51 protein-coding genes (2 of these 51 cut by a window edge) are annotated in these 57493 nt (G+C 73.0%); 32 read left to right on the top strand and 19 right to left on the bottom strand.

The window, feature by feature from the left end; translation table 11 throughout:
* From ngg to DQE82_RS03625, 6 genes are all read right to left on the bottom strand, one after another.
* Positions 1 to 71: the start of an N-acetylglutaminylglutamine synthetase gene (gene ngg, locus DQE82_RS03650; protein WP_113972006.1), read on the bottom strand. Its footprint begins 1768 nt before the window's first position; 71 of the gene's 1839 nt are visible here — the first part of the coding sequence; the start codon lies at positions 69 to 71; its stop codon lies off the left edge, out of view.
* 2 nt (positions 72 to 73) lie between these two features.
* Positions 74 to 1864: an N-acetylglutaminylglutamine amidotransferase gene (locus DQE82_RS03645; RefSeq protein ID WP_043326529.1), complete on the bottom strand. Its 1791-nt coding sequence runs from the start codon at positions 1862 to 1864 to the stop codon at positions 74 to 76.
* A 284-nt stretch (positions 1865 to 2148) separates the two neighbouring features.
* On the bottom strand, positions 2149 to 2811 hold the full coding sequence (msrA, locus tag DQE82_RS03640; RefSeq protein WP_064447692.1) for a peptide-methionine (S)-S-oxide reductase MsrA: 663 nt from the start codon (positions 2809 to 2811) through the stop codon (positions 2149 to 2151).
* 76 nt (positions 2812 to 2887) lie between these two features.
* Complete coding sequence (locus tag DQE82_RS03635) at positions 2888 to 3301, bottom strand: HIT family protein (RefSeq protein WP_064447693.1); 414 nt, start codon at positions 3299 to 3301, stop codon at positions 2888 to 2890.
* A 124-nt stretch (positions 3302 to 3425) separates the two neighbouring features.
* Positions 3426 to 4118, bottom strand: a complete 693-nt coding sequence (locus DQE82_RS03630) for a nucleotidyl transferase AbiEii/AbiGii toxin family protein (RefSeq protein WP_158559962.1) — start codon at positions 4116 to 4118, stop codon at positions 3426 to 3428.
* A gap of 2 nt (positions 4119 to 4120) precedes the next feature.
* Positions 4121 to 4447, bottom strand: a complete 327-nt coding sequence (locus DQE82_RS03625) for a hypothetical protein (RefSeq protein ID WP_064447694.1) — start codon at positions 4445 to 4447, stop codon at positions 4121 to 4123.
* A 100-nt stretch (positions 4448 to 4547) separates the two neighbouring features.
* On the opposite strand from DQE82_RS03625, the gene DQE82_RS03620 reads away from it, so the two are divergent.
* The 4 genes from DQE82_RS03620 (at position 4548) to ilvA (ending at position 9314) form a co-directional block, all read left to right on the top strand.
* Positions 4548 to 5690 (top strand): cystathionine gamma-synthase, encoded by a 1143-nt coding sequence (locus tag DQE82_RS03620; RefSeq protein WP_113972005.1) that lies wholly within the window; start codon positions 4548 to 4550, stop codon positions 5688 to 5690.
* Positions 5691 to 5706: 16 nt separating this feature from the next.
* Entirely contained in the window at positions 5707 to 7119 is a 1413-nt protein-coding gene (locus tag DQE82_RS03615) for an amidase (protein ID WP_113972004.1), read from the top strand.
* A 147-nt stretch (positions 7120 to 7266) separates the two neighbouring features.
* Positions 7267 to 8097, top strand: a complete 831-nt coding sequence (locus DQE82_RS03610; protein WP_233514582.1) for a DUF4328 domain-containing protein — start codon at positions 7267 to 7269, stop codon at positions 8095 to 8097.
* Complete coding sequence (gene ilvA / locus DQE82_RS03605) at positions 8094 to 9314, top strand: threonine ammonia-lyase (protein WP_043326509.1); 1221 nt, start codon at positions 8094 to 8096, stop codon at positions 9312 to 9314. The genes DQE82_RS03610 and ilvA overlap by 4 nt, the downstream gene beginning before the upstream one ends.
* Positions 9315 to 9465: 151 nt before the next feature.
* Here ilvA and greA read toward each other — a convergent pair whose 3' ends face one another.
* Together greA and DQE82_RS03595 are read right to left on the bottom strand one after the other, a co-directional pair.
* Complete coding sequence (gene greA / locus DQE82_RS03600; RefSeq protein WP_043326508.1) at positions 9466 to 9966, bottom strand: transcription elongation factor GreA; 501 nt, start codon at positions 9964 to 9966, stop codon at positions 9466 to 9468.
* A 144-nt stretch (positions 9967 to 10110) separates the two neighbouring features.
* Positions 10111 to 10545 (bottom strand): DUF4307 domain-containing protein, encoded by a 435-nt coding sequence (locus tag DQE82_RS03595; RefSeq protein WP_043326506.1) that lies wholly within the window; start codon positions 10543 to 10545, stop codon positions 10111 to 10113.
* A gap of 238 nt (positions 10546 to 10783) precedes the next feature.
* On the opposite strand from DQE82_RS03595, the gene mca reads away from it, so the two are divergent.
* The 6 genes from mca (at position 10784) to purE (ending at position 18510) form a co-directional block, all read left to right on the top strand.
* A complete protein-coding gene (gene mca / locus DQE82_RS03590; RefSeq protein WP_113972002.1) occupies positions 10784 to 11665 on the top strand; it encodes a mycothiol conjugate amidase Mca in 882 nt (293 codons plus the stop codon).
* Positions 11666 to 11713: 48 nt separating this feature from the next.
* Positions 11714 to 11998 (top strand): hypothetical protein, encoded by a 285-nt coding sequence (locus DQE82_RS03585; protein ID WP_113972001.1) that lies wholly within the window; start codon positions 11714 to 11716, stop codon positions 11996 to 11998.
* Between the two features lie 222 nt (positions 11999 to 12220).
* Positions 12221 to 14710, top strand: a complete 2490-nt coding sequence (locus tag DQE82_RS03580; protein ID WP_064447763.1) for a bifunctional diguanylate cyclase/phosphodiesterase — start codon at positions 12221 to 12223, stop codon at positions 14708 to 14710.
* Between the two features lie 50 nt (positions 14711 to 14760).
* Positions 14761 to 16797 carry a thioredoxin domain-containing protein gene (locus DQE82_RS03575; protein ID WP_113972358.1) on the top strand — a complete coding sequence of 679 codons (2037 nt, stop codon included), beginning with the start codon at positions 14761 to 14763 and terminating at the stop codon, positions 16795 to 16797.
* Between the two features lie 64 nt (positions 16798 to 16861).
* Positions 16862 to 18019 (top strand): 5-(carboxyamino)imidazole ribonucleotide synthase, encoded by a 1158-nt coding sequence (locus DQE82_RS03570; RefSeq protein ID WP_113972000.1) that lies wholly within the window; start codon positions 16862 to 16864, stop codon positions 18017 to 18019.
* Positions 18019 to 18510, top strand: a complete 492-nt coding sequence (gene purE / locus DQE82_RS03565) for a 5-(carboxyamino)imidazole ribonucleotide mutase (RefSeq protein ID WP_113971999.1) — start codon at positions 18019 to 18021, stop codon at positions 18508 to 18510. Before DQE82_RS03570 ends, purE begins: the two co-directional genes overlap by 1 nt.
* 428 nt (positions 18511 to 18938) lie before the next feature.
* Here purE and DQE82_RS03560 read toward each other — a convergent pair whose 3' ends face one another.
* Positions 18939 to 23846, bottom strand: a complete 4908-nt coding sequence (locus DQE82_RS03560; protein WP_113971998.1) for an SCO7613 C-terminal domain-containing membrane protein — start codon at positions 23844 to 23846, stop codon at positions 18939 to 18941.
* Positions 23847 to 24008: 162 nt separating this feature from the next.
* Entirely contained in the window at positions 24009 to 25436 is a 1428-nt protein-coding gene (locus DQE82_RS03555; protein ID WP_043326489.1) for a UDP-glucose/GDP-mannose dehydrogenase family protein, read from the bottom strand.
* Between the two features lie 248 nt (positions 25437 to 25684).
* On the opposite strand from DQE82_RS03555, the gene DQE82_RS03550 reads away from it, so the two are divergent.
* A complete protein-coding gene (locus DQE82_RS03550; protein WP_043326488.1) occupies positions 25685 to 26848 on the top strand; it encodes an acyl-CoA dehydrogenase family protein in 1164 nt (387 codons plus the stop codon).
* 52 nt (positions 26849 to 26900) lie between these two features.
* Here the strand turns inward: DQE82_RS03550 and DQE82_RS03545 are convergent, their stop codons facing one another.
* On the bottom strand, positions 26901 to 27554 hold the full coding sequence (locus DQE82_RS03545) for a hypothetical protein (protein ID WP_064447700.1): 654 nt from the start codon (positions 27552 to 27554) through the stop codon (positions 26901 to 26903).
* 23 nt (positions 27555 to 27577) lie between these two features.
* Between DQE82_RS03545 and DQE82_RS03540 the strand changes: the two genes are divergently transcribed.
* Together DQE82_RS03540 and DQE82_RS03535 are read left to right on the top strand one after the other, a co-directional pair.
* Entirely contained in the window at positions 27578 to 28093 is a 516-nt protein-coding gene (locus DQE82_RS03540) for an acyl-CoA thioesterase (protein ID WP_030501344.1), read from the top strand.
* 318 nt (positions 28094 to 28411) lie between these two features.
* A complete protein-coding gene (locus tag DQE82_RS03535) occupies positions 28412 to 30403 on the top strand; it encodes an acetoacetate--CoA ligase (protein WP_113971997.1) in 1992 nt (663 codons plus the stop codon).
* A gap of 118 nt (positions 30404 to 30521) precedes the next feature.
* Here DQE82_RS03535 and DQE82_RS03530 read toward each other — a convergent pair whose 3' ends face one another.
* Positions 30522 to 31211 (bottom strand): TIGR03089 family protein, encoded by a 690-nt coding sequence (locus DQE82_RS03530; RefSeq protein WP_043326485.1) that lies wholly within the window; start codon positions 31209 to 31211, stop codon positions 30522 to 30524.
* Positions 31212 to 31361: 150 nt separating this feature from the next.
* On the opposite strand from DQE82_RS03530, the gene DQE82_RS03525 reads away from it, so the two are divergent.
* Complete coding sequence (locus tag DQE82_RS03525; protein WP_030501347.1) at positions 31362 to 32507, top strand: glycosyltransferase family 1 protein; 1146 nt, start codon at positions 31362 to 31364, stop codon at positions 32505 to 32507.
* A gap of 65 nt (positions 32508 to 32572) precedes the next feature.
* The gene (locus tag DQE82_RS03520) at positions 32573 to 33664 is read left to right on the top strand and encodes a mannose-1-phosphate guanylyltransferase (RefSeq protein WP_043330633.1); all 1092 of its coding nucleotides are present in this window, start codon (positions 32573 to 32575) and stop codon (positions 33662 to 33664) included.
* 28 nt (positions 33665 to 33692) lie between these two features.
* On the opposite strand, the gene DQE82_RS03515 is transcribed toward DQE82_RS03520, so the two are convergent.
* The gene (locus DQE82_RS03515) at positions 33693 to 34268 is read right to left on the bottom strand and encodes an NUDIX hydrolase (protein WP_113971996.1); all 576 of its coding nucleotides are present in this window, start codon (positions 34266 to 34268) and stop codon (positions 33693 to 33695) included.
* Positions 34269 to 34566: 298 nt separating this feature from the next.
* On the opposite strand from DQE82_RS03515, the gene DQE82_RS03510 reads away from it, so the two are divergent.
* Entirely contained in the window at positions 34567 to 35556 is a 990-nt protein-coding gene (locus DQE82_RS03510; RefSeq protein ID WP_043326482.1) for a helix-turn-helix transcriptional regulator, read from the top strand.
* Positions 35557 to 35572: 16 nt separating this feature from the next.
* Here the strand turns inward: DQE82_RS03510 and DQE82_RS03505 are convergent, their stop codons facing one another.
* Together DQE82_RS03505 and cofD are read right to left on the bottom strand one after the other, a co-directional pair.
* Positions 35573 to 36658, bottom strand: coding sequence for a coenzyme F420-0:L-glutamate ligase (locus tag DQE82_RS03505; RefSeq protein ID WP_064447704.1), 1086 nt, complete (start codon positions 36656 to 36658; stop codon positions 35573 to 35575).
* Positions 36655 to 37602, bottom strand: coding sequence for a 2-phospho-L-lactate transferase (gene cofD / locus DQE82_RS03500; RefSeq protein ID WP_043326477.1), 948 nt, complete (start codon positions 37600 to 37602; stop codon positions 36655 to 36657). Before cofD ends, DQE82_RS03505 begins: the two co-directional genes overlap by 4 nt.
* Before the next feature lie 98 nt (positions 37603 to 37700).
* Between cofD and DQE82_RS03495 the strand changes: the two genes are divergently transcribed.
* The 6 genes from DQE82_RS03495 (at position 37701) to DQE82_RS03470 (ending at position 44329) form a co-directional block, all read left to right on the top strand.
* The gene (locus DQE82_RS03495; protein ID WP_043326476.1) at positions 37701 to 38651 is read left to right on the top strand and encodes a hypothetical protein; all 951 of its coding nucleotides are present in this window, start codon (positions 37701 to 37703) and stop codon (positions 38649 to 38651) included.
* 159 nt (positions 38652 to 38810) lie between these two features.
* Positions 38811 to 41336: a bifunctional FO biosynthesis protein CofGH gene (locus tag DQE82_RS03490; protein WP_113971995.1), complete on the top strand. Its 2526-nt coding sequence runs from the start codon at positions 38811 to 38813 to the stop codon at positions 41334 to 41336.
* 153 nt (positions 41337 to 41489) lie between these two features.
* Positions 41490 to 41786, top strand: a complete 297-nt coding sequence (locus tag DQE82_RS03485) for a hypothetical protein (RefSeq protein ID WP_030501355.1) — start codon at positions 41490 to 41492, stop codon at positions 41784 to 41786.
* A 73-nt stretch (positions 41787 to 41859) separates the two neighbouring features.
* Complete coding sequence (locus tag DQE82_RS03480; protein WP_113971994.1) at positions 41860 to 43257, top strand: DUF4331 domain-containing protein; 1398 nt, start codon at positions 41860 to 41862, stop codon at positions 43255 to 43257.
* Between the two features lie 12 nt (positions 43258 to 43269).
* Entirely contained in the window at positions 43270 to 43608 is a 339-nt protein-coding gene (locus DQE82_RS03475; RefSeq protein ID WP_043326469.1) for a hypothetical protein, read from the top strand.
* A gap of 460 nt (positions 43609 to 44068) precedes the next feature.
* On the top strand, positions 44069 to 44329 hold the full coding sequence (locus DQE82_RS03470; protein WP_013284161.1) for a WhiB family transcriptional regulator: 261 nt from the start codon (positions 44069 to 44071) through the stop codon (positions 44327 to 44329).
* 82 nt (positions 44330 to 44411) lie between these two features.
* Here DQE82_RS03470 and DQE82_RS03465 read toward each other — a convergent pair whose 3' ends face one another.
* A complete protein-coding gene (locus DQE82_RS03465; protein ID WP_018787548.1) occupies positions 44412 to 44861 on the bottom strand; it encodes a metallopeptidase family protein in 450 nt (149 codons plus the stop codon).
* A gap of 153 nt (positions 44862 to 45014) precedes the next feature.
* Between DQE82_RS03465 and DQE82_RS03460 the strand changes: the two genes are divergently transcribed.
* Positions 45015 to 45389, top strand: coding sequence for a DUF3499 domain-containing protein (locus DQE82_RS03460; RefSeq protein WP_043326466.1), 375 nt, complete (start codon positions 45015 to 45017; stop codon positions 45387 to 45389).
* Positions 45390 to 45489: 100 nt separating this feature from the next.
* Here DQE82_RS03460 and DQE82_RS03455 read toward each other — a convergent pair whose 3' ends face one another.
* The 3 genes from DQE82_RS03455 to DQE82_RS03445 all read right to left on the bottom strand — a co-directional run bounded on the left by DQE82_RS03455 (position 45490) and on the right by DQE82_RS03445 (position 48882).
* Positions 45490 to 46869: an FAD-binding oxidoreductase gene (locus tag DQE82_RS03455; protein WP_113972357.1), complete on the bottom strand. Its 1380-nt coding sequence runs from the start codon at positions 46867 to 46869 to the stop codon at positions 45490 to 45492.
* Between the two features lie 5 nt (positions 46870 to 46874).
* Positions 46875 to 48221, bottom strand: a complete 1347-nt coding sequence (locus tag DQE82_RS03450) for an aspartate aminotransferase family protein (protein ID WP_043326464.1) — start codon at positions 48219 to 48221, stop codon at positions 46875 to 46877.
* A 148-nt stretch (positions 48222 to 48369) separates the two neighbouring features.
* A complete protein-coding gene (locus tag DQE82_RS03445) occupies positions 48370 to 48882 on the bottom strand; it encodes an Lrp/AsnC family transcriptional regulator (RefSeq protein ID WP_030501361.1) in 513 nt (170 codons plus the stop codon).
* Between the two features lie 206 nt (positions 48883 to 49088).
* Between DQE82_RS03445 and DQE82_RS03440 the strand changes: the two genes are divergently transcribed.
* The 9 genes from DQE82_RS03440 to DQE82_RS03400 form a co-directional block, all read left to right on the top strand.
* Positions 49089 to 50273 carry a spermidine/putrescine ABC transporter substrate-binding protein gene (locus DQE82_RS03440; protein WP_064447711.1) on the top strand — a complete coding sequence of 395 codons (1185 nt, stop codon included), beginning with the start codon at positions 49089 to 49091 and terminating at the stop codon, positions 50271 to 50273.
* Positions 50270 to 51427, top strand: coding sequence for an ABC transporter ATP-binding protein (locus DQE82_RS03435; RefSeq protein ID WP_113971993.1), 1158 nt, complete (start codon positions 50270 to 50272; stop codon positions 51425 to 51427). Before DQE82_RS03440 ends, DQE82_RS03435 begins: the two co-directional genes overlap by 4 nt.
* Positions 51428 to 51503: 76 nt before the next feature.
* Entirely contained in the window at positions 51504 to 52412 is a 909-nt protein-coding gene (locus tag DQE82_RS03430; RefSeq protein ID WP_113971992.1) for an ABC transporter permease, read from the top strand.
* Positions 52413 to 52470: 58 nt separating this feature from the next.
* Positions 52471 to 53295: an ABC transporter permease gene (locus DQE82_RS03425; protein WP_113971991.1), complete on the top strand. Its 825-nt coding sequence runs from the start codon at positions 52471 to 52473 to the stop codon at positions 53293 to 53295.
* Positions 53292 to 54713: an FAD-binding oxidoreductase gene (locus DQE82_RS03420; protein ID WP_113971990.1), complete on the top strand. Its 1422-nt coding sequence runs from the start codon at positions 53292 to 53294 to the stop codon at positions 54711 to 54713. The genes DQE82_RS03425 and DQE82_RS03420 overlap by 4 nt, the downstream gene beginning before the upstream one ends.
* Positions 54713 to 55915: a saccharopine dehydrogenase family protein gene (locus DQE82_RS03415; protein WP_113971989.1), complete on the top strand. Its 1203-nt coding sequence runs from the start codon at positions 54713 to 54715 to the stop codon at positions 55913 to 55915. Before DQE82_RS03420 ends, DQE82_RS03415 begins: the two co-directional genes overlap by 1 nt.
* The gene (gene speB, locus DQE82_RS03410; RefSeq protein WP_113971988.1) at positions 55912 to 56925 is read left to right on the top strand and encodes an agmatinase; all 1014 of its coding nucleotides are present in this window, start codon (positions 55912 to 55914) and stop codon (positions 56923 to 56925) included. The genes DQE82_RS03415 and speB overlap by 4 nt, the downstream gene beginning before the upstream one ends.
* A 40-nt stretch (positions 56926 to 56965) precedes the next feature.
* A complete protein-coding gene (locus DQE82_RS03405) occupies positions 56966 to 57358 on the top strand; it encodes a type II toxin-antitoxin system RelE/ParE family toxin (protein WP_043326449.1) in 393 nt (130 codons plus the stop codon).
* Positions 57355 to 57493: the 5' end (the start) of a helix-turn-helix domain-containing protein gene (locus DQE82_RS03400; RefSeq protein WP_013284175.1), read on the top strand. Its footprint extends 173 nt past the window's final position; the window shows 139 of its 312 coding nt (coding positions 1-139); its start codon is at positions 57355 to 57357; the stop codon falls past the right edge of the window. The genes DQE82_RS03405 and DQE82_RS03400 overlap by 4 nt, the downstream gene beginning before the upstream one ends.

The following is a 57493-nucleotide window of genomic DNA, read 5'->3' as shown; positions in this document are numbered from 1 at the left end:
CGTTCCCGGCGGCGCCCCAGCACCCGTTCCCGGTCGGTACGTGCCGTTCCGGTGGCGAGGGTGTCGGTCACGGTCAGTCGATTCCGTGGCTCTGGAGCCACATTTCCAGGAGTCCCAGTTGCCACAGCTTGTTTCCGTTCAACGGGGTCAGTTCGGCGTTCGGGTCGGCGAGCAGCGCGTCGACGTAGTCGGCGCGGAACAGGTCGCGACGGCGCGCCTCGGGCGCGGTGAGCGCGTCGCGTACCCGGTCGAGGAGCTTGCCCTCCAGGTGGGTGAGTCCGGGCACCGGGAAGTAGCCCTTGGGCCGGTCGATGACCTCGTGCGGCAGGACCCGCCGGCCGATCTCCTTGAGCACGCCCTTGCCGCCCTGGGCCAGCTTCAGCTCCGGCGGGCAGCTCGCGGCCAGCTCGACGAACTCGTGGTCGAGGAACGGCACCCGGGCCTCCAGCCCGTGCGCCATGGTCATGTTGTCGACCCGCTTCACCGGGTCGTCGGTCAGCATGACCTGGGTGTCGATCCGCAGGCCGGCGTCGACGGCGGTCTGCGCGCCCGGGCGGCCCAGGTGCGCGGCCACGAACTCCCGCGCCGGGTCGCCGTCGGCCAGCCACGCCGGGTTGAGCACCCGGGCCAGTCCGGCCGCGTCGCGGTCGAAGAACGCCTTCGCGTACGTCTCGAGCGCCTGCTCCCGGTCCACCCCGGCCAGCGGCGGGTACCAGTGGTAGCCGCCCAGGATCTCGTCCGCGCCCTGACCCGACTGCACCACCTTGACGTGCTTCGCGACCTCCTGGCTGAGCAGCCAGAACGCGACGCAGTCGTGGCTGACCATCGGTTCGCTCATAGCCCCGACGGCGGCCTCCAGCGGCGGCAGCAGATCACCGGTGGGCACCCGGATCTGGTGGTGGTCGGTGCCGAACGTCTTCGCGACCAGGTCGGAGTAGACGAACTCGTCGCCCTCCCGGCCGCCGACCGCGTCGAAGCCGATGGAGAACGTGGCCAGGCCGGACTGCGCCTGCCCCTCGCCGGCGAGCAGCGCGACGACCAGGCTGGAGTCGAGACCGCCGGAGAGCAGCACGCCCACCGGCACGTCGGCCACCATGCGGCGGCGGACGGCGGTGGTCAGCGAGTCGAGCAGCGCGTCCTGCCAGTCCCGCTCGGACCAGCCGGCCCGCTCGGCGGCGCGGCCGAACGACGGGTCCCAGTAGACCCGCTCGTGGGTGGAGCCGTCCGCCTCGTACACCCGGACCGTGGCCGGCGGCAGCTTGGTGACGCCGGCCAGGATGGTGCGCGGCGGCGGCACGATGCTGTGGAAGCTCAGGTAGTGGGCGAGCGCCACCCGGTCGATGGTGGTGTCGATGCCGCCACCGGCGAGCAGCGCCGGCAGGGTCGAGGCGAACCGGACCACGCCGGGGCTCTCGGCCAGGTAGAGCGGCTTGATGCCGAGGCGGTCCCGGGCCAGCACCAGGCGGCCGGTGTCGCGCTCGCTGATCGCCACCGCGAACATGCCGATCAGGTGGTCGACGAAGTCGAGCCCCCACTCGGCGTACGCCTTGACCACTACCTCGCTGTCGCCGGACGAGAAGAACCGGTGGCCCTTGGCCTGCAGTTCGGCGCGTAGTTCCCGGTAGTTGTAGATGCAGCCGTTGAAGACACCGGTGAGCCCGGCGGCGGCGTCCACGATGGGTTGGCCGCTCGCCGCGGACAGGTCGATGATCTTCAGGCGCCGGTGTCCCAGCGCGGTCGGCCCTTGCGACCAGACGCCGCTGTCGTCGGGCCCTCGGTCACTCATCGTGGCCGCCATCCGCTCCACGGCCGAGACATCGGCGCGTGAACCGTCACGGCGGAACTCTCCCGCAAGTCCGCACATACGAGCCAATGCTGCCAGAGGTTGTTTCGGTTCGCCTGTTGAGACGATGACGAACGTGTGACAGCTTGCTACGATGCGCCGTCACGCAGCGTGGTTGCCGCGCACAGCGTCGCTTCCTGCCCCCCAGGGCGCGGATGCCGGAAAATCGGGCCCGTGCCGGCTGTGAGGAACGCCGCATGCCCGTCCAGCCGCAGCCGGAATCCGCGATCTTGGAGTTGTGGTGCCTGTGATGCCGGTTTCGCGAGGGTTGCCAGGCACCACAACTCCAAGATCGGTGGAGGGGTCTAGCCGGCGGTGCGGGCCACGCCGACCGGGCAGCTCAGCCCGTTCGGTCCGTGGTTGCAGTAGCCGTTCGGGTTCTTCGTCGGCGCCAGGTACTGCTGGTGGTAGTCCTCGGCGAAGTAGTAGTCGCCGAGCGGCGCGATCTCGGTGGTGATCTCACCCTTGCCGGCCCGGGCCACGATCGGCGCGAACGCGTCCCGCGACGCCTTCGCAGCGGCGGCCTGCTCGTCGGTGGTGGTGTAGATCGCCGAGCGGTACTGGGTGCCCACGTCGTTGCCCTGGCGCATGCCCTGGGTCGGGTCGTGGTTCTCCCAGAAGACCTTGAGCAGGTCCTCGTAGGCGATCTTCGACGGGTCGTAGACCACCTGGACCACCTCGGCGTGCCCGGTCATACCCGAGCACACCTCCTCGTACGTCGGGTTGGTGGTGTAGCCACCCGCGTAGCCGGCGGACGTGGTGATCACGCCGGGGAGGGTCCAGAACAGCCGCTCGGCGCCCCAGAAGCAGCCCATGCCGAAGACAGCGACCTGCGCGCCCTCGGGGAACGGGCCCTTCAGCGTCGACGGCAGCACCTCGTGCCGGTCGGCGATCGGCATCGCGATCGGGCGGCCCGGCAGGGCCTGGTCAGGAGAGATCATCTCGGCCTTCATGCGGCGGAGGAACACGGTGGGACTCCTCTCTTGGCTTTCCCAGCGTGTGCAACAGCGTGGCCCTCCGGTTCCTTACCCGCCCACCGCGACGTCAGGCCAGCGCCGCCGAGATCCGCCCGGCGAACGCCTCGGCCTCGGCGTCACCTGCGTACCGGGTACGCGGCCAGAAGAAGCCGCGCAGACCGTCGCCCTTCGTCCTGGGAACCACGTGGGTGTGCAGGTGCGGTACGGACTGGGACACCCGGTTGTTCATCGCCACGAACGTCCCACCGGCGTCCAGACCGGTCTCCACCGCCACGGCGATGCGCTGGACCAGCCGGAAGTAGCCGGGCAGCGCGTCGGGCGGCAGGTCGGACAGGGTGACCAGGTGGGTGCGGGGCACCACGAGCACGTGCCCCTTGAACACCGGGCGGGTGTCCAGGAACGCGACCCCGTCCGGCTCGTCGGTGACCCGGAACGCGGGCACCTCGCCCGCCACAATCCCGCAGAACACGCACCCGCTCATCCGCCCACCCTAGGCCCGACCCGCCCACCCCACCTCCGGGCGAGCGTTGATCATGAGGTTGGCGGCGACAAATCGGACGGCGACCACCGTCAACCTCATGATCGACGAGAAGACCGGCCGTAGGTCAGGCGCGATCGAGGTAGGCGTCCCAGTCGTCGTCGGGGATGCCGGTCGGGCCGGTCTCGCCGTTGGCGAGGCGCGCCCGGATGTCCGCCTCCCACCGACGGGCCCAGCGCCTGAGTCCGCCGATTTCGTCCTCGCCGAGACCGTAGGAGGCGAATGTCTCCACGTCGAGCTCGTCGACCCCGCCGAGTCGGTCGGCCAGCTCGTGAAGCGAAAACGCGACGGTGTGCCGGGCGCCCAAGGATTCGAGTCCCGTGAACTCCACGATCCGGCTGGCAGCGCATACGTCGATGTAGTCGCGATGCGCGGCGCGGTCGTGAAGCGCCCTGACCTTGAGGCCGATGGCATCCTCCAGCGCGAGCACCGGGCCGATCTGCAACCTCGCCGGCGGCCCGATCGCCTCTTTCAAGAGGTCGACCTCGCAGGCGAAACCCTGCCCCTCGACCAGCAACCGGGCCATCCGCGGCGTCGCCTCAACGACCCGGCAGCCGAATTCTCCGGCTCGGTACGCCTCGGCCAGCCGCGCCGCCACGAGGGGCAGCGGCAACGCGGTTGCGGTGGCGAAGTCGATGTCGCGGGACGGTCGGCTCACGAGATCGTGCGCGGCGAGTGCGTAGCCACCCGCGAGTACCAGACCGAGGTCGTCACCCGCACGGAATCCGACGTGCAGCAAGCGCGTGTGCAACTCGTCCACGGCTAGGCTGCCAGGCCCGGCATTCTGCTCTCCCAGAGTCGGATCACCCGGTGCGCGGTCAGCTTGCGGATGCGGGACCAGTCCTGCCGGAGGAGCGCCGGGTTGACGTACCGGACGATGTCCTCGCGCTGCCCGCAGTCCATCAGCGTGCGGTAGAGCGTGAGCCGCTGTCCGCTGTCGTCGACGTCGAACTCGCTGAGCCCGGACCACGCGAGGCGGGTCGGCAGCGTGACCCGGCCGCGCTCGGGCCCCTTGAGGTCGTCCAGTGACGTGGGGATCCGGTCGGCGACGCCGTGCAGGCGGGAGGGGAGCGCCTCGGTCGTACTCACCGGACCAGTATGGCCGACCACCCCGACAGAGTCCTGGTTGTGACAGGCGCGCCCGGCCTACCGGGAGCAAAGGGGAAGCGGGCGGACTAACGTCTGCGGCATGAGGCACGGCTTCGACACACTCGCCATCCACGCCGGTCAGGCCCCGGAGGCCCGCACCGGCGCGGTGATTCCGCCGATCTACCAGACCAGCACGTACGCCCAGGACGCCGTCGGCGCGCCGCGCGAGGGCTACGAGTACAGCCGCTCCGGCAACCCCACCCGGGACGCGCTCCAGGAGTGCCTGGGCGCGCTGGAGGGCGGCCAGGTGGCACTCGCCTTCGCCAGTGGCCTGGCCGCCGAGGACACGCTGCTGCGGACCGTCTGCAAGCCGGGCGACCACGTGGTGATCCCGGACGACGCGTACGGCGGCACCTACCGGCTGTTCGCCAAGGTGGCCGAGCGCTGGGGGCTGGACTACACCCCGGCGAAGGTCTCCGACCCGAACGCCGTGCGCGCGGCGATCCGCCCGGGCGCCACCCGGATCGTGTGGGTGGAGACGCCGACCAACCCGCTGCTCGGCATCGCCGACATCGCGGCGCTGGCCGCCGTGGCGCACGACGCCGGCGCGCTGCTGGTGGTCGACAACACGTTCGCCTCGCCGTACCTGCAGCAGCCGATCGCGTTCGGCGCGGACGTGGTGGTGCACTCCACCACCAAGTACGTCGGCGGACACTCCGACGTGGTCGGCGGCGCGCTCGTCGCGGCGGACCGGGCGCTCGGCGAGGAGCTGCGTTACCACCAGAACGCGATGGGCGCGATCAACGGCCCGTTCGACGCCTGGCTCACCCTGCGCGGCATCAAGACCCTCGGGGTACGGATGGACCGGCACTGCGACAACGCCGAGCGGATCGCGGCCTACCTGGACGGCCACGCGCAGGTCGCGCAGGTCATCTACCCGGGCCTGCCCTCGCACCCCGGCCACGAGGTGGCCGCCAAGCAGATGCGGCGGTTCGGCGGCATGATCTCGTTCCGCGCGGCGGGCGGCGAGGAGCATGCCGTGGACATCTGCAACCGATCCCGGCTGTTCGTGCTCGCCGAGTCGCTCGGCGGCGTCGAGTCCCTGATCGAGCACCCGGGCCGGATGACACACGCAAGCGCTGCGGGCTCGCCGCTTGAAGTTCCCGGCGATCTCGTGCGACTGTCTGTCGGCATCGAGACGGTCGACGACCTGCTCGCCGATCTGGAGCAGGCCCTGGGCTGACCGCTGGCTGGGGAGGGTGGCAGTGCCGGAGATCTTGCCGACGACGTGGGTCGGTGCGACCGCGAAACAGATCGCCCGGGCGGTACGCCGTGGCGACGTCTCCGCCACCCAGGTCGTCGCCGACCACCTGGATCACGTCACCCGGGTCGACGCCGACCTGGCCGCGTTCCGCACGGTACGCGGCGGTGAGGCGATCACCGAGGCGGAGAAGGTCGACGAGCAGGAGGAACTGGCGAACCTCCCGCTCGCCGGCGTGCCGGTGGCGGTCAAGGAGAACACGCCGGTGGCCGGCCTGCCCACGTGGAACGGGTCGGCCGCCATGCGTACACCGGTGGCGGAGGCCGACCACGAGGTGGTCCGGCGGCTGCGCGGAGCGGGCGCGGTGATCCTGGGCGTGACCCGGATGCCGGAACTGGGCCTGTGGGCGCTCACCGACGACGACACCGCTGCCACCCGCAACCCGTGGGATCCGGCGCGTACCCCCGGCGGCTCCTCCGGCGGCGCGGCCGCCGCGGTGGCCGCCGGGCTGGTGCCGATGGCGCACGGCAACGACGGCCTCGGGTCGATCCGCATCCCGGCGGCCTGCTGCGGCCTGGTCGGGCTCAAGCCCGGCCGGGGTGTGGTGCCCTGCCAGCTCGGCGCGGACGACTGGTTCGGCCTGACCGAGCACGGCATGCTCACCAGCACCGTGGCCGACGCGGTGGTCGGTTTCTCGGTGCTGGCCGGCCGCCGGCCGGACAAGCTGGTCCCGCCGGCGCGGCTACGGGTCGGCGTCTCGCTGCGCTCGCCGGTGCGCGGCGTCTCGCCGGACGCCCCGAACCGGGACGCGGTGGCCGCGGCCGGCCGCCTGCTCGCCGCCGCCGGTCACGACACCGTGCCCACCGACCCGGTCTACCCGACCCGGCTCGGCCTGCAGGGCATCGCCACCTGGTTCGCGGCGGCCGCCGCCGACGTGCGCGCCGCCGGGGTCGCCCCGCGCCAGCTCCAGCGCCGCAGCCGCCGGCACGTCACGCTCGGCGAGTGGGCGCAGCGCCGGGGGTACGTGCGGGAGGCCGACCGGACCGCCTGGCGCGAACGGTCGGTGAACTTCTTCGCGGACAACTCGATCGACCTGCTGCTCACCCCGGCGCTGGCCGGGCCGCCGCCGGAGGCCGCCGGCTGGTCCGGCCGCTCCTGGCTGGCGAACATGTCGGCGAACATCAGGTACGCCCCGTACGCGGCGCCGTGGAACATCGCCGGGCTGCCGTCGATCGTGGTGCCGGTCGGCCGCCGCCCGGACGGGCTGCCGGTGGGCGTGCAGTTCGTCGGCCCGCCCGGTTCCGAGCTGCTGCTGCTCGGCGTGGCCGGTCAGTTCGAAATGCAGGCGCCGTGGGCGCGGCACGCCCCCGGCTACCCCCGCGTCGGAACGGGGTCGCCGGCCACCGCGTGATCGTCTAGCGTGTGCGCACCCTGTCGCGCACACCAACTCGGACGGTCCCCGATGAACTGCCAGACCTGCGGGGACGCCACGTCCCCGGCCTTTGAGGAGTGCCAGCGCTGCGGTACGCGCGTCGGCCAACCCGCCGTGAGTCCCGGCGTGCCCACGTACGGCGTGCGCGGACTGGCGGTGGCCGGGGCGTCCGCGGTCGGCGCCGCCACCCTGTGCTACCTGCTCACGGCTCTGTTCCCGCTGGTTGGTGTGCGGATGGCCCGCTCGGCCGCCGAGCAGCTCGACCGGGACGTGCTGCTCGGCGCGGTGCTGGTCGAGGTGCTGTTCACCCTGCCCTACCTGCTCGCCCTGCTGACCGCGGGGACGCTCGTGGTGATCTGGACCTGGCGGGCGCGCAAGAACCTGGACGCCTTCCCGGGCGCCGTGCCGAGCCTGAGCCCGGCGTGGGCGATCGCCGGCTGGCTGGTGCCGTTCGCCAACCTCGTGGTGCCGGCCCGGGTGCTCGCCGACCTGCTCCGGAACAGCGTCTGGCAGCGCCGCCAGTCGTGGCTGGTCGGGGTGTGGTGGGTGAGCTGGCTGGTGTTCCTGATCGGTGACCGGTTCGTCGCGCAGGCGCAGCAGCAGCGGTACGACCGGCTGACCGAGCTGCCCCGCAACGACGCGGAGTTCGGCACGTACGTGCGCTACTACGAGGAGGCGCTCGCGCCCCGGCTGGTGCCGGCGTTGGCCTGCCTGGTCGCCGGGATCGCGTTCGTCGTGCTGATCCGCCGGATCTCCGCCGCCCAGCAGGACCGGCTCGCCCGGGCCGTGCCCGCGTGGCCGGGTCAGCAGGCGTGGCCGGGTCAGCAGGCGTGGCCGGGTCAGCCGGGCGGGCCGGGGCACCCCGACCGGCCCGCTTCCGTCGCGCCGGTGCCGCCCGCGCCGTCGGCCACGTCGGCGCAGATCCCACCGGGGCCGGGTGGCACGATCGGGGCATGACGGAACTGGTCGGTCTCGCCGACGTTCAAGCTGCGCGGGAACTGCTCGGCGGTGTCACCCGTACCACCCCGCTGGAGCCGTCCCGGCCGCTCAGCGCCGCGCTCGGCGGGCCGGTCTGGCTCAAGTGCGAGAACCTGCAACGCGCCGGGTCGTACAAGGTGCGTGGCGCGTACGTGCGGATCTCCCGCCTCTCGGCCGAGGAGCGGGCCCGGGGCGTGGTCGCGGCGAGCGCCGGCAACCACGCCCAGGGGGTGGCGCTCGCCGCCGGGCTGGTCGGCGCGCACGCCACCGTCTTCATGCCGGTGAACGCGCCGCTGCCGAAGGTCGCCGCGACCAAGGGGTACGGCGCGCAGGTCGAGCTGGTCGGCAACACGGTGGACGAGTCGCTCGTCGCGGCGCAGACCTTCGCCGAGCGGACCGGTGCGGTGTTCATCCACCCGTTCGACCACGCGGACGTGATCGCCGGTCAGGGCACCGTCGCGCTGGAGATCCTCGAACAGTGCCCGGACGTGCGCACCATCGTGACCGGGGTGGGCGGTGGCGGACTGGTCTCCGGGATGGCGGTGGCGGCCAAGGCGCTGCGTCCCGACGTACGGGTGATCGGGGTCCAGGCGGCGAGCGCCGCCGCCTTCCCGCCCTCGCTGCGGGCCGGCGAGCCGGTACGCCTGCCCTCCTTCGCGACGATCGCCGACGGGATCGCCGTCGGCCGGCCGGGGGAGCTGACCTTCACCCACGTCCGCAAGCTCGTCGACGACGTCGTCACGGTCTCCGAGGAGGACATCTCCCGGGCGCTGCTGATGCTGCTGGAACGCGGCAAGCAGGTGGTCGAGCCGGCCGGCGCGGTAGGGGTGGCGGCGCTGCTGTCCGGCGCGGTTGAGGTGACCGCGCCGGTGGTGGCGGTGCTCTCCGGCGGCAACATCGATCCGCTGCTCATGCTCCGGGTGATCGAGCACGGTCTGGCGGCGGCCGGCCGTTTCCTGCGGATCACGGTGCGCTGCGTCGACCGGCCCGGCCAGCTCGCCTCGCTGCTCGGCGAGATCGCCGAGCACCGCGCCAACGTGGTGGACGTGGTGCACCAGCGGGCCAACCCGCACCTGCGCCTGGGCGAGGTGGAGGTGGCCCTGTCCGTGGAGACGCGCGGGGTGGAGCACTCGGACACCCTGATCAGCGCGTTGCGGGCCAGCGGCTACCAGGTGGTCTTCACCGGCGAGGGCTGAGCCCCTCGGTGGAACACCGACGTCACAGCGGAACGCGAACGCCCCGGCCGGATGATCCGGTCGGGGCGTTCGGGTGTGCGGCTCGGGTCCGAGGAGCCTGTCAGCCTCGGTCGGGTTCGGGACCCGAGCCATCCGGCGCGGGTCCGGAAGGTCAGCCGCTGTACGGCTCGAAGGAGACGATGGTCACCTTGATATCGGCGCCGCTCGGCGCGGTGTAGGTGCAGGTCTGCCCCGCCTTGCCGCCGAGGATGGCCTGGCCGAGCGCGGACTCGGGGCTGTACACCGTCAGGTCGGTGGTGGAGGCGATCTCCCGGGAGCCGAGCAGGAACGTCTCGCTGTCGTCCGCGTCGTCGTCGAAGTAGATCGTCACGACCATGCCCGGCGACACCGCGTCGGTGTCCGGAGCCTCACCGACCTTGGCGGTGCGCAGCAGCTCCTTGAGGTAGAGAATGCGGCCCTCGGCCTTGCCCTGCTCCTCGCGGGCGGCGTGGTAGCCACCGTTCTCCCGCAGGTCGCCCTCCTCGCGCCGGGCGTTGATCTCGGCAGCGATGACCGGCCGGTTGGCGATCAGCTCGTCGAGCTCTGCCTGCAGACGGTCGTAGGCGTCCTGGGACAGCCAGGTGGCGGGCGCCTCGTTTCCATTTGTGGACACAGGCGGTCTCCTCGGTTGGTGCGGACTGGCTGACAGGTGAACTTGCAAGGCTACCAGTGCCGCACACGTCGAGGTGTGCTCAATCACCCCGGTGCCGGCGACGGGACCGGGGTGCGGTTGCCGGCGGCTCGCCGGCGCTCCGGCTCAGCCGGCCGGCCGGCAGCGCAACACCTCACCGATGAACGGCCGGGCGCTCGTGGGCACCTCCTGGCGGGTCCGGATGTGGCGCTGGCCCGGCTCGGCGCTCACAGTGGTCTCGATGCTGCCCACCTGGGCGCCGTCGTGCGAGCGGGCCCGCAGCAGACAGGTGGCGGAGCCACCCGGAGGCACGGTGACCCGGAAGTCGACTGTCACCCGGGAGTCGGTGATGTCGGAGTAGCTGATCATCTCGCCCTGGTACTCCGGGTCGCCGTACTGGTAGTAGAGCTTCGCCGCGCCCAGCCCGAGGACGGCGAGCAGGACCGCCACCGTCAGGGCGAGCAGGACCGGCCGGCGGCGCCCCGGCTCCCGGCGTCGGCCGTACCGGCCGGGCGGGTAGACCGGCGCCTCCGCGGCGACTGTGGCGTGCGTCTCGCTCACCGGCGGGTATCTCCTGGCGTTGTTGTCGGCGGCATCGGCAAGAATGGCTAGGTCCATCTTCCCAGCCCGGCGCTGAGTCAAGGATGGCAGGTCGGCCTGGACCGGCGGGCGTGGCCCTGGCCACTCCGGTGGCGGCCCCCGACCGGCCGTCACGGGGGCTTTCGCGGGCGCGGGGGGAGATTCCGGCAGGTCAGCCGACCGGAGGGTGGTCGGCGGGCACAGACGAGGAGCGCCGAAGGTGGCAGAACAGCTGCGTCTCATGGCGGTGCACGCCCATCCCGACGACGAGTCGAGCAAGGGTGCCGCCACCATGGCGAAATACGTCGCCGAGGGGGTGGACGTCCTCGTCGTCACCGCGACCGGTGGCGAACGGGGCAGCGTGCTCAACCCGAAGATGGACCGCCCCGACGTGTGGGCCAACATCGGTGACATCCGGCGGGCCGAGATGGACGCCGCCCGGGCGATCCTCGGCGTCGAGCAGGCGTGGCTCGGCTTCGTCGACTCCGGGCTGCCCGAGGGCGACCCGCTGCCGCCGCTGCCGGAGGGCTGCTTCGCCCTGCAGGACGTGGACGGCGCCGCCGCGCCGCTGGTGCGCCTGATGCGGCAGTTCCGCCCGCACGTCGTCACCACGTACGACGAGGAGGGCGGCTACCCGCACCCGGACCACATCATGACCCACAAGGTCACCGTGGCGGCGTTCGACGCGGCCGGTGACCCGGAGCGCCATCCCGAACTGGGCGAGCCGTGGCAGCCGCTCAAGCTCTACTACGACGTGGGCTTCTCCCGGGCCAAGATCATGAGCCTGCACGAGGCGGTGCTCGAAGCCGGGCTCGAATCGCCGTACGGCGAGTGGATGAAGCGCTGGGACGAGCGCCCCGACAAGGGTGCGCGGATCACCACCCGGGTCGAGTGCGCCGACTACTTCCCCGTCCGCGACGACGCCCTGCGCGCCCACGCCACCCAGATCGACCCGGACGGGTTCTGGTTCCAGGTGCCGATGGAACTGCAGAAGCGCGCCTGGCCGACGGAGGACTTCCAACTCGCCCGGTCGCTGGTGGACAGCCCGCTGCCCGAGTCCGACCTCTTCGCGGGCGTACGGGAGGCGTGCCGTGCCCACTGACCGGGCCGGGGTCTACCCTGGTGCGCAGTCGCACATCGGAGGAACACCATGCTGACCACCGTCGAGGTGCTCGCACAGAACAACTTCGGTGACACCCGCACGGGTGGTCTGGCCGGTCCGATGGGCCTCTTCCTCATCGTTGCGCTGGCCACCGTCACCGTCCTGCTGATCCGCAACATGAACGCCCGGCTGCGCCGGCTGCCCGACCGCTTCCCGCACCAGGGCACCCCGGGCCGGGCCGATTCCGCAGTCGCCGATCCGACAGAAGGGCTCGTCGAGCAGGATTCACCGACGAACACGCCCAGCGGCTCCCAGCAGCGACGGAACAGCTGAACACCGCGTGAATCACGCCCAAGCCGGTCGTCGCCCCCTGTTGCGACCACCGGCTTTGGCTTAGCCTTCCGCCGGGGGGACCGTCAGGCCCCGGACCCTGCGCGGAAGGGGGACGCCGATGTCGAAGGCAGCACCGGCCCCCGGCCATGCCTCCGCCCGGCCCGGTGACGGGGCGGCCCCGTGACCACCGAGCCGGCCGACCGTCCCCCGGACCGGGTCGGCCTGCGCGGGACGCCGACGGGCGTCGTCGTGTTGACCGTCGCGGTCGCGTTCACCGGTCTGCTGGCCGCCGTCCTCGGCCTGGTCGTCCCGCCACACCTCCCGGTGGACCACCCGCTGCCCGGCCCGGCACGGTTCGGCATCGCCACTGTCGCGTTCGCGGTTGCCCAACTCGCCCGGCTGCGCTTCCGTACCGCGTCGGGGATGGTGAGCATCACCTGGGGCGAGGCCGCGCTGGTGGTCTGCCTCTGGCTGGTGCCGGCCGGCTGGCTTCCGGCCGCCGCCCTGCTGGGCGTGGGCACCGCCTGGACCGTGATGTCGGTGGTGTCGGACCGTCGACCGGCCCTGGAACTGGCGGGGATCGCCGGCTCGCTCACCGCCGCCACCGCGCTCGCGGCGGCCGTCGCGACCGCCCTCGGCCCGCCGCTGCTCGCCGCGCCCACCCCGGAACTCGCGCTCACGCTCACCGCCGCCGCGGTGACGTACCTGCTCACCACCGCCTTCCTGGGCGCCGTCACGCTCGCGCTGCGGCACGGCATCCCGATGGGGCCGCCGCTGTTCGCCGCGCTGCGCGGCAAGCTGCTCATGTTCGTCGGCAACGTGGCGGTCGGCCTGGTGGTCGTCGCGCTTCTCGAACTCGACGCGCGCTGGCTGCTGCTCCTGCCGCCGCCGCTCTGGCTGCTCCAGCAGACCTACCGGCACCGGCTGCGGGCCGACCAGGAGCGCCGGACCTGGCGGGCGTTCGCCGAGGCCACCGCCGCGCTCAACCAGCTCGACGAGCGGGGCGTGGCGACCGCCGCGGTGACCGGCGCGCTCACGCTGTTCGGCGCCGAACTGGTCGAGGTCGACGTGGCCCGGGGCGAGGGACGCTGGCGCCGGTACCGGGCCGACCGTGGCGGGCAGGTCCGGGACCGGGAGGTGGAACCCGCCGGGTGCGCCGGCGTCGCCGAGCACGAGTTGATGCGCCGGCTCGTCGTGGGCTCCGCCGAGGTCGGCCGGCTGCGGGTGCGGTTCGCCCGGTCCGCCCCGCCGAGCGCCCGGGAACGCGACGGCGTGGCGGCCTTCGGGGACGCGCTCGCCGCCGCCCTGCACGACGCCGCCACGCATCGGGAGCTGCGGCTGGTCACCGCCCGCTCGTCGTACGACGCGGTGCACGACCAGCTCACCGGCCTGCTGAACCGGGCGGCGCTGCTCACCAAGGGGGACCAGGCGTTGCGGCAGCGGCCGCACGACCACCCGGTGGCCCTGCTGCTGCTCGACGTGAACCAGTTCAAGGAGGTGAACGACACGCTCGGGCACTCGGCGGGCGACCAGCTGCTGCGGCTCACCGCCAGCCGCCTCGCCGCGCTGACCCGGCCGGGCGACCTGCTCGGGCGGCTCGGCGGCGACGAGTTCGCGCTGCTGCTGACCTCGGTGCCGATGGTCGAGGACCGGACGGCCCCGCTGGCGTACGCGCTGCGCCAGGCCCGGGAGGTCGCCGAACGCCTCGCCGCCCCGACCGAGGTGGCCGGGGTACGGATGTCCGTCGAGGTGGCAGTGGGCGTGGTGGTGGCCGACGCGGGCGCGGCCGACCTGACCGAGCTGCTGCGGCGCGCCGACATCGCCATGTACCAGGCGAAGGAGGGCGGCGGCAGCGTCGCCGCGTACGACAGCTCCCGCGACGCGGCGAGCACCGACCACCTGGCGTTGCTCGCGGAGATGCGGGAGGCGCTGGCCGCCGACGACCAGCTGGTCCTGGCGTTGCAGCCGGCGGTGGACCTGGCCACCGGCGCGCCGACCGGCGTGGAGGCGCTGATCCGGTGGCGGCACCCGCGCCGGGGATGGCTCGGCCCGGCCGACTTCATCCGCCCGGTGGAGAACAGCGAGCAGCTCGGCAGCTTCACCCGGTACGTGCTGGACAAGGCGCTGGCCGTGGCGTCCGCGTGGGCGCGGGACGGGCTGGACGTCCCCATCTCGGTGAACCTGTCCGCGCGCAGCCTGCTCGACCCGCGACTGCCCGCCGAGATCGACGAGGCGCTTCGCCGCCACCAGGTCCCGCCGCACCGGCTGGTCCTGGAGATCACCGAGACGGTGGTGATGAGCGAGCTGGAGATCATCGACGAGGTGCTGGCCACGCTGCGCGCCATGGGCGTGCAGCTCGCGGTGGACGACTTCGGCACCGGTTTCTCCTCGCTGACGTTCCTCACCCGGATCGCCGTGGACGAGCTGAAGGTGGACCGGTCGTTCGTGCTCCGGATGGCCGACTCGCCCGAGGCGGCGGCGATCGTCCGGACCACCGTCGGGCTGGCCCACGAGTTGGGGCTGCGGGTCGTGGCCGAGGGCGTCGAGACCGCCGAGCAGCGCACCGCGCTGGCCGAGCTGGGCTGCACAGCCGCCCAGGGCTACCACTTCTTCAAGCCGATGCCCGCCGACAAGATCGCCGCGGTGCTCGGGTCGCTGCGCGACGGCGCCCGGGGCAACGTCTTCCCGCTGCGCGCCGACGGCGCATCCTGACCCCTGCCGCACCGGCGGCGTCGGAAGGCGATGGTGGATAGGGTCGGGTGGTGAACCGACTCGCCAAGGCCACCTCGCCCTATCTGCTCCAGCACGCCGACAACCCGGTCGACTGGTGGCCGTGGTGCGAGGAGGCGTTCGCCGAGGCGAAGCGGCGCGACGTGCCGGTGCTGATCTCGGTCGGCTACGCGGCCTGCCACTGGTGTCATGTGATGGCTCACGAGTCGTTCGAGAACGAGGCAGTGGCCCGGCTGATGAACGACGACTTCGTCTGCGTGAAGGTCGACCGCGAGGAGCGCCCCGACGTCGACGCGGTCTACATGACCGCCACCCAGGCGATGACCGGGCAGGGCGGCTGGCCGATGACCGTCTTCGCGACGCCGGACGGCACCCCGTTCTTCTGCGGCACGTACTTCCCGCGCGCCAACTTCATCCGCCTGCTCGGCTCGGTCGCCACCGCCTGGCGCGACCAGCGCGAGGCGGTGCTGCGCCAGGGCGCCGCCGTGGTCGAGGCGATCGGCGGCGCGCAGGCGGTCGGCGGCGTGACCGCGCCGCTCACCGCCGACCTGCTCGACGCCGCCGCGAGCCAGCTCGCCCGGGAGTACGACGAGACGAACGGCGGTTTCGGCGGCGCGCCGAAGTTCCCGCCGCACATGAACCTGCTCTTCCTGCTCCGGCACCACCAGCGCACCGGCTCGGCGCGCAGCCTGGAGATCGTCCGGCACACCTGCGAGGCGATGGCCCGTGGCGGCCTCAACGACCAGCTCGCCGGTGGGTTCGCCCGCTACTCGGTGGACGGCCACTGGACGGTGCCGCACTTCGAGAAGATGCTCTACGACAACGCGCTGCTGCTGCGCGTCTACACCCAGCTCTGGCGGCTCACCGGCGACGGGCTGGCCCGCCGGGTGGCCCGGGACACCGCCCGGTTCCTCGCCGACGAGCTGCACCGGGCCGGTGAAGGCTTCGCCTCGGCGCTGGACGCGGACACCGACGGCGTCGAGGGGCTCACCTACGTCTGGACGCCCGACCAGCTCGTCGAGGTGCTGGGGGCCGACGACGGCCGGTTCGCCGCCGACCTGTTCGAGGTCACCGCCGAGGGCACGTTCGAGCACGGCAGCAGCGTGCTGCGGCTGGCCCGGGACGTCGACGACGCCGACCTGGCGGTGCGGGCCCGCTGGCAGGACGTGGTGGGCCGGCTGCTCGCCGCCCGCGACACCCGCCCGCAGCCGGCCCGCGACGACAAGGTGGTGGCCGCCTGGAACGGGCTCGCGATCACCGCCATCGCCGAGTTCCAGCAGGTCGCCGCGCTGCTCGTGTCCCCGGACGACGAGGACGCGAACCTGATGGACGGCGTGCTGATCGTCTCCGACGGCGCGATGCGGGACGCCGCCGAGCACCTGGCCACCGTGCACGTGGTGGACGGGCGGCTGCGCCGGGTCTCCCGGGACAAGGTCGTGGGCGAGCCGGCCGGGGTGCTGGAGGACTACGGCTGCGTCGCCGAGGCGTTCTGCGCGATGCACCAGCTCACCGGCGAGGGGCGGTGGCTGAGCCTGGCCGGTGAGCTGCTCGACGTGGCGCTGGCCCGGTTCGCCGGCCCGGACGGCGCCTTCTACGACACCGCCGACGACGCCGAGCGCCTGGTCACCCGGCCCGCCGACCCGACCGACAACGCGACCCCGTCGGGCCGCTCGGCGATCGTCGCGGCGCTCGTGGCGTACGCGGCGCTGACCGGGGAGACCCGCTACCGGGAGGCGGCCGAGCAGACGCTGTCCACTGTCGCGCCGATCGTCGACCGGCATGCCCGGTTCACCGGCTACGCCGCCACTGTCGGCGAGGCGCTGCTGTCCGGGCCGTACGAGATCGCGGTGGCGACCGGCGACCCGGAGGGCGACCCGCTGGTGGCCGCTGCCCGGCGCCACGCCCCGCCCGGCGCGGTGGTGGTGGCCGGCGCCCCGGACCAGCCCGGCGTGCCGCTGCTGGCCGGACGGCCGTTCGTCGACGGGCGGCCCGCCGCGTACGTCTGCCGGGGCTTCGTCTGCCAGCGGCCGGTGACCGGCGTCGAGGAGCTGGTCGCGCAGCTCGGCTGAGCGGAGTGGGCCGGACCGCCCTCGCGGTCCGGCCCGGCGCCGGCCCTTATAGGCTGGCGGCGCTATGGACTCCCGTACCGGTCTCCCCGTCGTGGGCATGGTGGGTGGCGGCCAGCTCGCCCGGATGACCCACCAGGCCGCCATCGCCCTCGGCCAGTCGCTGCGCGTGCTGGCGCTCGCCCCGGACGACGGCGCCGCGCTGGTCGCCGCCGACGTCCAGTACGGCGACCACACCGACCTGGCCGCGCTGCGTACGTTCGCCAAGGGCTGCGACGTGGTCACCTTCGACCACGAGCACGTGCCGAACGAGCACATCCGCGCGTTGACCGACGAGGGCGTGAAGCTGTTCCCGCCGGCCGAGGCGCTGGTGCACGCGCAGGACAAGCGGGTGATGCGGGAACGGCTCGGTGAGCTGGGCGCGCCGAACCCGGCCTGGCGTCCGGTGGAGTCCCCGGCCGACCTGATCGCCTTCGGCGAGGAGACCGGCTGGCCGGTGGTGCTCAAGGCCGCCCGGGGCGGCTACGACGGGCGCGGCGTCTGGATGGTCGACGACGCCGGCGCGGCCGGTGAGCTGGCCGCCACGCTGCTCGCCGGTGGCACGCCGCTGCTGGTCGAGGAACGGGTGAAGCTGCGCCGGGAACTGGCCGTGCAGGTGGCCCGGTCGCCGTTCGGGCAGGTCGCCGCGTACCCCGTGGTGGAGACGGTGCAGCGCGACGGCATCTGCGTCGAGGTGCTGGCGCCCGCGCCCGACCTGCCGGAGGAGCAGGCCGTCGCCGCGCAGCAGCTCGCCATCGACCTCGCGACCGCGCTCGGTGTGGTCGGCCTGCTCGCGGTGGAGCTGTTCGACACGCCGTCCGGGCTGGTCGTCAACGAGCTGGCCATGCGGCCGCACAACTCCGGTCACTGGACCATCGAGGGGGCCCGGACCTCGCAGTTCGAGCAGCACCTGCGGGCGGTCCTCGACTACCCGATGGGGGATACCTCGCTGACCGCGCCGGTCGTGGTGATGGCGAACGTGCTCGGCGGCGAGCCGGGCGGCATCTCCCTCGACGAGCGGCTGCACCACCTGTTCGCCGCCGAGCCCGGGGCCAAGGTCCACCTGTACGGCAAGCAGGTCCGCCCCGGCCGCAAGATCGGGCACGTCACCGTGCTCGGCAACGACCTTGAGGACGTACGGGCCCGGGCCGCGCGTGCCGCCCGCTGGCTCCAGGAGGGGCACTGATGAGCACCGTCGGGCTGATCATGGGCAGCGACTCGGACTGGCCGGTCATGCGGGCCGCCGCCGAGGCGCTGGACGAGTTCGGCGTGCCGTACGAGGTGGGCGTGGTCTCGGCGCACCGCACCCCGGGCAAGATGATCGAGTACGGCCGGGCCGCCGCCGACCGGGGCGTTCAGGTGATCATCGCGGGCGCGGGCGGGGCGGCCCACCTGCCCGGCATGGTCGCCTCGGTCACCCCGCTGCCGGTGATCGGTGTCCCGGTGCCGCTGAAGTACCTGGACGGGATGGACTCGCTGCTGTCCATCGTGCAGATGCCGGCCGGTGTGCCGGTCGCCACCGTCTCGATCGGCAACGCCCGCAACGCCGGCCTGCTGGCGGTACGCATCCTGGGCGCCTCCGACCCGGTGCTGCGCGACAGGATGGCCGCCTACCAGGCGAGCCTGGAGGATCTGGTCGCCGAGAAGGAAGCCGCGCTGCGCGCCTCCCTCACCTGACCGTTCGTCACTCTTCGTGCTCAACCGGGCTGGTTGCTGAGCGTGACCGGCTGGGCGGGCGGCTGTTTGTGCCCTCCGCCGACTTTGCTCTGCAGCCATCGACGCAGCGCGGCCTTTACCTGCGGTTCTGCGTTTCCTCGAAATTGGCTCCGCACCGGCACTCGTCACGGTGGGTGACCGTTGCCTCCGTGGCTGCAGAGCAAAGTCGGCAGAGAGGTGCTCCGCCCGCCCCGGCACTTCGACACGGAGTGTGACCGGACTGAACGGCCGGGGAGACGCCGCGAGCCGGCCGGGCAAGGCGCTGCGGACCGGCCGGCAGAGTGCCGCGGACCGGCCGGGTGAGGTGCCGCGGACCGGCGGCACGCGGACCGGCGGCGGGCGAGTCGGGCGTGAGTCGGGCGGGCCCGGCACCGCCAGGCCCGATCGGCTCACCGCATGCCGCGCAGCGCGGTCTGCAGGCGCTCCTGGGCGCGGCGGCGACGCTCGTTGCTCGCGCCCAGCGCCAGCAGCACGATGCCGACCGGGATCAGCACCAGCCACGGGCCGAGGCTGAACAGCGCGTGCACGGCCGCGATCGCGGTCACCGCGGCGCCCACGATCACCGGGGCCTGCTGCCGGCTGGTCGAGCCGAAGATGAGCACCGCGACGGCGCCGAGCAGCAGCAGCACCTGGCGCAGCATGCTGGAGTCGGTGGCGATCACGATCGCAAGCGTGGGCAGGAAAGCGGTGACGAGCGCCGGGCCGTACGCCACCCAGCTCGACAGGTCGGGCCGGTGGCGCAGTTGCAGCACCCCGACCAGCAGGGCGAGCGCCGCGAACGGCAGCGTGTACGCCTCCGGCAGCGCCACGTCGGCCACCCGCATCAGGATCCACCAGGCGCTGATCTCGCAGGCCACTACCGCCCAGAACAGCAGGTTGCGCTCCATCGGCCGGCGCCCCGGACGGGTGGCCGCCACCCCGAGGACCGCGCCCCACGCGGCCAGCAGCGCGGCGATGTGCCGGGGCGAGTCGTACGCCAGGGCCAGCGCGATGAGCGCCGCCCCGAAGCCGCTCCACTCGACGGTGGCCGCCTCCCGGTACGCCTCGGGGCGGCGCAGCCGGGGCAGCGTGGCGGCGAAGACCTGCAACGCCGCGCCGACCGCGAGCACCCCGAAGGCGGACCAGACCGCGGCGAGCCCGGACTTCAGGCCGACGGTGAGCACGAAGAGTTGCGCCATCAGCGAGCCGAACAGCCAGCCCAGGATGCGGGCGCGCTGGGTGGTGCCGAACAGCGCGGCGACGGCGCCCACGCCCACCGCGCCGCCGAGCGTGAACACGGTCAGGTCGCTGGTGGCGAGGCTGCCGGCCAGCCCGGCGCCACCGGCGGCCAGCCCGAGGGCGAAGACCAGCACCCGGGCCACCCGGATCGACCGGCCCGGCTCGGCCAGCGCCGGCGGTGGGGTCAGCGCCAGGCCGAGCATCGAGATGGTGAACACCGCCAGCGCGGCCAGCGCGGTCACCGGCCAGCCCCGGCCGAGCGCCACCGGCGTGATCAGCAGCGTGACCGCCGCCCCGGGCAGGATCACCGGCACCGCACGGGACCGCCGGCCCCCGCTGAACCCGGTGGCGGCGAGCGCCGCTGTCACTGTGAGCAGCAGCGCGGTGAGCACGTGGGTGGGATTCACCGCGTTCGCCGGCGGGGTCAGCAGCTCCGGTGGCGGCCCCTGCCACACCCGGCTCAGCACCGCGAACGGCGAGAACAACGCCACCACAAGCGCGGGCGCCAGTGTGGCCAGCGCCAGCGCGGTGGGCAACGCCGCGGCGGCGAGCGCGCCGGCGGCCGGGCTGACCCGCCAGCGCAGCACCGGATCGTCCGGGTCACGTCGCATCGCCCCGTTCAGCAGGACGGTCCAGCGGCGTACCGGCCGGGCCGAGCCGGCGGGCGGGACCGTGGCGGCCCGTACCAGTTCGGCGAGCACGCCGAGCAGCGCGGCGGCGGCGGCGAACACGCCCGCCGGCAGGCCGACCGCGAGCGCGGCGGCAGCGGTGACGGTGGCCGCGCCGACCACCGCCACGCTGGCGAACGGGAGGTACTGCGGCACGTACCGGCGCGCGGCCGCGATCGCGGCCAGACCGATGCTGGTGGCGGCCAGCGCGGCGGTCAGCACCACCTGGGGCGGGTGGCCGAACGCGGCGGCCAGGGCGGCCACCGCGCCGGGCAGGGCGAGCACCGCGGCGCCCGCGCCTGCGCCGCCCACCTGCACCAGGTGCGGCGGCATGCCCTCGGCGCGTACGTCGTCCACGAGCGACGGCGCGAGCGTACGGGCCAGGGCGGCCACCGTCGCCCCGATCAGCGCGATGCTGCCGAGCGCCAGCGCCGTGGTTCCCGGGCGGACCAGTCCCGCCCCGGCCGCGTGCAGCGCGACCACACCGGCCACCGTGGCCCGGGACAGCGAGGCCCGGGGATCGACAGCGGCCACGGCCGCCATGCCGTAGACAGTGGCCACCATTGCGCCCACCACCACCGGGGACCACCAGGGCAACTCGAACGCGGCCGGCGCGCCCACCGTGGCGAGCACGACGGCCAGGCCAGAAACGTCGTACTTCCACGGCGCGGGCAGCAGGACGGCGGCGGTCACCGCGAGCAGCACCAGCGCGACCGGTGCCTGCCAGGTCGACCCGCCCGTCGGCGCGGCCGGCCACCCGCTCAGGTTCCCGGCCCAGATCGGGCCGGGGGTGGCCAGCACGCCGAGCCCGCCGCGCAGCGCGCTCCAGGCGGCGATCAGGCCGAGGAGCAGGCCACCGGCGGCGATGCCGAGGATCGGTCCGCGCCGCCACTCCTCGGGCAGCGCCCGGGCCGCCACCGCGACCAGCAGCACCAGCGCGGAGGCCACCACGAGCTGACCGCCGGGGGCGAGCACCGCGGCGATCCGGGCCAGTGTGGCGACGAGCGCCACGGTGGTGGCGGCCAGGGCCAGGTCGGACCCGTCCAGGGACATGTCGGCGCGGCGTCCCGCGTCGATGCGCGGCGCGAGCGCCAGCAGCGCGGCGGCGACCAGGAGCAGACTGCCCACCCAGGCGTCCGCCGAGGTCGCGCCCGGCGCGCCGAACGCGGCGGCGGCGACGGCCACCGTGCCGAGCACGGTGCCCAGCGCGTGCGGAATGCTCAGGTGCCGCTGCGCCACCTGCACCAGGGCGGCGTAGCCGAGCGTGACGCAGACGGCGAGGAAGCTCGCCGCGAGGATCGGAACGGTGATCTCGCGCAGGTTCGCCGGAGTGGCGATCGGCGGCGTCGGCGCGGTGGCGGCGACGAACGCGGCGACGGCACCCGGCAGGGCGAACGCCGCGCCGCCGGCCGCCCAGGCGCAGACGGTGTCGGTCGCGGCGGCGGCGAGCCGGACCCGAGGGGCGAGGGAGACCAGCGCGCCGGCCAGGAAGAGCAGCGTCAGCGCCGCGGCGGTCAGCGCCGGCCGGGCGAGCGCGGAGCCGGCGCCGATCAGGCCCAGCCCGGCCGCGGTGACCGCGTGTGTCACCGCCGCGCGTTCGGTGCCGGCGCTCAGGCCGAGCACACCGACGACGACCGCGGTCAGCAGCATCGGCCAGCAGGCCGCCGCCCACCCCAGGCCGAGCGACGCGGGTACGGCGAGCGCGGTGAGCGCCGCGCCGACCACCGCGAACTCACGCCGGATCTCGGGCGGCAGCGCGATCACGGCGGCGACGGTGAGCAGCAGCGCGCTGGCGGCGAGCTGCCAGCCGGTCGGGCCGACCGCCCGGGCCAGCTCGGCGTGCCATCCGCTCAGGTCCGCCGACCAGGCCGGCAGCGCGGCCCGGAGCGGCGCCAGCCCGGCGCGCAGCGCGCCACCGGCGACCACCAGGCCGCTGACCGTGAGCGCCACCGCCGACGCGAGCTGCGGACCCCGCCGGGCCGCCTCCGGTACGGCCCGGACGGCGAGCCCGGTCAGCGCGATGACGGCGGAGATCAGCAGCAGGGACCGGCCCGGCAGGGCCACCGAGGCGACCCGGCCGAGCGCGCCGATCACCGCGAGCGTGAGGATGCCGGCGCCGACATCGGGCAGCGGCGGCCGGCGCAGCACGAGCGTGCCGGCCAGCGCGACCAGGGCGGCGAGCAGCAGCACCGCGCCCGATGCGGCGGCCGGCGGGACGGTGGCGGCGCGCAGCAGGCCGGTGACCGCGTACGCCAGCGCGACAGCGACCGCCACGCCGTGCAGCAGCCAGGTCAGCTCGGGCAGCCACGGCACCGGCCGGGCGGTGGCGGCCGGCTCCGGGGGAGCGTCCCCGCCGAGCACCTCGCCGACCTCCTCCGGCGCCGACTCGGGCCGGTCCTCGTCGGCGCGTTGCCGGGGCGGGACGGGCGGGGTCGGCGCGGTGGCGGGCAGGTCACGCCGGACCGGCCGCTCACGTACCACAGCGGAACGGACGAGCGCGAGGTCGAGCACGGCCACCACGGTGAGCACCAGCGCCCAGCCGACCGGCCCGGTGATCCGCTCGTACGCCAGCAGCGGCAGCACCGGCTGGGCGGCCAGCACTGTGGCGAAGCGTGGCGCGCGCAGACCCGTCCCGTACGCGTACCCCAGGGCGACGAGCGTGGTGACCAGGAAGATCGTCCCGGCGAACGCGGCACCTGATCCGTCGCCGCCGATCCGGTCCACGGCCCAGAGCGCGTATCCGGCCAGCGGCACCAGCAGCAACCCGACCGCGGCGACGGTCTCGGCGGTGGAGGTCAGCCCGCGCCGGGCCAGGACCGGCGGGGCGACGAGCATCAGCGCCGTCGCCACCAGCAGTACGCCGAGACGAGCCAGCGCGTCCATCGAGCTGGTGGCCACCGCCGCGAAGACCACCGCGGCGACGCCGAGCAGGAGCGCGCCCAGCCCCAGCGGGATGTTCTGCACCTCGCGCGAGGACGCCTCGGGCGGGTGCTCCGGGTCGTCCGCATCGAGCCAGCGGGGGCGACCGCGCGGCGGCGACGGGGGCAGGTCCTCCGGCGGCCCGGGCGGCGAGGTTCCCTGGCGGGGCACCCGGGGCGGCGCGCCGGTGGCGGCGGTGGGCGGGCGGCGGCCGGGTCGGCGGCGCAGGACCCGGCGCGGCCGGGTGGCCTGCCGGACCCGTTCCTCACCGGCGTGCGCCAGGATGTCCCGCTGGAAGAGGGCGGCCTGCATCTTGGCGGCGATCTGCCGCTGTTCCCGGGCGATCTCGGCGTCGCGGGCCTTCATCTCGGCGATCGACCGCTCGATGTCGGCCAGGTGCTCGGCCCACTGCGGCTGGTGCGCGCCGCAGTGCGGGCAGACGACGGCGGGCTTGATGTCCTGCCCGCACGAGGCGCACCTGAAGCTCTCCACGACAGTCTCCCGTCCGCCCGTGCCCTCGCACTGTGGACCTCCCAGAGGCAGCATGCCTTGAGTGGGCCGGGATTTCGACAGTTGCCGCCGCGTTCCGGACAACAAAAAGCGGACCGGCCGCCGGGAGACGTTCCCCGGCGGCCGGTCAGCGCGGTCAGCGGATCAGGGGCGGCCCATGCCGCGGTACTCCCAGCCGGCCTGCGTCCACAGTGTGGAGTCGAGGCAGTTGCGCCCGTCGACCACCTTGCGGCCGTTGGCCAGCTCGCCCAGGGCCACCGGGTCGGCGTTGCGGAACTCGGCCCACTCGGTGAGTACGCAGACCAGGTCGGCGCCGCGGACGGCGTCGTTCATGGTCTCCTCGTACGTCAGCTCGGGCACCGCGCGGCGCGCGTTCTCGATCCCCTGCGGGTCGAACACGTGCACGTCGGCGCCGGCCTTGCCGAGCAGCGCGGCGACCGCGAGCGCCGGCGCGTCGCGTACGTCGTCGGTGTTGGGCTTGAACGTGGCGCCGAGCACCGCGACGCGGGTGCCGGACAGGTCCGGCCCGGCCGGGCCGGAGCGGCGGCCGAGCAGCTCGGCGGCGAGCTGCACGACGCGGCTGCGCCGGCGCAGGTTGATCAGGTCGACCTCGTGCAGGAAGCGCAGCGCCTCACCGGCGCCCAGCTCCTGCGCGCGGGCCTGGAAGGCGCGGATGTCCTTGGGCAGGCACGCGCCGCCGAAGCCGAGTCCGGCCTGGAGGAAGCGGTTGCCGATGCGCGGGTCGTAGCCGATCGAGCGGGCCAGCTGGGTGACGTCGCCGCCGGCGGCCTCGCAGACCTCCGCCATCGCGTTGATGAAGGAGATCTTGGTGGCGAGGAACGCGTTCGCGGCGACCTTGACCAGCTCGGCGGTGGCGAAGTCGGTGACCACGAGCGGTACCTCGCGGTCCTCGGTGGCGGCGAGGTCGAAGACGCCCTTGTGCGCGGCGTAGAGCATGCCGTTTGCCCACTCGCTCTTGACGCCGACCACGATCCGGTTCGGACGCAGCACGTCGTCGACGGCGAAGCCCTCCTGGAGGAACTCGGGGCTCCACGCCACCTCGACGCCGAGGTCGGCCGGGCTGTGCTTACCGACGAGCTGCTCCACCCACTCGGCGGTGCCCACCGGCACGGTGGACTTGCCGACGATCAGCGCCTTACGGGTCAGGTGCTGGGCCAGGCTGGTCACGGACGCCTCGACGTACGACAGGTCGGCGCCCATGCCGTCGGCCCGCTGCGGGGTGCCGACGCAGATGAAGTGGACGTCGCCGAAGTCGGCGGTCTCGTTGATGTCCGTGCTGAATCGCAGCCGGCCCGCGGCCAGGTTGCGCCGCAGCAGCTCGTCGAGGCCGGGCTCGTGGATCGGCACCTCACCGGCGTTCAGCTTGGCGATCTTGTCCGCGTCGACGTCGAAGCCGAGCACCTCGTAGCCCAGTTCGGCGTAGCAGATGGCGTAGGTCGCACCGAGGTAGCCGGTGCCGAGGAACGTCACCCGGGGGCGGGGGGCGCCGGACGGCGGGGTCACCGCGGCGATGGCGGGCATCGGCTGGGTGTTCGGGTACGGAATCGTCACGCCTGTCTTCTCCGCTCGCACTGGCGGCGCTTCCATGCGTCGCATTCTGCTGGGGGCGCCTGGGCCGGGCACCGAGGGAACTGAATTTCTGCTGTGAGGGTAGTGGGGCCGGGCGGGCGACGCTCGGGCGCGAGCCTACCCGCCGGTAAGGTCCGGCAGGGGCCGGTGGCTATCCTTCAGTTTGCGGCAGTCTTCGGCCCCCGGGCGGTACAGACTGCGCATGATAGCGGTGAAAGGGGAGGGCCGACATGGCCGCAGAGCAGTCGTTCGACGTCTACCGGTTGCCGGAGGAGCACGAGGCGATCCGGGAGGCGGTCCGTGAGGTCTGTGCGGCCAAGGTGGCACCGCATGCCGCTGAGGCCGATGAGACAGGTGAGTTCCCGAAGGCGTCCTACGAGGCGCTGCGGTCCGCCGACTTCCACGCCCCGCACATCCCGGTCGAGTACGGCGGCGCCGGCGCGGACGCGCTGGCCACGGCCATCGTGATCGAGGAGGTGGCGCGGGCCTGCGCCTCGTCCTCGCTGATCCCGGCGGTGAACAAGCTGGGCACCATGCCGCTGCTGCTGGCCGGCTCCGAGGAGCTCAAGCGCAAGTACCTGACTCCGGTAGCGGCCGGGGAGGGCATGTTCTCCTACTGCCTCTCCGAGCCGGAGGCGGGCTCCGACGCCGCCGCGATGACCACCAAGGCGGTACGCGACGGCGACCACTGGGTGCTCAACGGCGTGAAGCGGTGGATCACCAACGCGGGCGTCTCCGAGTACTACACCGTCTTCGCCGTGACCGATCCCACAGCCCGGTCGAAGGGCATCTCCGCCTTCGTCGTGGAGAAGTCCGACCCGGGCGTCAGCTTCGGCGCCCCGGAGAAGAAGCTCGGCATCAAGGGCTCGCCGACTCGCGAGGTCTACTTCGACAACGTGCGGATCCCGGCCGACCGCATGATCGGCGCCGAGGGCACCGGCTTCGCCACCGCGATGAAGACGCTGGACCACACCCGGGTCACCATCGCCGCCCAGGCCGTCGGCATCGCCCAGGGCGCGCTGGACTACGCCAAGGGCTACGTCCAGGAGCGCAAGCAGTTCGGCAAGCCGGTCGCCGACTTCCAGGGCATCCAGTTCATGCTCGCCGACATGGGCATGAAGCTGGAGGCGGCCCGGCAGCTCACGTACGCCGCCGCCGGCAGGTCCGAGCGCGGCGACGCGGATCTGACCTACTTCGGCGCGGCCGCGAAGTGCTTCGCGTCGGACGCCGCCATGGAGATCACCACCGACGCGGTCCAGCTGCTCGGCGGCTACGGCTACACCCGCGACTACCCGGTCGAGCGGATGATGCGGGACGCCAAGATCACCCAGATCTACGAGGGCACCAACCAGGTGCAGCGCATCGTCATGGCCCGTCAGCTGCTCAAGGGCTGACCGGAGGCGTTCGGGCGGGCGGGCCGGTGCACACCGGCCCGCCCGCGCTCGTTCAACGGCTCTCGGTGCCCTCCGGCCGGCCCGCGCCGCGCGGCGGGGCGGACCACGGCGACTCGCCGCCGGTACGGCGGGGCAGCGGCTCGGTCGGGCTCTCGGGGTACGCCAGCGTGAGCGGTGGCGTGTCCGGGTCCTTCGCCGGCGCCGGAGGCCAGTCGGTGAGCGTCGGCTTGTGCTCCACCGGCGCGGCGGCCGGGGTCAGCTCCGCCTCGGCCGGCGCGGGTGTGGCGGGACGCCGCCAGCGGCTCGTGCTGAACACGGCCATCAGCAGCAGCACGCCGATGAGGAACAGCGTGCCGTTGTCGAGCGGGTCGCGCAGCGGCAGCGGGTCACCGAGCAGCTTCAGGTCACCGGGCACCCGGTCCCGCACGCTGAACGGCGCGACGAACAGCCCGAGGTACGGGACCGCGAGCAGCAGGCCGGCCACGAGCGGGCCGAGCGGCGAGAAGCGCAACGTGCCGAGCAGGCCGAGCAGGATGCCGGCGACGCCCAGATAGACGGCCGGCTCGATCAGGTTCGGCGTGCTGTACGTCCCGATCTCCACCCAGCGGTCGACGGTCCGCTCAGATCCGTCCTGACCGAGCGTGACGAGCACCCAGGTGACGGGCGCCACCGCCAACCCGGCGAGGAAGCTCCAGAGATGTCGCATCCGCGCACCGTACCGTTTTCGGCATGACAGATCATCCCGCGGTCCCGCCGGGTAAACCGACCTCGTACTCCCGCGTCACGCTCAGTCGCATCATGACCGCGGTCGATGTCAATCTGTACGGGACCGTGCACGGTGGGGTACTGATGAAATTCGTGGACGACGTTGCCGGCGCGGCGGCGGCCCGGCACAGTGGCGGCACCGCGGTGACCGCCTCCATCGATGAGATCGTCTTCTCCGAGCCGGTCCGGGTGGGCGACCTCGTGCACGCGCACGCCCAGATCAACTGGACCGGCAGCACCTCGATGGAGGTCGGCGTGAAGGTGGTCGCCGAGCGCTGGGACTCGGCCGAGGAGGAACCGGTCCGGGTCGCCACCGCGTACCTGGTCTTCGTGGGCGTCGACGTGGGTGGCACGCCCCGTCCGGTCCGGCCGGTGCTGCCGGAGACGCCGGAGGACGAGCGCCGATTCCGGGAGGCCGAGATCCGGCGGGCGCACCGGCTGGCCCGCCGCCGGGCGATCCAGGCCCACCGCGCCGGCTGAGGTGTAAGGAAGGGCCCCTTGTTAACGCCTCCGGTAGAGGAGGGGACCCCTATTAACACCCCCGCCGACACACGCCGCCTCCACCGGCGCCTGGACACCCGCGGAGGGCGAGGTGTTAACAAGGGGCCCTTCCTCTACCGGAGGCGTTAACAGGGGGCCCTTCCTTACACGCGGGCCACATGGGGTGGGGGTGCGGGGTGTGGGCGGGCCACGCCCCGTGCGCCGTGCCCGGCGCGGACAATGGCGGCACGAGGTAGGGCAAGATGGCGCCACGGCCCCGGCACACCGTCGTGGCAGGGCCTCAGGGAGGGTGGATCAGTGGCTGACGTGCTGTGGACGCCGCCGGCGGACGTGCGGGAGCGGTCCCGGATCGGTGACTACCTGCGCTGGCTGGCCGAGCACCGCGGGCTGGAGTTCGCCGACTACGACGCGCTGTGGCAGTGGTCGGTGACCGACCTGGAGGCGTTCTGGCGCTCGATCTGGGACTGGTTCGACGTGGTCGCGCACACCCCGCCGACGGCGACGCTGACCGACCGGGCCATGCCCGGCGCCCGCTGGTTCCCCGGCGCGACGCTCAACTACGCCGAGAACGTGCTGCGCATGCCGGGGCTGGGCGACGACGACCCGGCGGTGATCGCGCACGGGCAGACCCGTGCCCCGGAGACGCTCACCGCCGCCGAGCTGCGCGAGCGGGTCCGCCGGGTGGCGGCCGGGCTGCGCCGCCTCGGCGTGGGTGCGGGCGACCGGGTGGCCGCGTACGCGCCGAACATCCCGGAGACGTACGTCCTGCTGCTCGCCACCGCCAGCCTCGGCGCGATCTTCTCCTCCTGCGCGCCCGAGTTCGGCACCCGCAGCGTCACCGACCGCTGGCAGCAGATCGAACCGACGGTGCTGGTGGCAGTGGACGGCTACCGGTACGGCGACAAGCCTGTGGACAGGCGCGCCGAGGTGGCCGCGATCCGGGCCGCGCTGCCGTCGCTGCGGCACACGGTCGCCATCGCGTACCTCGATCCGGACGGCCCGGCCCCCGACGGCGCGCTGCCGTGGGCGGAGCTGGCGGCGCCGACCGACGAGCCGTTGACGTTCACGCCGGTGGCGTTCGACCACCCGCTCTACGTGCTCTACTCCTCCGGCACCACCGGCCTGCCCAAGCCGATCGTGCACGGCCACGGCGGCATCCTGCTGGAACACCTCAAGATGCTGGCGCTGCACCACGACCTGGGTCCGTCCGACCGGTTCCTGTGGTTCACCACGACCGGCTGGATGATGTGGAACTTCCTGGTCTCCGGCCCGGCGGTGGGCGCGGCGATCGTGCTGTTCGACGGCAACCCGGGCCATCCCGACCTGGGTGCGCTGTGGCGGCTGGCCGCCGACACCGGCACCACGTACTTCGGCACGTCCGCGCCGTTCCTGCTGGCCTGCCGCAAGGCCGGCCTGGTGCCGCAGGAGGTCGCCGACCTGTCCGCGGTGCGCGGCCTCGGCTCGACCGGCGCGCCGCTGCCGGCCGAGGGCTTCACCTGGGTGTACGAGAACGTGAGCGACCGCCTCCAGCTCCAGTCGCTGTCCGGCGGCACTGACGTGTGCACCGGGTTCGTCGGCGGCGTGCCGCTGCTGCCGGTGTACGCGGGGGAGATCGCCTGCCGGGCGCTGGGCGCGAAGGTGGAGGCCCGCTCGGCCGACGGCAGCGCGGTGATCGGGCAGCTCGGCGAGCTGGTGATCACCGAGCCGATGCCGAGCATGCCGGTCGGGTTCTGGAACGACAGGGACGGCGCGCGCTACCGGGAGGCGTACTTCGAGGTCTATCCCGGGGTGTGGCGGCACGGCGACTGGATCACCGTGAACGAGCGCGGCGGGTGCGTGATCACCGGCCGGTCCGACGCCACGCTCAACCGGGGCGGGGTGCGGCTCGGTACGGCCGAGTTCTACTCCGTGGTCGAGGGCCTGGACGAGGTGGTCGACTCGGTGGTCGTGCACCTGGAGGACGACGAGGGCGGCGCGGGTGAGCTGCTGCTGTTCGTGGTGCTCGCCGAGGGCCTGGAGCTGGACGACGACATGCGTAAGAAGATCTGCCGGGAGCTGCGTACCGCGCTGTCGCCGCGGCACGTGCCGGACGAGATCCACCAGGTCCGGGCCGTGCCGAGAACGTTGAGCGCCAAGAAGCTGGAGGTCCCGGTCAAGAAGATCCTCACGGGTACCCCGGTGGACAGCGCGGCGGCCAAGGGCGCCCTGGCCAACCCCGAGTCCCTGACGGCGTTCGCCGCCCTGGCCCAGCGCCGGTCCACCACCGACAGCCCCGTCTCGCCTCGCTGATCCCGCCGTCCCCGTCGACCCGCCCGTTGATCTTGCACTTTCTGCCCCGGCGAACGGGGCGAATCACCCGCCCCGAGGGCCGAAACTGCAAGATCAACGGGGAGAGGGCGGGCGAGGGTCAGGGCAGGGTGTGGGTGGTCTTCTCGGTTTCGGCGCGGGAAGCCAGGCGGGTCGGGTCGGGGTGGGCGCACGCCACCACGCTGGCTCCTGCCGTGAGCGGGGTGAGCAGCCAGTCGACCGGGTCGGGGTGGGTGGTCACGTCTACCAGGAGGCGGTCGCCCTGGGTCAGGCCCAGCTCGGTGGCGCGGGCCGTCGCGCGGGCCAGCAGCGCCGCGTCCCCCTCGCCACCCTCGGGGTACGGCGTGAAGTGGTCGCCGTGTCCGCGTACCGCCGTCACGAAGTCGGCGTAGCCGGCGGGCACCTGCCGCATCGGCAGCGCGAACGGGTCGAGCGCCAGCGCGTACCGCTCGCCGGCCGGCCACCCGGCCGCCTCGTCCACCCGGTCGGCGGCCACGAACAGCACCTCCACCGGCCCCGGCGCGTCGGTCACCGTCAGTTTCGCCGACCAGCAGCCGAGCAGCACGGCGGCGGTCTGCCAGTGCGGCGGCAGCAACACGCCGGCCGGGTCGCCCGGCGCGGCGCCGATCTCGTCGGTGAGCAGGTTCGCGGTCTTCGCCACCCAGTTCGCAAGCGTCGCGCCGGACAGTTCGGTGCGCTCGCCGGTGGCGTCGTCGTACCAGGTCAGCAGCGGTCGGGTGGGGTCCGGCGCGATCGCGTCGGCGAACACCCGGGCAATGTTGTCGGCCATCGGCGCGAACGATACGCGCCCCGCGTGCGTACTCGATGACAACGTCAAGTCGGCGTACCGTCGGGTCGCGGTCAGCGTTGTGCGCCCGGCGCGGCGTACGCTTGCCGACAGTGTTCTTCCCCACAACTGCGCCATCTGAGGAGCCGCCCCGTGACCGCCGGTCGCCCGCCCCGCGTTCTCATCGACGCCACGAGTGTCCCCGCCGACCGTGGCGGCGTCGGTAGATACGTCGACGGACTGCTCGGCGCGCTGGGCCGGGTCTGCGGCACCGGCGTCGACCTGGCGGTGGTGAGCCTCCGCACCGACCTGGAGCGCTACACCCGGATGCTGCCGGGCGCCGAGGTGATCCCCGCCCCGGCGGCGGTGGCGCACCGGCCGGCGCGGCTTGCCTGGGAGCAGACCGGCCTGCCGCTGCTGGCCCAGCAGGTGGGCGCGGAGGTGCTGCACTCGCCCTTCTACACCTGTCCGCTGCGGGCCGGATGCCCGGTGACGGTCACCGTGCACGACGCGACGTTCTTCACCGAGCCGGAGCACTACGACAAGTCGCGCCGGACGTTCTTCCGCAGCGCCATCAAGACCTCGCTGCGGCGGGCCGGCCGGGTGATCGTGCCGAGCAAGGCCACCCGGGACGAGCTGATCCGGCTGCTGGACGCCGACCCGACCCGGATCGACGTCGCCTATCACGGCGTCGACCAAGACGCCTTCCACGCGCCCGGCGACGAGGAGAAGGCGCGCGTGCGGGCTCGCCTGGGGCTGGGCGACAGCAGCTACGTCGCGTTCCTCGGGGCCAAGGAGCCGCGTAAGAACGTACCCAACCTGATCCGCGGCTGGGCGCGGGCGGTGGCCGACCGGCCGAACCCGCCGGCGCTCGTGGTCGCGGGCGGGCAGGGGCACGACGACGACATCGACCGCGCGGTGGCCGAGGTGCCGTCGCACCTGCGGCTGCTGCGTCCGGGCTACCTGCGTTACGCCGATCTGCCCGGCTTCCTCGGTGGCGCGCTCGTGGCCGCCTACCCCTCCTACGGCGAGGGCTTCGGCCTGCCGATCCTGGAGGCGATGGCGTGCGCGGCCCCGGTGCTCACCACGCCGCGCCTGTCCCTGCCCGAGGTGGGCGGCGACGCGGTGGCGTACACCAGCGAGGACCCGGACCAGATCGCCGCCGACCTGGCCGCTCTGCTGGACGACGAGCCGCGGCGGCTCTCGCTGGCAAAGGCCGGGTTCGACCGGGCCAAGGAGTTCACCTGGGAGTCCAGCGCGGACGTGCACATCGCGGCCTGGCGACGGGCCCGGTCCTGAGGGCCGGCGGGGCGGCCCCGGCCGACCGACCGTGACGACTCGCCCGCTTCGGGCATGATGTGCTGATGTTCTACGCCGTCATCCCGGCGGGTGGCAGTGGCACACGGTTGTGGCCGCTGTCCCGTGCCGGCCATCCCAAATTCCTCCACCCGCTGACCGGCACGCCGGCCTCGCTCCTGCAGGCCACTGTCGACCGGTTGTCGCCGTTGACCACACCGGAGCGCACGCTCGTGGTCACCGGGGCCGCGCACGCCGCGGCGGTGGCCCGGCAGCTGGCCGGCGTGCCGGAGGAGAACATCCTGGTCGAGCCGTCGCCCCGCGACTCCTGCGCGGCGATCGCGCTGGCCGCCGCGGTGATCGCCGCGCGTACGCCGGACGCGGTGATGGGCTCGTTCGCCGCCGATCACCTGATCGGCGACCCGGCCCGGCTGGCGGAGGTGGTACGGCAGGCCATCCGCGGCGCGGAGCAGGGGCTGCTGATGACGGTGGGCATCACCCCGACCCGCCCGGAGACCGGCTACGGCTACCTGGAGACCGGCGACCCGGTGGGGGACGGCACGCTGCGCCCGGTACGCGAGTTCAAGGAGAAGCCGGCCGCCGAGGTGGCCGAGGTCTACGTCAACTCCGGCCGGCACCTCTGGAACGCCAGCATGTTCGTCTGGCGGGTGGACGTCTTCCTCGCCGAGCTGGCCCGCCAGGAGCCGGAGCTGCACGCCGGGATCACCGCCATCGCGGCGGCGTGGGGCACCCCGGAGCAGGACGACGTGCTGGGCCGGGTCTGGCCGACGCTGCCCCGGATCTCGGTCGACTACGCGGTGATGGAGGGCGCGGCGACGGCGGGCCGGGTGGGCACCGTGCCGGGTGACTTCGGCTGGAACGACGTCGGTGACTTCCACACGCTCGGCGAGGTGCTGCCGGCCGACGGCGCCGGCAACGTGGTGCTGGGCGGCGACGCCAAGCCGGGCGTGCTGCTGCACGACACCACCGGCACGGTCGTGGTGTCGCACTCCGGCCGGCTCGTCGCCACCGTGGGGGTGCACGACCTGATCGTGGTGGACACCCCGGACGCGCTGCTGGTCTGCCCGCGTGACCGCGCGCAGGACGTGAAGAAGGTCGTGGACGAGCTGAAGGAACGCGGCGAGGAGGGCCTGGTCTGATCCGGCCGGTGCGGCCGCCCGCTTCCGGTCAGCGGGCGGCGCGACGGGCCAGCAAGGCGAGCGCCGGTGGCACCAGCTGGGCCGTCGCGTGGGCGAGCGGCTCGGGCAGCCGGTCCGGCGGGAACCAGCCGAGCGCCTCGGACTCCGCGCTCACCTGCTCGACCGCCCCGGCCGGGGCCAGCACCGCGTACCGGACGTCGTAGTGGAACGACCCGCCCTGGCAGGCGACCTGGTGGATGTCCACGTCGATCGGTTCCGGCTCGATCGTCAGACCGGCGATGCCGGACTCCTCGGTGGCCTCGCGCAGCGCGGCCGCCACCAGCGTCCGGTCGCCCGGCTCGCAGTGCCCGCCGAGCTGCACCCACCTGCGGATCTTGCCGTGCAGGCAGAGCAGCACCCGGCCGTCCGGGTCGAGCACGAGCGCGCTGGCGGTGACGTGCCCCGCCCGGTGTGTCCGGCTCATCGCCGCCGGCCCGTCGGCCAGCAGCGCCAGCGTCCGGTCCCGGGCGGCGCCGGCGGCGGGGCTGGTCGCCGTCCAGCGGCTCAGCGCCGCGACGGCGTCGGCGTGCAGGTCGGCGTACGTGGTGAGGTCGGTGTCGGGCACCCGGACACTCTACGAGTGCCACCACGGTACGCCGGCGCGGCGACCCACCTGCGGATGAGCGAAGGCCGGGCGGCACCCCTGCGACGATGTCGCAGACCCTCGTGGTGCCGCCCGGCCACGCCCGTCAGCCGGCGACCGGGTCGAGACTGCGCCCCGGCGTCGGCGGGCAAGGAAGAGTTTGCCGAACCGGTCACCTCACCGTCGAGGTCTTTCACCTCAGGCTTAAAGATGGAGATTACTGCCGGCGGGTAAAGTCGAGCCGTGGCGGGCACCCCCGCCGTCCGCACGGGAGCACTCCATGTTGAAGATCGTTTTCTCGGGCGAAGACGTCCTGCGGACCCGGGTCGCCCCGCGCGCGGACCCGCTCTGGGAGCTGGTTCTCAGCCTGCACCTGCTCCAGGGGCGCAGCCGCGACCCGATGATGACCACATGGCGACGGACCGTGGCGCACGGGCTGCGCACCGACAGCGACGCCGAGCAGTACCGCCTGCTCCTCGCGCTCAACCCGCCGCGCGGCTACTTCCCCGACTTCCTCACCCCGTTCGCCAGCCGGGAGGGCTTCGAGGTGGGGCTGGACGCGGTCCGCGGCACCCCTACGGACATGCTGCGCCGCGACCTGACCCGGCTCGCCGAGGAGACCACGTTGCCGCCCTCGGCGACGGCGCTCGCCCGGGGTGAGCCGGAGACACTGCACCACCTCACCGACTCCATGGCGCGATACCAGTCGCTGGCCGTCACGCCGTACTGGGCCCGGGTGCAGGCAGCGGTCGAGGCGGACCGGGCCCGGCGTGCCCGCGCCATGCTCGACGGCGGCGCCGAAGGGCTGCTGGCCAGCCTGCGTCCGAACATGCGGTGGAACTCCGGCGTGCTGGAGGTGCTCGACTATCCGGACACCCGGGAACTGCACCTGGACGGGCGCGGGCTGCTGCTCGTCCCGTCGTTCTTCTGCTCGCGTACCCCGGTGGCGCTCGTCGACCCGACCCTGCCGCCGGTGCTCGTCTACCCGGTGGACCGGCTGGCCGGCCTGACACCGGCGTCCGGCGCCGCCGGGTCACCGCAGGGCGAGGCGCTCGCGGCCCTGATCGGCCGCACCCGGTCGCGGGTGCTGCATGCCGCCGACGAGGGCTGCACGACCGGCGAGATGGCCCGCCGGCTGCACATCTCCGCCGCCGCGGCCAGCCAGCACACCACAGTGCTGCGCAACGCCGGGCTGCTGGTCAGTCAGCGCGAGCGCAACACCGTCCTGCACACGCTGACGCCGCTGGGCCGAGCCGTCCTCGACGCCTGACCTCCGCCGGGCCGTCTCAGAGCGCCAGCGTGGCGCTGGCGGCGCTGCCGGCCGGGGGCGGGAGCAGGACGGAACCGATTCCCTCGGCGGCCAGCGCGGCGCGCAGGCGTTGCACGTCCGCGCCGAACCGGACCAGGTCCGCCGGGTCGAGCGGGGTCGGCGCCGCGCCGAGCAGCAGGCCGGTGGCCGAGGCGGGCCAGCCGGGCACGGTGGCGGCGAGCCCGGCGCGTACCTCGTCGTCGGTGACGTGCGTGAAGGTCGTGCCCGGCGCTACCACGTCGGCCACCGAGCCGATCGCCCGCCGCACCGCGTCCGCGTCGGCGGGCTCCGGCCCGGCCCGGTCCGGCAGCGTCGCCGCCGCCCGCAGGCCGGCGGCGCGCGCCTCGGCGGTACCGAGCGAGAACAGGTCCATCGAGGCGTCGCGGACGAGCGCCCGGGCGCCCTCGTCGTCGTCCCGGGGGGTGCCGAGGTAACCCCGGACCACCGCGACCGGCACCTGGTCGCACTTGCCCTTGATCAGCTCGCCGGCGCCGGCCAGTTCGTCGACCACCGCCATCTGGGTGACGAACAGTTCGTTGCCGTACGGGTCGACCTCGCCCCGGTGGTCGCGGATCGCCGGCATGCCCGCCACCCCGAGCGCCACGTCGGTGAGCCCGTTGCGCCACGGGCGGCCCATGGTGTCGCTGACGATCACGGCGACGTCGAGGCCGTACCGGTCGCGCAGCGCGGCACGCAACGCCCGCGCGGAGGCGTCCGGGTCGGCCGGCAACAGCACCAGGCGGGTCTTGTCCACGTTCGACGCGTCGATGCCGGCGGAGGCCATCACGAACCCGTGGTGGGTCTGCACGATCCGGGTGGCGCCCCGCGTCGCCACCACCCGGGCGGTCTCGCCGTCCAGGATCCGGTCCCGCGCCTCGAGCCGTTCCGGACCGTCGGCGGGCACGTCGACCAGCCGGCCCTCCGCCTTCGACACGATCTTGCTGGTGACCACCAGCACGTCGCCGTCACGCAGCCACGGCGCCGCGCCGGCGATCAGCGCCGCCAGGTCGTCGCCCTCGGTCACGTCGCCGATGCCCTGCACCGGCAGAATCTCCAGCCTCACATCAGCTCCAGCGCGGCGCGCACCATCGCGGCGGTCGCCGCCTCGTCGGTCATCCGCAGCGGCGCCGCGCGGACCACCACGTCCGGCACCGCCGTGCCCTCGTCCTCCGGCGCCACCAGCCAGCCGTCGAGCAGCCCGCCGGTGGACCGGGCGCCGTAGAGGCCGGCCACCCCGGCCGCGCTGCACTCCACGCCGAGCACGGCGAGGCAGCGGTCGGCCATGCCGCGTACCGGCGCGCCGCCGATGATCGGCGACACCCCGATCACCGGGGCCGGCCCGCCGGTCACCGTGTCGCGCAGGCCGGGCACGGCCAGCACCGGGGCGATGCTGACGACCGGGTTGCTGGGCGCAATCAGCACCACGTCCGCGGCGGCGATCGCCTCCACCACGCCGGGCGCGGGCTTCGCCGCTTCGGCGCCCACGAAGACGAACCGGTCGGTGGGTACGTCGGCGCGGTACCGCACCCACCACTCCTGGAAGTGGATCGCGCGCCGCCCCTGCTCGTCGGTGACGACGGCATGGGTCTCCAGGCGCTCGTCGGTGGCCGGCAGCAGCCGTACGCCCGGTTGCCAGCGCGCCGCCAGCGCCTCGGTGACCTGGGACAGCGGATAGCCGGCGTTGAGCATCGTGGTGCGGACCAGGTGGGTGGCGATGTCCTTGTCGCCCAGACCGAACCAGCTCGGCTCCGCGCCGTACGCGGCCAGCTCGTTCTTCACCGTCCAGGTCTCGCCGACCCGGCCCCAGCCGCGTTCCGGGTCGGCGCCGCCGCCGAGCGTGTAGAGCACGCTGTCCAGGTCGGGGCAGACCTTCAGCCCGTGCAGCAGCAGATCGTCGCCGACGTTCACCACGGCGGTCACCTCGGCGCCCACCTCGCGGGCGTACGCCCGTACGCCGAGCAGGAAACGGGCGCCCCCGATGCCGCCGGTCAGAACCACGATGCGCATGCGTCCATCCTTCCGCACGTGCCGCCGTCGATCGCTCGGTGGCCGGAGAGACTACGCTCACTTCGGCAACTGTCCGCTTTCGTCCCCTGGGGGAGTCCGTGACCAGCCCCGCCGAGCCCGCGTCCGGCGACGCCGCGCAGGCCAGCCAGTTGATCAAGCCGTTGCGCGAACTGGCCGCGCTCGTCCTTCTCGGCGCCAACGCCGTGCTGCTCTTCGTCGGCCTGCTGCGCCTGCTGGTGCCGGTCGACGACTACAGCACGTTCAGCGGCCGGGCGGGAAGCACGTACTTCAGCTTCGTCGGCCTGGAGGCGACGGTCCTGCCGTTGCTCGCCGTCCTGATCGCCACCGTGATCCGCCCGGTCGTGCCGAAGGCCAAGCTGATCACGCAGGTGGCGCTGGTCGAGTACGCCGTGTCCGCCGTGTTCGGCGCGCTGACGTTCCTGATCTGGCTGGTCGGCCGGCTCGCCGACGGTGAGGTGCTCGATGCGTTCCTCGGTCTGCTGACCCGCGCTGCCTGGCTGGCGCTCTTCGCGGTCGCCGCGTTCGTGGTGTTCAAGATCTGGCGCACGCTCTACTACGTGCCGAAGCCCAAGGCGCAGCCGGGCGTGTACGGCCAGGCCCAGCCCGGCTGGCCGCAGCAGCCGGGGCAGCCCGGCGGCTACCCCGGTCCGGGTGGCTACCCGCAGCAGCCCGGCCCGGGCTACCCGCAGGCCGGCTCGCCGCCGCCCGGCTGGCCGCAGCAGCCCGGCCAGTACGGCCAGCCGCAGTCGGCGCCGCCGTTCAACACCGCGCCGCCGCACGCCCCGCAGTCCGGCCCGCCGTTCGCCGACCCGCAGTCGGCCCCGCAGGCCGGCTCGCCGTTCGCCGGTCCGCAGCAGGCGCCGCAGTACGGCTCGCCGCAGTCCGCGCCGCCGTTCGGCCAGCCGCCGTCGGCCGACCCGACGCAGGCGATCCCGCGCCAGTCCGCCGAACCGGGCGCGTCGACGCCCGCCGCCGACGACGAGCGCACCCAGCGGTTCGACCGCGAGGACCCGAACCAGCCCCGCTGAGCCGCGCGGCGGGCGACGGAGCGCCGTCGCCCGCCCGACGGCAGGCTCCCGACGGCCCGCGCCGGTCCCGCTGTGAGGCGGGCCACGCGGGCCGTCCCGTTGCCCGGACCGCGAGCGGGCGCGGGCGGCCTGTCGCCCGGCAGCGCATAGGCTGGGCGGATGGTTGATCGCAGCGACCCCGAACCGACCGAGGCGAGCGTCCGGCGGGCGCTGGGACGGGCCGCCACCGGCCGGGCGCTCGACGCCGACGAGGCCGGCGCGCTGCTCGCCGCGCGCGGGCAGATGCTCGACGAACTGCTCCGGATCGCCGGTGAGGTCCGCGACGCCGGGCTGCGCGACGCCGGGCGGCCGGGCGTGGTCACGTACTCGAAGAAGGTCTTCATCCCGCTGACCCGGCTCTGCCGGGACCGCTGCCACTACTGCACGTTCGCGACCGTGCCGCACCGGCTGCCCGCCGCCTACCTGGAGCGCGACGAGGTGCTGGCGATCGCCCGCGAGGGCGCCGCGCAGGGCTGCAAGGAGGCGCTGTTCACGCTCGGCGACCGGCCGGAGGAGCGGTGGCCGGCGGCCCGCCGGTGGCTGGACGAGCGGGGGTACGACTCGACGCTGGACTACCTGCGCGCCTGCGCGGTGGCGGTGCTGGAGGAGACCGGCCTGCTGCCCCACCTCAACCCGGGCGTGCTCACCTGGTCGGAGCTGCAGCGGCTCAAGCCGGTCGCGCCGAGCATGGGCATGATGCTGGAGACCACCGCCACCCGGCTCTGGTCCGAGCCGGGCGGCCCGCACTTCGGCTCACCGGACAAGGAGCCGGCGGTCCGCCTGCGGGTGCTCGACGACGCCGGCCGGGTCGGGGTGCCGTTCACCACCGGCATCCTGATCGGCATCGGCGAGAACCGGGCCGAGCGGGTCGACGCGATCTTCGCGATCCGCCGCGCGATGCGGGAGTACGGCCACCTCCAGGAGGTGATCGTGCAGAACTTCCGCGCCAAGCCGGACACGGCGATGCGCGGCATGCCGGACGCGGAGCTGCACGACCTGGCCGCCACCGTGGCGGTGGCCCGGGTGCTGCTCGGCCCGAAGGCCCGCATCCAGGCTCCGCCGAACCTGATCGCGGGCGAGTACGACCTGCTGCTGCGCGCCGGCATCGACGACTGGGGCGGCGTCTCCCCGGTCACGCCCGACCACGTCAACCCGGAGCGCCCCTGGCCGCACCTGGAGGAGCTGGCGGCGCGTACCGCGAGTGCCGGGTTCACGCTGCGCGAGCGGCTGACCGTCTACCCGGAGTACGTCCGCGCGGGCGGCCCGTGGCTGGACCCGCGCCTGCTGCCGCACGTCACGGCGCTCGCCGACCCGGCCACCGGGCTCGCGGTCGAGGAGGCCCGCCCGGTGGGGCAGCCCTGGCAGGAGCCGGAGGAGACCTACGGCGGCCGGACCGACCTGCACGCCACCATCGACGTCACCGGCCGCACCGAGGACCGGCGGGGCGACTTCGACAGCGTGTACGGCGACTGGGCCGAGGTGGCCGGCAAGGTGGCGCCGCAGGCGCGCGCGGGCGTACCCCTTGCCGGTGGCGCGGACGCCGACCTGCGCGCGGGCCTGCGGCTGGCCGCGGACGACCCGGCCGCGCTGCTGACGCCGGCGCACGAGGCGAAGGCGCTGGCGCTGTTCGGCGCGGACGGCCCGGCGCTGGACGAGCTGTGCCGGCTCGCCGACGACGCGCGCCGGGATGCGGTGGGTGACGACGTGACGTACGTGGTGAACCGGAACATCAACTTCACGAACGTCTGCTACGTGGGGTGCCGGTTCTGCGCGTTCGCCCAGCGGGAGAGCGACGCCGACGCGTTCCGGCTGTCCCTGGAACAGGTCGCCGACCGGGCCGAGGAGGCGTGGACGGCCGGCGCGACCGAGGTGTGCCTGCAGGGCGGCATCGACCCGAAGATGCCGGTCACCGGCTACGCCGACATCGTCCGGGCGATCAAGGCGCGGGTGCCGGGCATGCACGTGCACGCGTTCTCCCCGATGGAGATCGTCACCGCCGCCGCGAAGGCCGGCGTGCCGGTGCGGGAGTGGCTGCTCCAGCTCCGCGAGGCCGGGCTGGACACCATCCCGGGCACCGCCGCCGAGATCCTCGACGACGACGTGCGCTGGGTGCTCACCAAGGGCAAGCTGCCGGCCGCCGCCTGGGTCGAGGTGGTGAGCACGGCGCACGAGCTGGGCATCCGGTCCAGCTCCACGATGATGTACGGCCACGTCGACCACCCGGGCCAGTGGCTGGCCCACTTCCGGGTGCTGGCCGGGGTGCAGGACCGTACCGGCGGCTTCACCGAGTTCGTGGCGCTGCCGTTCGTGCACACGAACGCGCCGATCTACCTGGCCGGCATCGCCCGCCCGGGTCCGACGTGGCGGGAGAACCGGGCGGTGCACGCGATGGCCCGGCTGCTGCTGCACGGGCGGATCGGCAACATCCAGTGCTCCTGGGTGAAGCTCGGCGACGAGGGCACGGTGGCGATGCTGCGTGGCGGCTGCAACGACCTCGGCGGCACGCTGATGGAGGAGACCATCTCCCGGATGGCCGGCTCGGGCAACGGCTCGGCCCGTACCGAGGAGCAGTTGCGGGCCATCGCCACCGCCGCGGGCCGCCCGTTCCGCAAGCGGACGACCGCGTACGGTCACGCCGGCGCCTGAGGTCGAACCTTTCCCCGTCGCCTGCCGTACCTGTGGATGCCGGCGGCGGTTTCGGCGAGGACCGCCGCCGGTGACCCCAGAACCGGGGCCCGGCGGTGTCCGGGCGTCCCGGGCCCGTTGCGGCGCTGCGGCGCCGGTCCGGAAAGGTTGCCGATGAGCACTGACGAGACCACCGACGCGCCGAAGAAACGGCGGACCTGGCCGCGGTTGACCCGCAGGCAGACGCTCACCGCCGCGGCGAGCGCGACGCTGGGCGCCGCCGCCCTCACCGTGCCGGGCCTGTCCGCCGCGCAGAACTCCCCCACGGCGAGCCGGCGCGACGAGCCGATCGTGGCTCACCTCCGCGACGCCGCCACCGGCGCGATCGACGTCTTCGTCGGTACGACAAGGGTCGAGATCCGCGACCGCGGTCTGGCCGACCGCCTGGTGCGCGCCGCCGGCCGGCGCTGATCCCACCCCTCCACCGGCGTGGGCTCCCGGCGCCGGTTCCGTCTTCCGTTCCCCCGACGAAGGTGCGTCCGCCATGTCCTCTCACCGCGAGGCCCCGGAGATCGCCAAGGATCCGGTCGCCGACAGTTCCGACCTGTACGCGTTCGTCACGCCGAGCCAGCCGGACACGGTCACGTTGATCGCCAACTACGTGCCGGTGCAACTTCCCTCCGGCGGCCCGAACTTCTTCGAGTTCGGCGACGACGTCCGGTACGAGATTCACATCGACAACGACGGCGACGGTAATCCGGACGTCACCTATCGTTTCGAATTCACCACGGAGATCACGAACCAGAACAGCTTTCTCTACAACACCGGGCCGATCGAGTCGCTGGAGAGCAAGAACTGGAACCGGCGGCAGTTCTACCGGCTGACCCGGATCGCCGACGGCCGCGCGCGGGTGCTGGCGCACAAGCTGCCCTGCCCGCCCTGCAACGTCGGGCCGCTGTCCACCCCGAAGTACCAGAACCTGGTACGCCAGGCGACGTTCAAGCTGTCCACCGGCGAGAAGGTGTTCGCCGGCCAGCGTGCCGACGGCTTCTTCGTCGACCTGGGCGCGGTGTTCGACCTGGGCACGCTGCGGCCGTTCCAGCAGTTGCACGTGGCCGGCAAGAAGCTGTTCCAGGCCGAGGGTGAGCCGGTTAACGCGCTGGACCGGCTGAACGTGCACAGCATCGCCGTGCAGGTGCCGCTGAACCAGGTGCGCCGTAAGGCCGCCCGCTACGGCGTGGCCGACCGCGCCTCGACCATCGGGGTGTGGACCAGCGCGTCCCGCCAGCAGGTCCGGGTGCTCGGCGACCGGGTCTCCGCGGACACCGCGGCCGGCCCGTTCACCCAGGTGTCGCGGCTCGGCAACCCGTTGTTCAACGAGGTCATCGTGCCGATGTCCCGGAAGGACGTGTGGAACACGCTGCCGCCGTCGGAGGACAAGCGCTTCGCCGGGTTCGTCGAGCGGCCCGAGCTGGCCGCGCTGCTGCCGGCGCTGTACCCGGGCGTGTTCGGAAATCTGGACGCGCTGAACAAGTCCAAGAAGCCGCGCGCCGACCTGGTGGCGATCCTGCTCACCGGAATCCCGGCCGGACTGATCGACGGCTTCGCCAACACCACCGGCGACGTCCAGGCGGACATGCTGCGGCTGAACACGGCGATCCGGCCCAGCCGCACACCGGACCGGTTCGGCGTGCTCGGCGGCGACCTGGCCGGTTACCCGAACGGCCGTCGCGTCGCCGACGACGTGGTGACGATCGCGCTGCGTGCCATCGCGGGACTGACCGTGCCACTTGTCGACAAGACGTTCCGCCCGGACGCCGCCGCCGCGGCGGTCACGCCGGGTCTGAGCGCGGCCGACGTCACCGCGCCGTTCCTGGCCGACTTCCCGTTCCTCGGCACACCGTACGACGGGTTCGGCAACCCGCAGGCGAAGAAGTCCTGACGGGAGACGCGGATGTCACACCATCACGATCTCGGCCCGTCGGAGGTCGGCAGCGTCGTGCTCGACCTCGGCGGCGACCGCGGCGCGCTGATCATCCACACCGGCCGGGACCTGCACGGCCGGGAAATCGAGATCAGCCGGGCGGACCTCGACAGCCCGCGGACCCACTCCGCGGTACGCGAGCGGCACGTCCTGGACGGGGTCTTCCACAGTGCCGTCTACCCGGACCTGGAGGCGGGTGTCTATACCGTCTGGTGGGACGAGAACACATCGGCCGGCGCGATCTCTGTTACCGGTGGGTGTATCGCCGAATTCGTCTGGCCGACCAGCTCACCCGCCCGGGTGGACTGAACCGGCGACCGCGCCGACGCCTGCGCCCTGTCCACATGGTGGACGGGGCGCAGTCGGCGTTGGACGGCTCGGCGGGCGGTACCGCAACGAGCGCGTTACCCTTTGGCCCACCAATTCTGATCTTGGTACGAGCGGCCGGCGGGGGCGTCCGGCCGGCCCGCCGGCGGTGCGCCACGGCAGAAAACTTCCGGCAACTCGCCGGGGAGGGCGTTACTCGTCCGGGGTCTGAATCGATAGGGCAGGTTGCGAGGCTACGGGCGACCGCGGCGGTCGTCCCGGACGTGTCGGGAGGGCGACTCCATTATCAAGTTTGGCTTGACGGCGCACGCATTACACGCGTGTAATTTGAATGGGGTTGTTCGCACGGAACGCAACAAATGGTGACCGTACGGACAGGCACGCCTTTCGCGTGGGGGGTTGCAGCGGCGAATGACGCCGGTGCGCGACAAGGAGGCAATCGATGGACGGCCAGCTCGAGGTGGCCGACCTGCTCGGGAACGCGCCGGAGTGGCAGGAGCGGGCGCTCTGCTCGCAGACCGACCCGGAGGCGTTCTTTCCCGAGAAGGGCGGCTCGACCCGCGAGGCGAAGCGCATCTGCTCGCGGTGCGAAGTGAAGACGGAATGCCTGGAGTACGCGCTCGGCCACGACGAGCGGTTCGGAATCTGGGGTGGCCTCTCCGAGCGGGAGCGGCGCAAGCTCAAGCGGCGGGTCGCCGCCTGATCCACGTACGGGCCGACGGGCGGTGGGGGCCGTCCGGGCCCGGGTCGCTGTCCGGCCGGCGGGGGCCGGCCGGGTGGCGGCGTCAGGCCAGCTCGTCCGGGTCCACCCCGAGCAGATTCGCCACCTGCTCGATGATCACGTCGTGCACCAGGTCGGCGAGATCCTCGCGGTCCATCGCGCGGAACTCCAGCGGCCGCCGGTAGAGCACGATCCGGGGCGGCACCTCCTGGCGGCCGGGCCGCCCGGGCAGCAGCCGGGCGAGCGGCACCTCGCCGTCCTCCAGCACGTCCGAGTCGTAGACGTTCAGATCCGGCGGGACGTCCTCGACCGCGAACTCCACCCCGGCCAGCTCCTTGGCGAACCGGCGTTCGAGCGTCTCCACCGTGTCGAGCACCAGGTCGTCGAAGACCTCGGCCTTCGTCCGGGCCAGCGGGACGGTGGCCGGCACCAGCCGCCCGCGCAGCCCGCGACCGTGCCGGTCACGGTGGGTGCGCCGGCCGGAGCCGGGGCGGCGGTTCTGCGGGCTCGTCATGACGGACAGGGTAGCCCGGGGTGGCGGTCCACCCGTCGCCGCGAGGCTGTCCGGCGCGCCGGGGCGCCGATCGGAGGAATTGTGATCACCATGACGGGCGTGTCGTAACGCGAAGCGGTGCGCCGGACCCGGTAATGGGGATACCCTGCCGCCGTGAGGTCACCACGGCGCTGCTCCCGTAACGGCTGCCCCCGGCAAGCGGTCGCCACATTGACCTATGTCTACAACGAGTCGACGGCGGTGGTGGGCCCGCTCGCCGCGTTCGCCGAACCGCACACGTACGACCTGTGTGAGCCGCACGCCCGCAGCCTGACCGCCCCGCGCGGCTGGGACGTGGTGCGGCACGAGGGTGAGTTCGAGCCGCCGCCGCCCACCACCGACGACCTGGTGGCGCTGGCCGAGGCGGTCCGTGAGGCCGCCCGCCCCGCCCCGCCCCGTCCCCCCGAGGACGAACCCACCACCAAGCCCCAGGCCCCCCACCAGCAGGGCCGCCGGGGCCACCTCCGGGTCATCCCACCCCACCACTGACCGACCCCGCCGCCCTCCGCGCGTTGATCAAGGAGTTTGTGTCAAGGAAACCGTGTCCGGGAGACACAAACTCCTTGATCAACGGATTGGGAACCCGGGGTCAGTGGCCCAGGAAGCGGTTGAAGAGGTCGGCTCGGCGGGACGTGCGGGACGTACGGTGCTCGGTGTGGTCGGCTGAGGACATGATCCTCAGGCCGGCGTTCATCGCCAGCCAGCGCAGCGGCTCCGGTTCCCAGCGCGGGGAGCGGTGGCCCACCCAGGGAAGTGCCGTGAGGTCGGTCTCCACGCCGCGGATCAGGTCGGCCAGCGTACGACCGGCGAGGTTGCTGGTGCCCACTCCGTCACCGACGTACCCGCCGGCCCAGGCGAGCCCGGTGCGGCGGTTCAGCCCCACCGACGCGGCCCAGTCCCGGGCCACGCCGAGCGGCCCGCCCCAGGCGTGCGTCACCGGCACGTCCGGCCCGAGCACCGGGAACAGTTCCCCGAGCGTCCGGCGCAGCGCCGCGAACACCCGCGGCTCCCGGTCGAAGCCCGGCCGCACCCGGGAGGCGTAGTGGTAGGGCGCGCCCCGCCCGCCGAACGCGAGCCGGCCGTCGGCGGTGCGCTGGCCGTACACGATGACGTGCCGGTAGTCGGAGAACGTCTCCCGCTCCGCCAGCCCGATCCGCGCCCACGTCTCCTCGGGCAGCGGCGGGGTGGCCACCATCAGCGAGTAGACGGGCGCCACCGTGCGCCGCTGGCCGGGTAGCCCGGGCGTGTAGCCCTCGGTCGCGCGGACCACCACCGGCGCCCGGACCACGCCCGCCGGTGTCACCGCCGCGCCCGGCCGCAGCGCGGTCACCGGGGTGCGCTCGTGGATGCGTACGCCCCGGCGCTCCACCGCCCGCGCCAGGCCCCGGACCAGCTTCGCCGGGTGCACGGCGGCGCAGTGCGGGGTGTACGTGCCGCCGCGTACCCCCTCGGCGTCGCACCGCGCGGCGGCCTCGGCGGCGTCCAGCAGCGTCAGGTCGTCGTCGGTGAGCCCGTGCGCGTGGGCCTGGTCGACCTCGGCGCGGGCCCGGTCGAGCTGGACCTCGCTGCGCGCCAGCGTCACCGTGCCGCCGGCCCGCCAGTCGCAGTCGATGCCCTCGGCGGCGGTGACCCGCCCCACCTCGCCGACCGTGTCGTGCATGGCCCGTTGCAGGGCGAGCGCGCGGTCCCGGCCGTGGCGTCGGGCCAGCGCCGGCAGCGAGGTGGGGAACAGCGCCGAGCACCAGCCGCCGTTGCGCCCGGATGCGCCGTACCCGGCGATCTCCCGCTCCAGCACGACGACGCGCAACGTGGGGTCGGCCTCGGCCAGGTAGTACGCCGTCCACAGCCCGGTGTACCCGGCGCCCACGATCGCCACGTCGGCGTCCGTGTCGCCGGGCAACCCGGGTCGCGGTGTCAGCGGCTCGTCCAGGCTGGACAGCCAGTACGAGAGGTGCCGGTAACCGGTCATCGGCGTCAGAGCCGGGACCACGCCTCGGTCAGCACCGCGCGCAGGATCTGCTCGATCTCGTCGAAGTGCTGCTGGTCGGCGATCAGCGGCGGGGCGAGCTGCACCACCGGGTCGCCACGGTCGTCGGCCCGGCAGTAGAGCCCGGCGTCGAACAGCGCGGTGGACAGGAAGCCGCGCAGCAGCCGCTCCGACTCGGCCTCGTCGAACGTCTCCCGCGTGGTCTTGTCCTTGACCAGCTCGATGCCGTAGAAGTAGCCGTCACCGCGGACGTCGCCGACGATCGGCAGGTCGTGCAGCTTCTCCAGGGTGGACCGGAACGCGCCCTCGTTGGCCCGGACGTGCCCGATCAGGTCCTCCCGGGCGAACACCTCCAGGTTGGCCAGCGCGACCGCGCAGGAGACCGGGTGGCCGCCGAACGTCACGCCGTGCGCGAACATGCCGGTCTCGGTGAGGAACGGCTCCATCAGCCGCTCGCTGGCGATCATCGCGCCGAGCGGGGCGTAGCCGGAGGTGATGCCCTTGGCGGTGGTGATGATGTCCGGCTGGTAGCCGTACCGCACCGCGCCGAAGTACTCGCCGAGCCGGCCCCAGGAGCAGATCACCTCGTCGCTGACCAGCAGCACGTCGTACGCGTCGCAGATCTCGCGTACCCGCTCGAAGTATCCGGGCGGCGGCGGGAAGCAGCCGCCGGAGTTCTGCACCGGCTCCAGGAAGACGGCGGCGACCGTCTCCGGCCCCTCCCGCTCGATCGCGCGGCCGATCTCCTCGGCGGCCCAGCGGCCGAACGCCTCGGGGTCGTCGCCGTGTTCGGGGGCGCGGTAGAAGTTGGTGTTCGGCACCTTGATGCCACCCGGCACCAGCGGCTCGAAGTCGGTCTTGATGCCGGGCAGGCCGGTGATCGACAGCGCGCCCATCGAGGTGCCGTGGTAGGCGATGTAGCGGCTGACCACCTTGTGCTTGGTGGGCTTGCCGGTGCGCTTGAAGTAGGCCCGGGCCAGCTTCCACGCCGCCTCGACGGCCTCGGAGCCGCCGGTGGTGAAGAAGACCCGGTTCAGGTCGCCGGGCGTGAGCGTGGCGATCTTCTCGGCCAGCTCGACGGCCTTCGGGTGGGCGTACGACCAGAGTGGGAAGTAGGCCAGCTCGCCGGCCTGCTTGGCGGCGGCCTCGGCCAGCTCGGCGCGGCCGTGGCCGGCGTTGACGACGAACAGCCCGGCCAGCCCGTCCAGGTAGCGGCGGCCCTGCGCGTCCCAGACGTACGCGCCCTCGCCCCGGACGATTGTCGGAACCTCGCCGGCGGGGTAGCTCGCCATGCGGGTGAAGTGCATCCACAGGTGGTCGGTGGCGTTGGCCATGTCAGCCCCATCGGGTCTCGGGCCGGTCAGGGGTGACACCGGCCGCTCTGCCCACGGTTATCCCACAGGCGGTGCCGATAAGGCAAGCGAAGAAGCTTCACCGCGACGGATTCAGCGCCATATCACTGTGCTGTCAACGGAATCCGCATCAGGCGGTGCCCCAACTGTAGGTCTGCTTGCGCAGCTTCAGGTAGACGAACGCCTCGGTGGAGAGCACTCCGGGCACGCCGCGCAGCTTCTGCAGGATCTCCAGCAGGTGCGCGTCGTTGCGGCAGACCACCTCGGCCAGCAGGTCGAACGAGCCGGCGGTGATCACCACGTAGTCGATCTCCTCGAACTCGGCCAGCCGGTCGGCCACCGACTCCAGGTCACCGTCGGTGCGCAGCCCGATCATGGCCTGGCGGGGGAAGCCGAGCTGGAGCGGATCGGTGACCGCGACGATCTGCATGACGCCCGCGTCGAGCAGTCGCTGCACCCGCTGGCGTACCGCCGCCTCGGAGAGGCCCACCGCCTTGCCGATGCTCGCGTACGGGCGGCGCCCGTCCTCCTGGAGCTGCTCGATGATCTGCTTCGCCACGTCGTCGAGCAGAACGTGATTGGCGCCTTCACGCACGGTGACCCGACGGCCGCCGTTGGCGTTCTCCTGGTGCCGGTTGACCATCGACGCTCCTTGTATCCGATTCTTCGTATCGAGCGTAGTGCCCCGCGCAGTCTGGCGTATTTCGTGGCGACTGGCTATTCCAGCAACGGAATCCCTTGTGAGAGAGGTTTTCTCATGTCAGGATCAGTCGTCCATCGCCACTGACCCTCCCGCCGGCGTGCCGCCCCCCGTCCCGCCGCCGACGATGCCCCCCAAGGAGTCGTCACATGCGTAGTCCCCTTCGGACCCTCACCCGGCGTGGTCTGCTCACCGGGACCGTCGGCTCGGCCGCACTGCTCGCCACCGCGGGCGCCCTGGCCGGCTGCGGGACCAAGGGCGCCCAGCAGACCGAAGCCGGTTGCAAGAGCGAGGATCTGTCCGCCACCGAGAAGAAGGTCGCCTTCTCGAACTGGCCGCAGTACATGGACACCGACGAGAAGGACGAGTCCAAGCGCCCCACGCTCGACGCGTTCGTCGCCGCCACCGGCATCCAGGTGACGTACACCGAGGACGTCAACGACAACAACGAGTTCTTCGGCAAGGTGCGCAACCAGCTCGCCGGGTGTCAGAGCACCGGCCGGGACATCATGGTGCTCACCGACTGGATGGCCGCCCGGGTGATCCGCCTCGGCTGGGTCCAGAAGCTGGACAAGTCGAAGATGCCGAACGTCGAGGCGAACCTGCTGCAGTCGCTGCGCGGTCGCTCCTTCGACGCCGAGACCCAGCTCGCCGTCCCGTGGCAGTCCGGTCTCGCCGGGCTCGCGTACAACGCGAACGTCACCAAGGAGATCCGCACCGTCGACGAGCTGCTCACCCGCCCCGATCTCAAGGGCAAGGTGACGGTGCTGTCGGAGATGCGCGACACCATCGGCCTGCTGCTCCAGTCGCTCGGCCACGACCCGGCCAAGTTCACCTCGGCCCAGTTCGACGACGCGCTGAACAAGCTGAAGAAGGCCGTGGACAGCAAGCAGATCCGGCGGTTCACCGGCAACGACTACGCGCCCGATCTGGCCAAGGGCGACATCGCCGCGTGCATCGGCTGGTCCGGCGACGTGGTCCAGCTCGGCTTCGACGACGAGAAGATCAAGTTCGTGGTGCCCGAGTCCGGCGTGATGCTCTGGTCGGACAACATGCTGGTGCCGAACAAGGCCACCCACAAGGCCAACGCCGAGGCGTTGATGAACCACTACTACGACCCGGCGGTGGCGGCGAAGCTGGCCGCGTACGTCAACTACATCTGCCCGGTGCAGGGCGCGCAGGCCGAGATGGAGAAGATCGACCCGGACCTGGCGAGCAACCCGCTGATCTTCCCGGACGACACGATGCTGTCCAAAGCCAAGGTCTTCATGGCGCTCGACGAGGCGCAGGAGAAGGAGTACGAGACCAAGTTCCAGCAGGTGATCGGCGCGTGAAGGGGCAGCAGACCCCGGCCGGCGACCTGCGCCTGGTCGACCTGACCAAGCGGTTCGGCGTCTTCACCGCCGTCGACGACCTCACCCTCACCATCCCGCAGGGCTCGTTCTTCGCCCTGCTCGGCGCGTCCGGCTGCGGCAAGACCACCACACTGCGGATGATCGCCGGGCTGGAGCAGCCGACCAGCGGGCAGGTGCTGCTCGGCGAGCAGGACATCGCCGGGCTGCGGCCGTACAAGCGGCCGGTGAACACCGTCTTCCAGAGCTACGCGCTCTTCCCGCATCTGGACATCCACGAGAACGTGGCGTTCGGGCTGCGCCGCCGCGGCATCCGCAAGGTGAGCGACCAGGTCGAGCGGATGCTCGCGCTGGTGCAGCTCGAAGGGTACGGCCGGCGCCGCCCGGCCCAGCTCTCCGGCGGCCAGCAGCAGCGCGTCGCGCTGGCCCGGGCGCTCATCAACCACCCGCAGGTGCTGCTGCTCGACGAGCCGCTCGGCGCGCTCGACCTGAAGCTGCGCCGGCAGATGCAGATCGAGCTGAAGCGGATCCAGACCGAGGTCGGCATCACGTTCGTGCACGTCACCCACGACCAGGAGGAGGCCATGACGATGGCCGACACGGTCGCGGTGATGAACGCCGGCCGGATCGAGCAGCTCGGCGCGCCCGCCGAGATCTACGAGTACCCGGCCACCGCGTTCGTGGCGAACTTCCTCGGCCAGTCCAACCTGCTCGCCGCCGAAGCCGGCGGGCGCGCCGCCGACGACGTGCTGGTCACGGCGCACGGCTCGCGCTTCTCGGTGCCCGCCGGCCGGGCCCGGCTCACCGACGGGCCGGCCTTCCTCGGCGTACGTCCGGAGAAGCTGCACCTGGTCGACGACCCGGACCGGGTGCCGGCCGGACACCAGCACGTCGGTGGCGTGGTCAGCGACGCCTCCTACGTCGGGGTGAGCACCCAGTACCTGGTGCGCACCGCGTGGGGCAGCGAGCTGACCGCGTTCGCCGCGAACAGCGGGCTGGGCGGTCAGTTGGCGGTCGGCACGGCGGTGACCGCGCACTGGGATCCGCGGCACGCGTTCCTGCTGCCCCGGGCCGCCGGTGAGGACGACCAGACCGCGCCGCTGCTCGACGAGCCGCCGGTGGGTGCGTCGGCATGAGCGAGCGCAGCGAGCGAATCGGCTGGCTCAGCGCGAAGGTGTCTCATGGCGGCACGGAGCGAAGCGGAGTGGCGGCATGAGCGCGCTGGCCCACGTACCGGCCTCCGCCGGGAAACCGGCGCCGCCGCCGGTGCGGCGCGGGCGCAGCCGGCTCCTGCCGTACCTGTTGCTGCTGCCCGGCGCGGTCTGGCTGCTCGTCTTCTTCGCGCTGCCGCTGGTGCAGCTCGCCTCGGCCAGCCTCTACGACCCGGCCGGCTCGCTCTCCACCGGGTACGCGATGACCTGGGCGTTCGGCAACTACCCGGACGCGCTCCAGGCGTACTGGCCGCAGTTCTCCCGGTCGTTCCTCTACTCGGCCATCGCGCTGGTGCTCGCGCTGCTGATGGGCTACCCGCTGGCGTACGCGATCGCGCAGAAGGCCGGCCGGTGGAAGAACCTGCTGCTGGTGGCCGTGGTCGCGCCGATGTTCACCAGCTTCCTGGTGCGCACGCTGGCCTGGAAGACCATCCTGTCGGACAACGGCGCGCTGGTCGGGCTGCTGCGCGACGTGCACCTGCTCGGACCGGACGGCCGGCTGCTGGCCACCCCGATCGCCGTGGTGCTCGGCCTGACGTACAACTTCCTGCCGTTCCTGGTGCTGCCGCTGTACGCGAGCCTGGAGCGGCTCGATCCCCGGCTGCTGGAGGCGGCCAGCGACCTGTACGCGAGCCCGCTGCGCGCGTTCGCCAAGGTCACGCTGCCGCTGTCGATGCCCGGCCTGATCGCCGGCACGCTGCTGTTCTTCATCCCGGCCACCGGTGACTACATCAACGCCGAGCTGCTCGGTACGCCGAACGAGTACATGATCGGCAACGTCATCGACTCGGCGTTCCTGGTCCGGCTGGACTATCCGCAGGGCGCGGCGCTGTCGTTCCTGCTGATGGCCGCGATCCTGGCGATCGTCTTCGTCTACCTGCGGAAGGCCGGCACGGAGGAGGTGCTGTGATGAGCGCGAGGAGCGCAGCGAAGCGGAGCCCCGCAGTCGCGAATGGAGGCAGGCTCTGATGAGGCGCTGGCTCGCCGACCGGTGGGTGATGGGCGTGGCCCTGCTCGTCCTCGGCTACCTGACGCTGCCGATCATGGTGGTCGCCGGTCTGTCCTTCAACCGGCCCTCCAGCCGGCTCTCCTACGATTTCAACGAGTTCACGCTCGACAACTGGAAGCAGCCCTGCGCCACCTCGGACATGTGCGACGCCGTGGTGCGCAGCATGCAGATCGGGCTCATCGCCACAGTCGTCTCCACGCTCCTCGGCACGCTGATGGCGTTCGCGCTGGTCCGGCACAGCTTCCGCGGGCGGTCCGGGCTCAACGGGCTGATCTTCCTGCCGATGGCCACCCCGGAACTCGTGATGGGCACCTCGCTGCTCGCCCTCTTCGTCGCCGCCGGGGTGCCGCAGGGCTTCTGGACCATCGTCATCGCGCACGTCATGTTCTGCGTGTCGTTCGTCGTGGTCACCGTGAAGGCCCGGCTCTCCGGCATGGACCGGCGGCTGGAGGAGGCCGCGATGGACCTGTACGCCAGCGAGTGGCAGACGTTCCGGCGGATCACGCTGCCGCTGGTGCTGCCGGGCATCGTGGCCGCCGCGCTGCTGGCCTTCTCGCTCAGCTTCGACGACTTCATCATCACGAACTTCAACGCCGGCACCACAGTCACGTTCCCCATGTACGTCTGGGGCGCCTCCCAGCGGGGCATCCCGCCGCAGGTGAACGTGATCGGCACGGCCATGTTCGTGATCGCGTTGCTGCTGGTCGGGGCCACCTCGCTGCGCGGGCGGCGGGCGCGACGGGCCGCCCTCGCGGTGGTCGCCACACCGGTGGGCAAGCCATGACACTCCCGCATACCGGCCGGGCGCTGGCCGACGCCGCGCCCGTGCCGTACTGGCTGGACCGCCCGGAGCGGCCCGACCCGCTGCCGCCGCTGTCCGGCTCGCACACCGCCGACCTGCTCGTGGTCGGCGGCGGGTACGCCGGACTGTGGACCGCGCTGCTCGCAAAGGAGGCCGACCCGGACCGGGACGTGCTGCTGGTCGACGCGGGCACGTGCGGCTGGGCGGCGTCCGGGCGCAACGGCGGGTTCTGCGCCGCCTCGCTGACCCACGGGCTTGCCAACGGCGTCGAGCGGTTCCCCGGCGAGATCGGCGAGCTGGAACGGCTGGGCCGGGAGAACCTGGACGCCATCGCCGCCACGGTGGCGAAGTACGACATCGACTGCGACTTCGAACGCACCGGTGAGCTGGCGGTGGCGGTCGAGCCGTACCAGCTCGACGGGCTCGCCGCGGACGCCGAGCTGGCCCGCCGGTACGGCCACGACGTGCGGCTGCTCGACCGCGACGAGGTACGCGCCGAGGTGGCGTCGCCGACGTACCTGGGCGGGATGTGGGATCGCGACCGGGTGGCGCTGCTCGACCCGGCGAAGCTCGCCTGGGGACTGCGCCGGGCCGCGCTCGACCTGGGCGTACGCGTGCACGAGCGCACCCGCGTCACCGGCCTGGCCGGCGACGGCGCGGCGCTGCTCGCCAGCACGGCGGGCGGCGCGGACGCGGCGCCCGGCGCGGTACGGGCGCGGCAGGTCGTGCTGGCCACGAACGCGTTCCCGCCGCTGCTGCGCCGGCTGCGCTCCTGGATCGTGCCGGTCTACGACTACGCGCTGATGACCGAGCCGCTGACCGCCGCGCAGCGCGACGCGATCGGCTGGCGGCACCGGCAGGGGCTCGCCGACACCGGCAACCAGTTCCACTACTACCGGCTCACCGCCGACAACCGGATCCTGTTCGGCGGCTACGACGCGATCTACCACTACGGCAACCGGGTGGCGCCCGCGCTGGAGCAGCGCGAGGCCACCTTCACCACGCTCGCCTCGCACTTCTTCACGACGTTCCCGCAGCTCGCCGATGTGCGCTTCAGTCACCGCTGGGGTGGCGTGATCGACACCTGCACCCGGTTCTGCGCGTTCTTCGGCACCGCGTACTCCGGACGCCTGGCGTACGCGGCCGGGTTCACCGGGCTCGGCGTGGGCGCGACGCGATTCGGCGCCCGCGTGACGCTCGACCTGCTCTCCGGCACCGACACCCCGCTGACCCGGCTCGACCTGGTGCGCCGCAAGCCGCTGCCGTTCCCGCCGGAACCGGTCCGGTCCGTGGGCATCAACCTCACCCGCTGGTCGCTCGCCCGCGCCGACGCGCGCGACGGACGGCGCAACCTCTGGCTCCGTACTCTCGACCGTCTTGGACTGGGGTTCGACTCCTGATGCGTATCCTCCTCGTCGGCGCCGGTGGCGTCGGCTCCGCAGCCGTATCCATCGCCGCCCGCCGTACCTTCTTCGAGCTCATGGTGGTCGCCGACCACGACCCGGCGCGGGCGGCGCGGGCCGTCGCCGGGCACGGCGACCGGTTCGTCGCCGCCACTGTGGACGCTTCCTCCGCCGACGCGGTGGCCGCGCTGTGCCGGGAACACCGGATCACGCACGTCCTGAACGCGGTCGACCCGCGTTTCGTCATGCCGATCTTCGACGGCGCGTTCGCCGCCGGGGCCGACTACCTGGACATGGCGATGTCGCTGTCCCGGCCGCACCCCGAGCGTCCCTACGCCGAGACCGGGGTCAAGCTCGGCGACGAGCAGTTCGCCGTCGCGGAGCGGTGGGCCGCCGCGGGGCGGCTCGCGCTCTGCGGCATCGGCGTCGAACCGGGCCTGTCCGACGTCTTCGCCCGCTACGCCGCCGACGAACTCTTCGCCGAGATCGACGAGATCGGGGTACGCGACGGCGCGAACCTGACAGTTGCCGGCTACGACTTCGCGCCCTCGTTCTCCATCTGGACCACCATCGAGGAGTGCCTCAACCCGCCGGTGATCTGGGAGGCCGGGCGCGGCTGGTTCACCACCGAACCGTTCAGCGAGCCGGAGGTCTTCGACTTCCCGGCCGGGATCGGCCCGGTCGAGTGCGTCAACGTCGAGCACGAGGAGGTGCTGCTCATCCCGCGCTGGGTCCAGGCGAAGCGGGTCACCTTCAAGTACGGCCTCGGCGCCGAGTTCATCGAGGTGCTGCGCACGCTGCACAAGCTCGGGCTCGACTCGACCGAGCCGGTGCGGGTACGCGGCGTCGACGTGTCGCCGCGCGACCTGGTGGCCGCCGCGCTGCCCGACCCGGCCACGCTCGGCGACCGGATGAGCGGCAAGACCTGCGCCGGCACGTACGTCACCGGCACCGGCCCGGACGGGCAGCCGCGCCGGGTCTACCTGTACCACGTGGTCGACAACGAGTGGTCGATGGCCGAGTACGGCCACCAGGCGGTGGTCTGGCAGACCGCCGTCAACCCGGTCGTCGCGCTGGAGCTGCTCGCCACCGGCGCCTGGTCCGGCACGGGCGTGCTCGGTCCCGAGGCGTTCCCGCCGACCCCCTTCCTCGACCTGCTCACCGGCTACGGTTCGCCGTGGGGGATGGAGGAACGATGACCCGGTACGGCCCGATGTACGGCCCCGACATCACGTTCCTCGGCGTGCCGCCGTGCACGGTCGAGGAGCCGGTCACGTACGCCGACGCGGACGTGGTGATCATCGGGGCGCCGTTCGACGGTGGCACCTCGCACCGGCCCGGCACCCGGTTCGGGCCGTCCGCCATCCGGCAGGCCTGCTACCTGCCGCACGACGGCTCCCGCCCGTCGCTGGCGCTGCGCGTGGACGGGCTGAAGGACCTGTGCGTCTACGACGCCGGGGACGTGGAGATGTTCGCCGGCGACATCGAGCGTTCGCTCGCCGCGCTGGAGACCGCCGTGCACGCGGTCGCCGCCGCCGGGGCGATCCCGGTGGTCCTCGGCGGCGACCACTCCATCGCGCTGCCCGACGCCACAGGCGTGGCCCGGCACCACGGGCTCGGCCGGGTGTCGCTGGTGCACTTCGACGCGCACGCCGACACCGGGGACGTCGAGTTCGGTTCGCTGCACGGCCACGGCCAGCCGATGCGCCGGCTCATCGAGTCCGGTGCGGTACGCGGCGACCGCTTCCTGCAGATCGGGCTGCGCGGCTACTGGCCCGGCCCGGACACGCTGGCGTGGATGGCCGAGCAGCGGATGCGCTCGTACGAGATGACCGAGATCGTGGCGCGCGGCCTCGACACCTGCCTGACCGAGGCGTTCGGCATCGCGACCGACGAGTGCGAGGGCGTGTTCCTCTCCGTCGACGTGGACGTGGTCGACCCCGGCATGGCCCCCGGCACCGGCACGCCCGAGCCGGGCGGGTTCACCTCCCGGCAACTGCTCGACGCGGTCCGCCGGGTCTGTTACGAGCTGCCGGTGGTCGGGTTGGACGTGGTCGAGGTCGCCCCGCCGTACGACCACGCCGACATCACCGCGTACCTGGGCAACCGGGTGGTGCTGGAGGCGCTCTCAGCGATAGCCCGCCGCCGCCACGACGCCGAAACCGGAACCCCGTGGAACCCCACCCAGCCGCTCCTGGATGACCGCTGACTGGTAGGCCGGGATGTTTAGCCCGGGCTATAGTCAGGGCATGGGTGCGGACGGGAAGCGCTGGTCGGTCCGGGTCACCGGAGAGGTCCGGCACTGGCTGCGCGACCTGCGGGACCACGACCCGGCGTCGTACGAGAGCGTCCGGGTGGCGGTGGACAAGCTGGCCGAGGTCGGGCCGGGGCTGGGCCGCCCGCTCGTGGACACGCTGCGCGGAAGCAGTCTCCGTAATCTCAAGGAGTTGCGGCCCCGCTCCGGTCGGGACGTGGCTATCCGGGTGCTGTTCGTCTTCGATCCGTGGTCGCAGGCGGTCCTGCTGGTCGCCGGCAACAAGGCGGGCGACTGGAGTCGCTGGTACCGGCAGCACATCCCGGCGGCGGAGGTTGCCTACAAGGCTTGGCTCGACAGCGAGCGCGAGCGAAGGGGGGAGTCGTGACGGAGTTCTATCACTGGGACGAGGTCCGCGCCGAACTCGGCGGCGACGACGAGGCCTACGAGGCGGAGCGCGCCCGGACCGACGCCTGGGTGAGCGCGTTCCACCTGGCCGAGGAGCGCAAGCGGCTGGGCCTGA

The organism is Micromonospora sp. LHW51205, from assembly GCF_003315815.1.
Lineage (GTDB): Bacteria > Actinomycetota > Actinomycetes > Mycobacteriales > Micromonosporaceae > Micromonospora > Micromonospora chalcea.
The sequence above is the reverse complement of the archived record's forward strand: the minus strand, read 5'-3'. Positions and strand labels throughout refer to the sequence as shown.

Bases quoted from the DNA above. Each gene is read 5' to 3' on its own strand.
- DQE82_RS03445 (WP_030501361.1), bottom strand. From the start codon at position 48,882: ATGGTCAACCGGCACCAGGAGAACGCCAACGGCGGCCGTCGGGTCACC.
- DQE82_RS03450 (WP_043326464.1), bottom strand. From the start codon at position 48,221: ATGGCCAACGCCACCGACCACCTGTGGATGCACTTCACCCGCATGGCG.
- DQE82_RS03520 (WP_043330633.1), top strand. From the start codon at position 32,573: ATGTTCTACGCCGTCATCCCGGCGGGTGGCAGTGGCACACGGTTGTGG.
- purE (WP_113971999.1), top strand. From the start codon at position 18,019: ATGAGCACCGTCGGGCTGATCATGGGCAGCGACTCGGACTGGCCGGTC.
- DQE82_RS03550 (WP_043326488.1), top strand. From the start codon at position 25,685: ATGGCCGCAGAGCAGTCGTTCGACGTCTACCGGTTGCCGGAGGAGCAC.
- DQE82_RS03635 (WP_064447693.1), bottom strand. From the start codon at position 3,301: ATGAGCGGGTGCGTGTTCTGCGGGATTGTGGCGGGCGAGGTGCCCGCG.
- cofD (WP_043326477.1), bottom strand. From the start codon at position 37,602: ATGCGCATCGTGGTTCTGACCGGCGGCATCGGGGGCGCCCGTTTCCTG.
- DQE82_RS03415 (WP_113971989.1), top strand. From the start codon at position 54,713: ATGCGTATCCTCCTCGTCGGCGCCGGTGGCGTCGGCTCCGCAGCCGTA.
- DQE82_RS03620 (WP_113972005.1), top strand. From the start codon at position 4,548: ATGAGGCACGGCTTCGACACACTCGCCATCCACGCCGGTCAGGCCCCG.
- ilvA (WP_043326509.1), top strand. From the start codon at position 8,094: ATGACGGAACTGGTCGGTCTCGCCGACGTTCAAGCTGCGCGGGAACTG.
- DQE82_RS03440 (WP_064447711.1), top strand. From the start codon at position 49,089: ATGCGTAGTCCCCTTCGGACCCTCACCCGGCGTGGTCTGCTCACCGGG.
- DQE82_RS03455 (WP_113972357.1), bottom strand. From the start codon at position 46,869: ATGACCGGTTACCGGCACCTCTCGTACTGGCTGTCCAGCCTGGACGAG.
- DQE82_RS03530 (WP_043326485.1), bottom strand. From the start codon at position 31,211: ATGGCCGACAACATTGCCCGGGTGTTCGCCGACGCGATCGCGCCGGAC.
- DQE82_RS03405 (WP_043326449.1), top strand. From the start codon at position 56,966: ATGGGTGCGGACGGGAAGCGCTGGTCGGTCCGGGTCACCGGAGAGGTC.
- DQE82_RS03490 (WP_113971995.1), top strand. From the start codon at position 38,811: ATGGTTGATCGCAGCGACCCCGAACCGACCGAGGCGAGCGTCCGGCGG.
- DQE82_RS03540 (WP_030501344.1), top strand. From the start codon at position 27,578: ATGACAGATCATCCCGCGGTCCCGCCGGGTAAACCGACCTCGTACTCC.
- DQE82_RS03510 (WP_043326482.1), top strand. From the start codon at position 34,567: ATGTTGAAGATCGTTTTCTCGGGCGAAGACGTCCTGCGGACCCGGGTC.
- DQE82_RS03470 (WP_013284161.1), top strand. From the start codon at position 44,069: ATGGACGGCCAGCTCGAGGTGGCCGACCTGCTCGGGAACGCGCCGGAG.
- DQE82_RS03465 (WP_018787548.1), bottom strand. From the start codon at position 44,861: ATGACGAGCCCGCAGAACCGCCGCCCCGGCTCCGGCCGGCGCACCCAC.
- DQE82_RS03485 (WP_030501355.1), top strand. From the start codon at position 41,490: ATGAGCACTGACGAGACCACCGACGCGCCGAAGAAACGGCGGACCTGG.
- DQE82_RS03430 (WP_113971992.1), top strand. From the start codon at position 51,504: ATGAGCGCGCTGGCCCACGTACCGGCCTCCGCCGGGAAACCGGCGCCG.
- DQE82_RS03475 (WP_043326469.1), top strand. From the start codon at position 43,270: ATGTCACACCATCACGATCTCGGCCCGTCGGAGGTCGGCAGCGTCGTG.
- DQE82_RS03480 (WP_113971994.1), top strand. From the start codon at position 41,860: ATGTCCTCTCACCGCGAGGCCCCGGAGATCGCCAAGGATCCGGTCGCC.
- DQE82_RS03645 (WP_043326529.1), bottom strand. From the start codon at position 1,864: ATGTGCGGACTTGCGGGAGAGTTCCGCCGTGACGGTTCACGCGCCGAT.
- DQE82_RS03425 (WP_113971991.1), top strand. From the start codon at position 52,471: ATGAGGCGCTGGCTCGCCGACCGGTGGGTGATGGGCGTGGCCCTGCTC.
- DQE82_RS03420 (WP_113971990.1), top strand. From the start codon at position 53,292: ATGACACTCCCGCATACCGGCCGGGCGCTGGCCGACGCCGCGCCCGTG.
- DQE82_RS03585 (WP_113972001.1), top strand. From the start codon at position 11,714: ATGCTGACCACCGTCGAGGTGCTCGCACAGAACAACTTCGGTGACACC.
- DQE82_RS03545 (WP_064447700.1), bottom strand. From the start codon at position 27,554: ATGCGACATCTCTGGAGCTTCCTCGCCGGGTTGGCGGTGGCGCCCGTC.
- speB (WP_113971988.1), top strand. From the start codon at position 55,912: ATGACCCGGTACGGCCCGATGTACGGCCCCGACATCACGTTCCTCGGC.
- DQE82_RS03570 (WP_113972000.1), top strand. From the start codon at position 16,862: ATGGACTCCCGTACCGGTCTCCCCGTCGTGGGCATGGTGGGTGGCGGC.